The sequence below is a fragment of the Nitrospira sp. genome (genome assembly GCA_029194665.1).
Taxonomy (GTDB): domain Bacteria; phylum Nitrospirota; class Nitrospiria; order Nitrospirales; family Nitrospiraceae; genus Nitrospira_D.
The window spans coordinates 1-57,671 of sequence record JARFXO010000008.1 but is presented as its reverse complement, the minus strand read 5'-3'; the positions used below and the strand labels follow the sequence as shown (position 1 = coordinate 57,671).

57 protein-coding genes and 1 pseudogene (1 of these 58 running past the window's edge) are annotated in these 57,671 nt (G+C 55.8%); 21 read left to right on the top strand and 37 right to left on the bottom strand.

What is annotated here, in order from left to right; all coding sequences use genetic code 11:
* Together P0119_21440 and P0119_21435 are read right to left on the bottom strand one after the other, a co-directional pair.
* Positions 1–712: the 5' portion of a type II secretion system F family protein gene (locus P0119_21440; protein MDF0668622.1), read on the bottom strand. The gene continues 503 nt to the left of window position 1, outside the view; the window shows 712 of its 1,215 coding nt (coding positions 1–712); it begins with the start codon at positions 710–712; its stop codon lies beyond the left edge, outside the window.
* A 148-nt stretch (positions 713–860) separates the two neighbouring features.
* The gene (locus P0119_21435) at positions 861–1,403 is read right to left on the bottom strand and encodes a CDP-alcohol phosphatidyltransferase family protein (GenBank protein ID MDF0668621.1); all 543 of its coding nucleotides are present in this window, start codon (positions 1,401–1,403) and stop codon (positions 861–863) included.
* Between the two features lie 155 nt (positions 1,404–1,558).
* On the opposite strand from P0119_21435, the gene P0119_21430 reads away from it, so the two are divergent.
* Complete coding sequence (locus P0119_21430; protein MDF0668620.1) at positions 1,559–1,876, top strand: hypothetical protein; 318 nt, start codon at positions 1,559–1,561, stop codon at positions 1,874–1,876.
* Here the strand turns inward: P0119_21430 and P0119_21425 are convergent.
* From P0119_21425 to rsmH, 21 genes are all read right to left on the bottom strand, one after another.
* The gene (locus tag P0119_21425) at positions 1,858–3,009 is read right to left on the bottom strand and encodes a serine hydrolase (protein ID MDF0668619.1); all 1,152 of its coding nucleotides are present in this window, start codon (positions 3,007–3,009) and stop codon (positions 1,858–1,860) included. The genes P0119_21430 and P0119_21425 overlap by 19 nt on opposite strands.
* 78 nt (positions 3,010–3,087) lie before the next feature.
* A complete protein-coding gene (locus P0119_21420) occupies positions 3,088–3,612 on the bottom strand; it encodes a DivIVA domain-containing protein (GenBank protein MDF0668618.1) in 525 nt (174 codons plus the stop codon).
* 8 nt (positions 3,613–3,620) lie between these two features.
* Positions 3,621–3,917 (bottom strand): YggT family protein, encoded by a 297-nt coding sequence (locus P0119_21415; protein MDF0668617.1) that lies wholly within the window; start codon positions 3,915–3,917, stop codon positions 3,621–3,623.
* Positions 3,917–4,735: a pyrroline-5-carboxylate reductase gene (gene proC, locus P0119_21410; GenBank protein ID MDF0668616.1), complete on the bottom strand. Its 819-nt coding sequence runs from the start codon at positions 4,733–4,735 to the stop codon at positions 3,917–3,919. Before proC ends, P0119_21415 begins: the two co-directional genes overlap by 1 nt.
* A complete protein-coding gene (locus tag P0119_21405; GenBank protein MDF0668615.1) occupies positions 4,728–5,438 on the bottom strand; it encodes a YggS family pyridoxal phosphate-dependent enzyme in 711 nt (236 codons plus the stop codon). Before P0119_21405 ends, proC begins: the two co-directional genes overlap by 8 nt.
* Before the next feature lie 84 nt (positions 5,439–5,522).
* The gene (gene pgeF / locus P0119_21400; GenBank protein MDF0668614.1) at positions 5,523–6,266 is read right to left on the bottom strand and encodes a peptidoglycan editing factor PgeF; all 744 of its coding nucleotides are present in this window, start codon (positions 6,264–6,266) and stop codon (positions 5,523–5,525) included.
* A gap of 40 nt (positions 6,267–6,306) precedes the next feature.
* Positions 6,307–7,503 (bottom strand): cell division protein FtsZ, encoded by a 1,197-nt coding sequence (gene ftsZ, locus P0119_21395; protein MDF0668613.1) that lies wholly within the window; start codon positions 7,501–7,503, stop codon positions 6,307–6,309.
* Between the two features lie 62 nt (positions 7,504–7,565).
* Complete coding sequence (gene ftsA, locus P0119_21390) at positions 7,566–8,807, bottom strand: cell division protein FtsA (GenBank protein MDF0668612.1); 1,242 nt, start codon at positions 8,805–8,807, stop codon at positions 7,566–7,568.
* Positions 8,804–9,661 carry an FtsQ-type POTRA domain-containing protein gene (locus tag P0119_21385; protein ID MDF0668611.1) on the bottom strand — a complete coding sequence of 286 codons (858 nt, stop codon included), beginning with the start codon at positions 9,659–9,661 and terminating at the stop codon, positions 8,804–8,806. Before P0119_21385 ends, ftsA begins: the two co-directional genes overlap by 4 nt.
* Before the next feature lie 5 nt (positions 9,662–9,666).
* A complete protein-coding gene (locus P0119_21380; protein MDF0668610.1) occupies positions 9,667–10,650 on the bottom strand; it encodes a D-alanine--D-alanine ligase in 984 nt (327 codons plus the stop codon).
* Positions 10,651–10,665: 15 nt separating this feature from the next.
* Positions 10,666–11,610: a UDP-N-acetylmuramate dehydrogenase gene (gene murB, locus P0119_21375; protein MDF0668609.1), complete on the bottom strand. Its 945-nt coding sequence runs from the start codon at positions 11,608–11,610 to the stop codon at positions 10,666–10,668.
* A gap of 6 nt (positions 11,611–11,616) precedes the next feature.
* Positions 11,617–13,008 carry a UDP-N-acetylmuramate--L-alanine ligase gene (gene murC, locus P0119_21370; protein MDF0668608.1) on the bottom strand — a complete coding sequence of 464 codons (1,392 nt, stop codon included), beginning with the start codon at positions 13,006–13,008 and terminating at the stop codon, positions 11,617–11,619.
* A gap of 61 nt (positions 13,009–13,069) precedes the next feature.
* Complete coding sequence (gene murG / locus P0119_21365) at positions 13,070–14,191, bottom strand: undecaprenyldiphospho-muramoylpentapeptide beta-N-acetylglucosaminyltransferase (GenBank protein ID MDF0668607.1); 1,122 nt, start codon at positions 14,189–14,191, stop codon at positions 13,070–13,072.
* Positions 14,188–15,393 (bottom strand): putative lipid II flippase FtsW, encoded by a 1,206-nt coding sequence (ftsW, locus tag P0119_21360; protein MDF0668606.1) that lies wholly within the window; start codon positions 15,391–15,393, stop codon positions 14,188–14,190. Before ftsW ends, murG begins: the two co-directional genes overlap by 4 nt.
* Positions 15,394–15,438: 45 nt before the next feature.
* Entirely contained in the window at positions 15,439–16,848 is a 1,410-nt protein-coding gene (murD, locus tag P0119_21355; GenBank protein MDF0668605.1) for a UDP-N-acetylmuramoyl-L-alanine--D-glutamate ligase, read from the bottom strand.
* Positions 16,849–16,853: 5 nt separating this feature from the next.
* On the bottom strand, positions 16,854–17,930 hold the full coding sequence (gene mraY / locus P0119_21350) for a phospho-N-acetylmuramoyl-pentapeptide-transferase (protein MDF0668604.1): 1,077 nt from the start codon (positions 17,928–17,930) through the stop codon (positions 16,854–16,856).
* A gap of 14 nt (positions 17,931–17,944) precedes the next feature.
* Positions 17,945–19,393, bottom strand: coding sequence for a UDP-N-acetylmuramoyl-tripeptide--D-alanyl-D-alanine ligase (locus P0119_21345; protein MDF0668603.1), 1,449 nt, complete (start codon positions 19,391–19,393; stop codon positions 17,945–17,947).
* 52 nt (positions 19,394–19,445) lie between these two features.
* Positions 19,446–20,936 carry a UDP-N-acetylmuramoyl-L-alanyl-D-glutamate--2,6-diaminopimelate ligase gene (locus tag P0119_21340; GenBank protein ID MDF0668602.1) on the bottom strand — a complete coding sequence of 497 codons (1,491 nt, stop codon included), beginning with the start codon at positions 20,934–20,936 and terminating at the stop codon, positions 19,446–19,448.
* Between the two features lie 18 nt (positions 20,937–20,954).
* A complete protein-coding gene (locus tag P0119_21335) occupies positions 20,955–22,673 on the bottom strand; it encodes a penicillin-binding protein 2 (protein MDF0668601.1) in 1,719 nt (572 codons plus the stop codon).
* Positions 22,673–23,005, bottom strand: a complete 333-nt coding sequence (locus P0119_21330; GenBank protein ID MDF0668600.1) for a cell division protein FtsL — start codon at positions 23,003–23,005, stop codon at positions 22,673–22,675. The genes P0119_21335 and P0119_21330 overlap by 1 nt, the downstream gene beginning before the upstream one ends.
* Entirely contained in the window at positions 23,002–23,934 is a 933-nt protein-coding gene (gene rsmH / locus P0119_21325; GenBank protein ID MDF0668599.1) for a 16S rRNA (cytosine(1402)-N(4))-methyltransferase RsmH, read from the bottom strand. Before rsmH ends, P0119_21330 begins: the two co-directional genes overlap by 4 nt.
* 260 nt (positions 23,935–24,194) lie before the next feature.
* On the opposite strand from rsmH, the gene P0119_21320 reads away from it, so the two are divergent.
* The gene (locus P0119_21320; GenBank protein MDF0668598.1) at positions 24,195–25,265 is read left to right on the top strand and encodes a hypothetical protein; all 1,071 of its coding nucleotides are present in this window, start codon (positions 24,195–24,197) and stop codon (positions 25,263–25,265) included.
* Positions 25,266–25,273: 8 nt separating this feature from the next.
* On the opposite strand, the gene P0119_21315 is transcribed toward P0119_21320, so the two are convergent.
* The 3 genes from P0119_21315 to P0119_21305 form a co-directional block, all read right to left on the bottom strand.
* Positions 25,274–26,290, bottom strand: a complete 1,017-nt coding sequence (locus tag P0119_21315) for a hypothetical protein (GenBank protein MDF0668597.1) — start codon at positions 26,288–26,290, stop codon at positions 25,274–25,276.
* Positions 26,291–26,307: 17 nt separating this feature from the next.
* The gene (locus P0119_21310) at positions 26,308–26,805 is read right to left on the bottom strand and encodes a YajQ family cyclic di-GMP-binding protein (protein ID MDF0668596.1); all 498 of its coding nucleotides are present in this window, start codon (positions 26,803–26,805) and stop codon (positions 26,308–26,310) included.
* Positions 26,806–27,009: 204 nt separating this feature from the next.
* Positions 27,010–29,025, bottom strand: a complete 2,016-nt coding sequence (locus P0119_21305; GenBank protein ID MDF0668595.1) for a carbon starvation CstA family protein — start codon at positions 29,023–29,025, stop codon at positions 27,010–27,012.
* 257 nt (positions 29,026–29,282) lie between these two features.
* On the opposite strand from P0119_21305, the gene P0119_21300 reads away from it, so the two are divergent.
* From P0119_21300 to P0119_21250, 11 genes are all read left to right on the top strand, one after another.
* Positions 29,283–29,705, top strand: a complete 423-nt coding sequence (locus P0119_21300; protein MDF0668594.1) for a hypothetical protein — start codon at positions 29,283–29,285, stop codon at positions 29,703–29,705.
* A gap of 538 nt (positions 29,706–30,243) precedes the next feature.
* Positions 30,244–30,615 carry a hypothetical protein gene (locus P0119_21295; GenBank protein MDF0668593.1) on the top strand — a complete coding sequence of 124 codons (372 nt, stop codon included), beginning with the start codon at positions 30,244–30,246 and terminating at the stop codon, positions 30,613–30,615.
* 10 nt (positions 30,616–30,625) lie between these two features.
* Positions 30,626–31,246, top strand: a complete 621-nt coding sequence (locus P0119_21290; protein ID MDF0668592.1) for a hypothetical protein — start codon at positions 30,626–30,628, stop codon at positions 31,244–31,246.
* A gap of 82 nt (positions 31,247–31,328) precedes the next feature.
* Positions 31,329–31,985, top strand: a complete 657-nt coding sequence (locus P0119_21285) for a hypothetical protein (GenBank protein MDF0668591.1) — start codon at positions 31,329–31,331, stop codon at positions 31,983–31,985.
* Positions 31,986–32,066: 81 nt separating this feature from the next.
* Positions 32,067–33,128 carry a hypothetical protein gene (locus tag P0119_21280; GenBank protein ID MDF0668590.1) on the top strand — a complete coding sequence of 354 codons (1,062 nt, stop codon included), beginning with the start codon at positions 32,067–32,069 and terminating at the stop codon, positions 33,126–33,128.
* A gap of 106 nt (positions 33,129–33,234) precedes the next feature.
* Positions 33,235–34,344 carry a DUF2914 domain-containing protein gene (locus P0119_21275; protein MDF0668589.1) on the top strand — a complete coding sequence of 370 codons (1,110 nt, stop codon included), beginning with the start codon at positions 33,235–33,237 and terminating at the stop codon, positions 34,342–34,344.
* A gap of 72 nt (positions 34,345–34,416) precedes the next feature.
* The gene (locus tag P0119_21270; protein MDF0668588.1) at positions 34,417–34,779 is read left to right on the top strand and encodes a DUF1499 domain-containing protein; all 363 of its coding nucleotides are present in this window, start codon (positions 34,417–34,419) and stop codon (positions 34,777–34,779) included.
* A gap of 67 nt (positions 34,780–34,846) precedes the next feature.
* The gene (locus P0119_21265; protein ID MDF0668587.1) at positions 34,847–35,170 is read left to right on the top strand and encodes a PilZ domain-containing protein; all 324 of its coding nucleotides are present in this window, start codon (positions 34,847–34,849) and stop codon (positions 35,168–35,170) included.
* A gap of 292 nt (positions 35,171–35,462) precedes the next feature.
* The gene (locus tag P0119_21260) at positions 35,463–36,287 is read left to right on the top strand and encodes an FAD-binding oxidoreductase (GenBank protein ID MDF0668586.1); all 825 of its coding nucleotides are present in this window, start codon (positions 35,463–35,465) and stop codon (positions 36,285–36,287) included.
* Between the two features lie 276 nt (positions 36,288–36,563).
* Positions 36,564–37,004, top strand: a complete 441-nt coding sequence (locus P0119_21255) for an S-adenosylmethionine decarboxylase (GenBank protein ID MDF0668585.1) — start codon at positions 36,564–36,566, stop codon at positions 37,002–37,004.
* A gap of 94 nt (positions 37,005–37,098) precedes the next feature.
* Complete coding sequence (locus P0119_21250) at positions 37,099–37,437, top strand: SCP2 sterol-binding domain-containing protein (GenBank protein ID MDF0668584.1); 339 nt, start codon at positions 37,099–37,101, stop codon at positions 37,435–37,437.
* A gap of 42 nt (positions 37,438–37,479) precedes the next feature.
* On the opposite strand, the gene P0119_21245 is transcribed toward P0119_21250, so the two are convergent.
* From P0119_21245 to P0119_21235, 3 genes are all read right to left on the bottom strand, one after another.
* Positions 37,480–40,629 (bottom strand): efflux RND transporter permease subunit, encoded by a 3,150-nt coding sequence (locus P0119_21245; GenBank protein MDF0668583.1) that lies wholly within the window; start codon positions 40,627–40,629, stop codon positions 37,480–37,482.
* Between the two features lie 116 nt (positions 40,630–40,745).
* Positions 40,746–41,921, bottom strand: a complete 1,176-nt coding sequence (locus tag P0119_21240; protein MDF0668582.1) for an efflux RND transporter periplasmic adaptor subunit — start codon at positions 41,919–41,921, stop codon at positions 40,746–40,748.
* A 15-nt stretch (positions 41,922–41,936) separates the two neighbouring features.
* Positions 41,937–42,506: a TetR/AcrR family transcriptional regulator gene (locus P0119_21235; protein ID MDF0668581.1), complete on the bottom strand. Its 570-nt coding sequence runs from the start codon at positions 42,504–42,506 to the stop codon at positions 41,937–41,939.
* Positions 42,507–42,988: 482 nt separating this feature from the next.
* Between P0119_21235 and P0119_21230 the strand changes: the two genes are divergently transcribed.
* A protein-coding gene (locus P0119_21230; protein ID MDF0668580.1) for an IS5 family transposase occupies positions 42,989–43,746 on the top strand; the annotation gives its coding sequence in 2 pieces (ribosomal slippage) (positions 42,989–43,321 and positions 43,324–43,746; 756 coding nt in all).
* Positions 43,747–43,772: 26 nt separating this feature from the next.
* Here P0119_21230 and P0119_21225 read toward each other — a convergent pair.
* The 4 genes and pseudogenes from P0119_21225 to P0119_21210 all read right to left on the bottom strand — a co-directional run bounded on the left by P0119_21225 (position 43,773) and on the right by P0119_21210 (position 48,538).
* Positions 43,773–44,527 (bottom strand): annotated as a pseudogene (locus tag P0119_21225) (IS5 family transposase).
* A gap of 138 nt (positions 44,528–44,665) precedes the next feature.
* Positions 44,666–45,049: a PilZ domain-containing protein gene (locus P0119_21220; GenBank protein MDF0668579.1), complete on the bottom strand. Its 384-nt coding sequence runs from the start codon at positions 45,047–45,049 to the stop codon at positions 44,666–44,668.
* Positions 45,050–45,930: 881 nt separating this feature from the next.
* Positions 45,931–47,610 carry an isocitrate lyase/phosphoenolpyruvate mutase family protein gene (locus tag P0119_21215; GenBank protein ID MDF0668578.1) on the bottom strand — a complete coding sequence of 560 codons (1,680 nt, stop codon included), beginning with the start codon at positions 47,608–47,610 and terminating at the stop codon, positions 45,931–45,933.
* A 349-nt stretch (positions 47,611–47,959) separates the two neighbouring features.
* Positions 47,960–48,538: a hypothetical protein gene (locus P0119_21210; protein ID MDF0668577.1), complete on the bottom strand. Its 579-nt coding sequence runs from the start codon at positions 48,536–48,538 to the stop codon at positions 47,960–47,962.
* A 113-nt stretch (positions 48,539–48,651) separates the two neighbouring features.
* On the opposite strand from P0119_21210, the gene P0119_21205 reads away from it, so the two are divergent.
* The 6 genes from P0119_21205 (at position 48,652) to P0119_21180 (ending at position 54,295) form a co-directional block, all read left to right on the top strand.
* A complete protein-coding gene (locus tag P0119_21205) occupies positions 48,652–49,149 on the top strand; it encodes a thiamine pyrophosphate-binding protein (protein ID MDF0668576.1) in 498 nt (165 codons plus the stop codon).
* A gap of 106 nt (positions 49,150–49,255) precedes the next feature.
* Positions 49,256–49,834 carry a thiamine pyrophosphate-dependent enzyme gene (locus P0119_21200; GenBank protein ID MDF0668575.1) on the top strand — a complete coding sequence of 193 codons (579 nt, stop codon included), beginning with the start codon at positions 49,256–49,258 and terminating at the stop codon, positions 49,832–49,834.
* 103 nt (positions 49,835–49,937) lie between these two features.
* Positions 49,938–51,020, top strand: coding sequence for an aminotransferase class V-fold PLP-dependent enzyme (locus tag P0119_21195; protein ID MDF0668574.1), 1,083 nt, complete (start codon positions 49,938–49,940; stop codon positions 51,018–51,020).
* Complete coding sequence (locus tag P0119_21190; GenBank protein ID MDF0668573.1) at positions 51,017–51,736, top strand: phosphocholine cytidylyltransferase family protein; 720 nt, start codon at positions 51,017–51,019, stop codon at positions 51,734–51,736. Before P0119_21195 ends, P0119_21190 begins: the two co-directional genes overlap by 4 nt.
* Positions 51,737–51,828: 92 nt before the next feature.
* Positions 51,829–53,265 carry a CDP-alcohol phosphatidyltransferase family protein gene (locus P0119_21185; protein ID MDF0668572.1) on the top strand — a complete coding sequence of 479 codons (1,437 nt, stop codon included), beginning with the start codon at positions 51,829–51,831 and terminating at the stop codon, positions 53,263–53,265.
* A 25-nt stretch (positions 53,266–53,290) separates the two neighbouring features.
* Positions 53,291–54,295 (top strand): lysylphosphatidylglycerol synthase transmembrane domain-containing protein, encoded by a 1,005-nt coding sequence (locus P0119_21180; GenBank protein MDF0668571.1) that lies wholly within the window; start codon positions 53,291–53,293, stop codon positions 54,293–54,295.
* On the opposite strand, the gene P0119_21175 is transcribed toward P0119_21180, so the two are convergent.
* The 4 genes from P0119_21175 to P0119_21160 form a co-directional block, all read right to left on the bottom strand.
* Positions 54,271–54,642, bottom strand: a complete 372-nt coding sequence (locus P0119_21175; GenBank protein MDF0668570.1) for a PilZ domain-containing protein — start codon at positions 54,640–54,642, stop codon at positions 54,271–54,273. The two genes, P0119_21180 and P0119_21175, sit on opposite strands and share 25 nt — an antisense overlap.
* A gap of 111 nt (positions 54,643–54,753) precedes the next feature.
* Positions 54,754–55,152 carry a PilZ domain-containing protein gene (locus P0119_21170; protein ID MDF0668569.1) on the bottom strand — a complete coding sequence of 133 codons (399 nt, stop codon included), beginning with the start codon at positions 55,150–55,152 and terminating at the stop codon, positions 54,754–54,756.
* 380 nt (positions 55,153–55,532) lie between these two features.
* A complete protein-coding gene (locus P0119_21165) occupies positions 55,533–55,748 on the bottom strand; it encodes a hypothetical protein (protein ID MDF0668568.1) in 216 nt (71 codons plus the stop codon).
* Positions 55,745–56,074, bottom strand: a complete 330-nt coding sequence (locus P0119_21160; protein ID MDF0668567.1) for a PilZ domain-containing protein — start codon at positions 56,072–56,074, stop codon at positions 55,745–55,747. Before P0119_21160 ends, P0119_21165 begins: the two co-directional genes overlap by 4 nt.
* Positions 56,075–56,187: 113 nt before the next feature.
* Between P0119_21160 and lnt the strand changes: the two genes are divergently transcribed.
* The coding region (gene lnt / locus P0119_21155; protein MDF0668566.1) for an apolipoprotein N-acyltransferase at positions 56,188–57,671 on the top strand (1,484 nt) is incomplete at its 3' end.

Here is a 57,671-nt window from a genome sequence, read left to right as displayed (position 1 = left end):
CCGCCACCACGGTCGCTATGATCACTCCCAGGATGATATACCAATATCCTTGGACAAAATTGCTCATATCGATGACCAGTTGTGTCGGTCCTGGAAGCGCCATCTTTCCGCCGGACATTTCCTTGAACATTTTTTCAAATACAGGAATAACCCAAATCATCAGGACCGTGATCACGATCGCCGCAATGCCGATGATGGCAGCAGGATAGACCATTGCGCTCTTGATTTGTCCCTTCAATTTCATGGCCTTCTCGATATGCTTCGAGAGACGACCCAGAATGGTATCCAACAACCCTCCGACTTCACCGGCATGGACCATATTGACGTACAGATCATCAAAGATTTTCGGGTGCTTGCGGAGGGCATCTGAAAACGTCGAACCTCCCTCGACCTGGACTTTGATCTCACCCACAGATTTCCTCAGAGCCGCATTCTCCGATTGCGTCGATAAGATTTCCAGGCACTGGATCAAGGGCAACCCTGCATTGATCATGGTCCCGAACTGTCGGGTGAACACGACCAAGTCCTTCTCGCTCACACCACTTCCGAGTTTAAGACTGAATCCCTCTTTGGCCGCCCTCTCCTCGAGACTCGTCACCACCACACTTTGTTTGCGTAGGTGATCCACAGCCTCGTCGCGCGACTTCGCGACGAGTTCGCCTTTTTTCACCCCTCCAGATTTGGTCCGCCCAACATATGCAAACGTGGCCATAAATTCTCGTCCTATTGTGGGCTCCGTGAGCCGGTTGTACGGGTAAGGTTCGGACTACGAAGCGAGTCTACTGGTGGGTTGAAAACCTGTCAAAAATAATTGAATTATTTGCCGAGCTGCGAAGAGGTCCTAGGTGCAACGGAGGTCGTTAAACAAGCGGAGGCGCCGCATTCGTTTCTCGATACCCTCGATAAAGGTAATGCAGTCCTGAGGCAAGGGTGAACCCGACCAGCAGGACGAGGAGTGGAGTGAGGATGGAACGGTCGAGCCCTCGCCAGGTCAGGAGGACAATCAAGAGGACGTAGCTCAACTGAAGGAAGGTTGTTCCTTTTCCCAAGAACGTCGGAGTCACATTAATCGGCGTACTGGTAACGTGAGCCACCACAGTCCCCAGGAGGAGAATAATATCCCGGCTTACGACCAAGATGACAAGCCAGGACGGTACCAGATGCAGCATCGCCAGCGAGATAAAACTCGACGTCAGCAGCAACTTGTCTGCAAGAGGATCAAGAAAAGTTCCCAATCGTGTCCGCTGATTCAGCTTGCGCGCAAGATGGCCGTCGATGGCATCCGTCAGTCCTGCCACGAGTAGCGTGAGGAGCGCGAACCCATACGAGCCGTAGGTCATGAATCCTATGTAGACGGGGACCAAGAGGATTCGAAGAATCGTGAGGCTATTGGGGACGTTCATGAGATGGAGCTGGATGAGGTCTGTGACTGGCTGAGGGGAGGCATCATAGTAATCTAAACCAGGCTTGTCAACGAGTTGCAGGTTGCACGTATCACCTCCTATAATTGATTCATCTAGGCTTGTCGTCAACTGTTATTTCGGAGGGATCAGGTAACATGAGCACGTTGCCATTGATGTTTAAGAAAGAAGGATTGGTCGAGAAACATCAGCTTGAAGGAGTCGATCCGAGCGATCGATACTTCAACCGTACCATTCTGGTCAATCGGGTACCATCGGGATACTCGACGAAGATCATGTATGAAGCCTTCGTTGTTGAAAGTCGGTCACACTCCACCATTGCAGCAGCGGTGAAGGAAGTGGTGGATAAACTTCAAGACGCCGGGTTCACTCGCATGAGAACGCGCGCCAATTTCAAGGGAACGCGTTATCTTGCGGAAAAAGAAACGTGGATCGATTATCCCGATCGCCCGTAAGCCGAGCCGACGAACTCACGATACACAAGGTCGTGAATGATCGGCCGAAACTTCTTAATCGCCTCATTGTCGCTCGTAGGGTGTACGCGGTTCGAGAGCAGAACGACTTGCAATTCTCGCACTGGATCGATCCAGACGGAGGTCCCGGTATAGCCGAGATGGCCAAACGAGCGGAATGCGAAATGGCGTCCTGCTGACGACGGCATCGACGGGGTGTCCCACCCGAGCGCCCAACTCGACGAAACTTCCGGTTTCTGTCGTCGTGTAAATTCCCGCACAATTCCTTGATCGAGGATAGCCTTTCGGCCATGGTACGCGTGCAACCATTCGCCTGTAATCGCTAGCACCGAATCGACATTCCCGAATAGCCCCGCATGGCCGGCTTCTCCACCCAGGGCGGCTGCATTCTGATCATGTACCTCTCCGCACAACAGTCGTCCCTGCCGCCACCGGTCGATTTCCGTTGGTGCAACCCCACCGTCTCTACCAGCCACTGCCAAGAACTCGTTCAACCGTTCTCTCAAGACATATTCAATCCGCAGTCCGTTCAGTGGGATCGTGATGAAATCATGAAAAACGCGGTCCAAATCCCGCCGACTGCACCGCTCGACAATCATGCCGAGTAACATGAAACCGAGGTCGCTGTACAGGCTGCGAGAACCCCGCTCGTAGACAGGTGTCTCCGCACTGATTGACCTGATCATCGCCTGTTTCGCACGATTCCTTGCTTCTCCAGATGAGGGAATCTCTCCCTCCGGATTGATCCGCTCATAGAATGGCCGCCATCCGGGTAATCCGGAAGAGTGGGTCAGCAGATCTTGAAGTGTGGCTGAGCCGATCCCAGTCTCGGCACATTCCTGAAGATGCTCAGCGACGGTATCTTCGAGCCGGAGATCACCCTGTTGAATCAGCAGCGCAATGGACGTGACGGTCGCCAACGGCTTGGTCAACGAAGCCAAGTCATAAATCGTGGAAGCGCTGACGGGATGCCCCGGTGGGAAAATCGAAAGTCGTCCGGTCTGAAACCGAGAGACCGGTCTGTCTCCGCACCGCACCGCCAACACGGCTCCCGGGAAGACCCCATCGGCCACGGCTCGATTGAGTGCTGTTTGGATAACGCTGAGATCGGGCATCGGGATGATGATCGACGGGAGACGCTCGGGACAATCGATCGGGGATGACGCAGCGGTGACACCATCAACCGGAGACGCTCAACGGGTCGGGCTGGATTCCCCTTCCAGCTTTTCGTCCTGCATAACACCAGTATCTTGATAGACTTCACTTGCTTCCACGTCCAGCATCCGTTCGAAGGTATGAAGCGTCGCCCGCATCCGCTCTACCATGAGCAGGCGCTGCTTTTGCAGCACAGACAAGTCTCGCTGCGTGTTTCCCAGCTCGGCTCTGGCCTGTCTGAACAGTTCGCCGGCCTTCAACTCCGCTTCCTTGACGATCAGCTCAGCATCGCGTTGCGCGCTTCGCTTGACATCCTCGGCTAAAGACTGCGCGGAGACCAATGTGGTAGACAAGGTCGCCTCTGTCCGTTTCAACTCCGAGATCTGTTGCTCAAGCGACACAATACGATCACGCAAGATGGCGTTATCGCGGTTCAGGAATTCGACGGTTTGCGCAATCTCTTCTAAGAAGCGATTGACCTCTTCACGGTCATACCCACGAAGCTTGACTCGAAAGACCATCTGTTGAATGTCGAGCGGCGTGATCCTCATGGCATCCCCCATTGGTTGACTCAATTCATTCGTACCGCGAGGTCCTTGATCGACTGTACGACCGCAATCTGTAAAAACCAGATGGCCACGATGACGACCAACGGCGACACATCGACGCCCATACTCCAGCCTAATCGCCGTCTGATCGGGGCCAAGACCGGTTCCGTGGCACGAGTGAGGAATTGAACGATCGGATTCCATGGATCAGGATTCACCCAAGAAATCAGCGCTCGGGCAATGACGATCCAAGTGTAGAACGTCAACGCATAGTCAAGTACCGTGGCAAACCCTAACAATGTATTGCCTACTACAAACATCAGCCTCCCAGCTCCCGAGAACGCTTGGCCGCAGCCTCAACAGCGTCGATCAACAGGCCTCGGAGACTTCCCTGCTCAAGCCGATGCAACCCGGCAATCGTTGTTCCTCCCGGAGACGCTACCTGGTCCTTAAGACTCGCAGGATGCTGCCCCGTTTCCAGAACCATTCGCGCCGCACCCAACACGGTCTGCGCTGCGAGGAGACTGGCCGTCTCCCTTGGCAACCCCATTTTGACGCCGCCATCAGCCATCGCTTCAATCATGAGAAAGACGTAGGCCGGTCCGCTTCCGCTCAACCCAGTCACGGCATCCATAAACCGCTCATCGATGCGCACAACCTTGCCGACCGATTCAAAGATCTGTCGTGCACCTCTCACCTCACTTTCCTCTACCCCGGGCCCGATCGTCAAAGCAGTCATCCCTTCGCCGACCATCGCCGGCGTATTCGGCATCGCGCGAATGACGCGAGTCTGTGGCCCACAAGCCTCGATAATTCGACCGAGTCGCAGTCCCGCGACCACCGAGATCACGAGCCGTTTTGTCAGCACATCCCCGATCTCTTTGAGGACTTCGACCGTCACCTGAGGTTTCACGGCCAGGACGACGACATCTCCCGAGACAACCGCCTCATGATTCGTGAGACCAATCTGAATGCCGTACTGTCTCTTGAGATGATCCAGTCGAGCCGTATCTGGGTCCGCGACATAGATCCGGTCGGCTTTGTAGCCTCTTGAGGATAGCACCCCACTGATCAGTGCCTCCGCCATCCGGCCACCACCCACGAACGAGAGGCTTGGTGTGAGCGTGGGACTAGACATGACGTGCTCCAAAAATGGCGGTGCCGACACGGACCAATGTCGCCCCTTCCTCGATCGCGACTTCATAATCGTTCGACATTCCCATCGACAGTTCATCCATCCTCACGGTCGGTAAGTCAAGCGCAGCAATCCGCCGTGCAAGATCATGGAGTTGGCGGAAATACGGCCTAGCCGAATCCGGATCAGCGGTCGGCGGAGGAATCGTCATTAAGCCTTTGATACAGGTATAGGAGAGCTGCGCCAGCATCGGTATCGATCGCACAACGTCATCCGGCTGAAACCCTGCCTTTGTCGGTTCCCTCCCGATATTCACCTCCAACAAGACACTTTGCTGACGGCCGGCCTCTCCCGCACGGCGATCGATTTCTTGCGCCAAGTCTAGACTATCCACAGATTGAATCAGGTCGAAGAAACCGATCACGGACCGTACCTTTCTTCGTTGCAGCTGCCCGATAAAATGCCAGTGAACCGGTGCCTGGATGAGGGCGGCTATTTTAGGAAGCGCTTCCTGTACACGATTTTCTCCTAAGATGGACAAGCCGGCACGTACCGCTTCGGCGATGTGTTCGACCGTCACGGTTTTCGTCGCAGCCACCAATCGCACCGTACCGGCAGGACGCCCGGCTTTTTCTTCCGCCGACTGAATTTTTGCGAGCACCGATTGAACACGGTTCCCTATCGCTTCCGGGTTAAGCGGTTCCATCGTCCTTTCTCACGAGTCGCGGCCGCCCATTCAGCGAACCGTCCGTATTCTAGCGGAAGCACCTCGGAATTGGCAGCGTCCGATTTATCCTCGTCTCACCGGAAACCCGATGGCACTGACCATGGTGCCGTTGACCTTCTTCTCCCGCCGATAGGAAAAAAAGAGGTCTTCGTGGCAAATCGTACAGAGGTTGACGGTCGTGATCGACTTCAGAGGCGCTCCGAGGGTTTGCGCCTGTTCTTTGATGAGCGCTTTCAAATCGAGATGCGCTCTTCCGTCTCTCCTCGTTCGTACCACTTTGTTCCAACGCGGAAATCCCTCAGATAGCTGGTCGAGAACCGGCTCATCCACCTCATAGCAGCAAACCCCGGCGGATGGGCCGATGCTGATCCGTACATGCTCCAGACGCGAGCCAAAGCGAGACTCCAACAGCGCCAGCGTTTTAGGAACAATGCCGGCAACAGCTCCCCGCCAGCCGGCATGAATCGCGGCCACGACACGACGTTTAGGATCGTGTACCAGGATCGGAACACAATCTGCCGTCCGAACCGCCACCATGATCCCAGGTTGATCAGTGACCAAGGCATCCCAACCGCCCACAAATCGGTCCGTCGGAGCCAAGGCTCGGTCCAGCACCAGCGCCTCCGTTCCATGGACTTGCTTCACTGAGAGGGTCCATGAAGACGATGCCACGCCCGCTACACCCCTCCGCGGAATCCCCACTTCCAGGCAGAAACCCATAGCATGCCGACGGGTCCCGAAAAAATGGCAAACCTGACTCCCGGCATGCGCAAACGCCGGGACGGTAATAACCGACTCGCCTGTCATATCAAGATCACAACCCCATCATGCGAAGCGAGGCACGAAATCAGTCTGTTTGTTTGCGAAGAAATGTCGGCACATCCCATTCATCTTCGGCGGTCAACACCGCCCGGTCCATGGACTCTCGCCCATCGTGCATTCGTCTCAAAAACGCCGGGCGATCGAGGTCTTTTATCGGTCGATCACCCGACATCGATGCGCCCATGCCTGCCAACACTGATGGGACAGGTTTGGCCGGTCGACTCGTTCCCCTGTCAGCTCCGATCGTGGATGCTACTGACTCCTCTTCTCGCTCAAACCCGGTCGCGATCACCGTAATGATAAGTTCTTCCCCCATGTCTGGGTTGATGACCTGGCCGACAATGATATTGGCTTCAGGATCTGCCGTCTGCTGGATAATCGAGGCAGCTTCTTCGATCTCGTGCAGCGACATGCTGGGGCCTCCCGTAATATTCAGAAGGACGCCCCGAGCCCCTTCCACACTTCCTTCCTCAAGGAGAGGGCTGCACATGGCCTTTTGAGCCGCTTCGATCGCCCGATTCGGCCCATAGGAAACTCCCATGCCCATGACCGCTCGTCCAGTGTGCGACATCACGGTACGGACATCGGCAAAATCGACGTTCACATGTCCCGTGGTCGTAATGACGTCGGCGATGCCTTGGATCGCTTGCCGCAACACGTCATCCGCGACTTTGAACGCTTCGAGGAGCGGGGTCGATTTATCAACGATCCCCAAGAGCCGTTGATTCGGAATTATGAGCAAGGTGTCCACATGCCGACGCAAGTCGCGGATTCCTTCTTCTGCATGCTTCTGTCGCCGTTGGCCTTCATACTGAAACGGTTTCGTGACGACACCTACCGTAAGGATGCCCATTTCACGGGCGATACTGGCCACAATGGGTGCAGCCCCTGTGCCGGTCCCTCCCCCCATCCCGGCCGTGACGAAGACCATATCGGCCCCTTCGAGACATTCTCGGATGTGCTCTTTACTCTCAAGCGCGGCATCTCTCCCGATCTCGGGCTTTGCCCCCGCACCCAACCCGCGGGTTCGTTCAGGCCCGAGTTGGATCTTATACGGTGCCAGCGATCGATCAAGCGCCTGTAGGTCGGTGTTACCCGCGACAAAATCGACACGCGTGAGACCGGAGGTGATCATCGTATTGATCGCATTACACCCGCCTCCGCCGATTCCGATCACCTTGATGCGGACCGGCGACAGCAGATCTTCTTGGAATGAGAACATTGGGGCACCTCCTCACATCGCCTCGCACGACGACCCACCTGCCGCCCGCAAGGGTTCAAAGGTTAAAAGACCTCCAAGACCCGTTTCGTCCACCCACGCATTTTCGCCCAGGTTCCCCCATTGCGAAGCCCGGCTGTTTCCAGTTCATCGACATGTCGCCGGCCGTGTATCAACAGCCCGACTCCCGTTGAATGACTCGGATGGCCGACAATATCGCGCAGTCCTCCCACACCGGAAGGCATGCCTCGTCGTGCCGGCAAGTTCAAGCCCTTCTCAGCGGCATCGAGCATACCGTCCAATAAGGACGTGCCGCCGGTGATCACGACGCCGGCACCCAACATCCCTTCGTAGCCGGCACGCACAATTTCTCTCCGAACAAGCTCGAACATCTCATCGACACGCGGCTCCAGGATCTCGGCAATATCCCGCCTGGAAAATGTTCGAGCCGGCCGATCCCCAACAGACGGCACTTCGACGATCTGATGTCCGGTCAGCAACTCAGTCCGCGCAATGCCGTACTGAGTCTTGATTTTCTCAGCCTCAGTCTGCGAGGTAAGGAGGCCGATGGCTAAATCCTTCGTCAAGTTTTGGCCACCGATGGGAAGGACCGCTGAGTGACGGATACTGCCGTCCAGAAAAATAGCCAGATCCGTCGTTCCCCCTCCCAAGTCCACCATCGCCACGCCTAGGTCGCGCTCCTCTTGACTCAACACCGCCTCGCTGGACGCCAACGGTTGGAGAATGATGTCGACAACGTCGAGTCCGGCTCGATTCACACTCTTCACGATGTTCTGAGCGGAGGTTACGGCGCCGGTGATGACATGCACGTTGACTTCCAAACGATTACCCGACAGACCCAACGGCTCGCGCACACCTTCCTGCCCATCCACCATAAACTCTCGCGGTAACACATGAAGAATCCTACGTTCATGGGGGATCACGGCGAGTGTCCGCGCGCTTTCGATGGCCCGTTGAATATCTTCGCGTGTCACCTCAGCCCGTTTCAGCGCCACGACACCCTTGCAGTTTTCGGCGGAAATGTGACTGCCAGCAATGCCTGTGTAGACCGAGTTGATCTGGACGGCCGCCATCAACTCCGCTTCTTCGACCGCTTTCTTGATGGATTCGACGGTGCTTTCAATATCAACGACGACTCCTTTGCGCAGGCCGCGGGAAGGACAGGATCCCACACCGATAATGCTGAGCCCTCCGGCGTCTGTGATCTCCGCCACGATCGCACAAATCTTCGTGGTTCCGATGTCGAGTCCAACCAGAATTTGATCCCGCTTCGGCACCGCAATCACCCCCCTTCCCGTACGACGATTCGATTTTCGTACCGGAGGTCCACTTCGTTCGCTCTGCGTCCATGACCGTCAAAGTTCAGAGTTTTGAGAGTCGGTTTGACGCGTCGGAACCGTTCCCACTGCTCTCCGACCGCTTCTGCACCGAACTGGAATCGCATTCCCTGGACGAGTGCGACAAGGTTTGACGGGTTTTCCACGTTCACTCGCAGCCGGCCTTCGAATGTTTGTCCGACCAATGTAGCAAGCTTGATGCCCGACGTGATGACCTGTCTCACCGATTCAGTCCCTTCCAACAGGCCTTTGGAGTCGATTCCCGTCACGAGAGGCAAGGCCTCGTCATCGGTCTGACCAAGCCTGGTTAGCACATGCCCCTCCACATCAGTCAGAAAGTTTTGGGAATCTGCACGGATGACGGCGGCAGGTATTCGTTCGACCAGGGCTATGCGTAACTCATGAAACGGAACCCGGGTCACTACTGCCTCTTTGATCCACGGATGAGATTCCACCCGCTCCTTAATGACTCTCGTCACAATATGATGGAGTCCTGTACCGAGTTTCACCTTTGCGAGCTCCAACACTTTCTGTTCGTCGATGTGGTGCTCTCCTTCGACTGTGATCGTCTTGATTTCCAACAACGATTGGAGAGCAGGACCGGAATATCGTAGGCCCATCACGACGAGCCATGCCACGAGCCCCGCACCGATCGCCAGTCCGACCCTTCGAGCAAGAGCTTTCCGTCTGGCTATTTTTACCCGGCTGGGTCCCTTCGCCGCTTTCTCTCCTTGCGACTCCTTCCACTGATTCTTTCGTGGCCCTGCTGGACGAGGTCGTCGCTTTCTTCCAAAGAATCGCATGACGCTCACCCCTTTGGGACTACCCGCGCAAAGCGACTCGCGCGATCGAGCGCCGATTTCAGAATTTGCTCGACCAAGTCGTCATACGGAATTCCCGCTTGAGCTGCGGCCATAGGCAACAGACTTGTTTCCGTCATCCCGGGAACCGTATTGACTTCCAACACATACGGGCGACCTCTCGGAGTGATACGGAAATCCACACGAGCGGCTCCCTCGCAACCCAATACGTCGTAGGTTCGTGCGGCTAACTCACGGATGCGGTGAACCACCTTGGGAGGGAGCGGAGCTGGACAGAGATACTGCGTCCTGCCCTTCTGATATTTTGCCGAGAAATCGTAAAAACCATCAGGCGCCACGATCTCAATGGCCGGAAGTACTTTCGGACCTTCCGCCGCAGTTCCCAGAATGGACACGGTCGCTTCATGTCCGGGAATATAACCCTCCACCATCACCTCTGGATCATAGCGATGGGCCAGGTCGAACGCCTCCCCCCATTGGCCGACTCGGCGAACGACGGAGACCCCGATTGTGGATCCCTGCGAAACCGGTTTGACGACAATCGGTAATGTCAGTTTGGCCTGCCTGAGGACCTTCGCCAATGAGGGCCTGTCGCATTCCCGCACAACGGTTCCGACCGGGAGCGGAATACCATGTGCGGCCAATATCGTTTTTGTGGCCGCCTTATGCATTCCCACGGCACTCGTGCGCACCCCCGAACCGGTATAGGGAATTCCCACTGTCTCGAGAAATCCCTGGACCGTTCCGTCCTCACCGCCCGGTCCATGCAGCGAGAGAAAGGCAATGGCGACTTTGTGGTCCTCCAAATCCCGATACAAACGATCGGTGACGTCGATGGCCACTGCGTCGTATCCTCGACGGATCAGCGCCTGATAGACAGCCTGGCCGGTCTTCAACGAAATCTCCCGCTCGGAAGATCGTCCTCCCATGAGCACGCCGATCCGGTCATGTGTCAGTCGGCCCTTCGTCACGACCATCCCCTTTCGCTATGCTTCACCCACGATATTCAATTCCAGCTCCAATTTGATCCCAGTCTTATGGGCGATTCGAGTGCGCACCTTCTTGATCAATGAAAGCACGTCGGCGGCGCTGGCATGCCCTTGATTCACGATAAAATTGGCATGCTTGGTTGAAACCTGTGCATCACCGACCGATATTCCTTTGAGTCCTGCCGCTTCGACCACTCGTCCAGCCGAATCATTCAGTGGATTCTTGAACACGCAGCCGGCGCTCGGTAGCGCGAGCGGCTGCGTATCACGGCGGTAATGGAGATAGTCTTTCACGACCTTTTCGATATCCGACCGCACCCCCGCCCTCAACTGCAGCCATACTCCGACGACAACTCCCGGCGGCAGCGTCGCCCGACGGTATCGAAATTCGATTGCTTCTGCCGGACAGTCAATCACTGCACCTTTCGGCGATACGATCCGGACGGCTTTCACCGAGTCTTTCATTTCACCGAGCCTGGTCCCTGCATTCATCACGACACAGCCTGCAACAGTGCCGGGAATACCAGCCGCCCACTCCAATCCGGCCAAAGACCGACGGATAGCCTGGCCGATCAGCGTCGGCATGCCGACGCCGCCTTCTGCGTACAACACCGCTCCCGGTTCTTCTTTGATCGTGCGTAGTCTTGCCAAATTGACCACCACACCTCTGATTCCTTTGTCACGAACAAGGACGTTCGTGCCACCCAATACAAAGACCGGAAGTTTCTGTTCGCACGTCTGCTTCGCAAGACGGACAATATCCTCGACATCGGCCGGTTCCACCAACACATCGGCCGGACCACCGATGTGGAACGATGTGTACTCCTTAAGCGGTGCATTGAAGCGAACCGGCCCGCGAACGCCCGCCACGGCAGATTCCAACCTGTGCTGTACCCGCAACGGTCGTACCTTCGCTCCATCCGTTTGCACTCGATGCATCATGAGCCATCACGCAGACTCAAGCCGAGCAAGCATCCCGGTTCCGGCCTTCCAGATATCACCCGCGCCCAAAGTGAGGACGAGATCGCCCGGTCTTAAGTGAGGCAGTACCTGATCCGGCAGCATTTCCTTGCGCTCGATGAAGGTCACCGATGGATGGCCTGCCGACTTGATCGTTTCAGCAAGGGCGGCTCCAGACACTCCCGGGATCGGTGATTCGCCGGCCGGATAAATTTCCGTCGTGAACAGCAGGTCGGCATCATCAAAAGCATGCGCGAACTCTCCAATGCAATCTCTCGTCCGGCTGTATCGATGCGGCTGAAAAAGAACGACTAATCGACGGTCCCAGCCCTGCTTGGCGGCAGCGAGGGTCGCTTTCACCTCAGTGGGATGGTGGCCATAGTCATCGACCACCATGATACCGCCGGCTTCCCCTCGCAAATGAAACCGCCGCTCGACTCCCGTGAAGGCCGCCAACCCTTTGCGAATCAGATCCACAGGAATCTCCAGCTCGAAGCCGATGGCAATGGCAACCAACGCATTTGAAACGTTGTGGATGCCCGGCACAGCCAATCGGAATGGACCAAGATTCTTCCCGCGGAAATACGTCCGGAACTCAGCACCCCATTGTCTCAGGCTGATGTCGGTCGCCTTGAAATCCGGTGTCCCCCCGTCGCGATCGCGAAGCCCGTAGGTGTGATACCGTTTGACCAAGCGAGGGAACAGTGCGGTCAGACGATCGTCATCCGCACACAGTACCGCCAACCCATAAAAGGGGATTTTGTTGATGAACTCTAAGAAGCTTTCGTTGATGCGTTCCATCGACCCGTAGTGGTCAAGGTGCTCACGGTCCAGATTGGTCACCGCCACGATGGTCGGGGAGAGCCGAAGAAACGATCCATCGCTTTCGTCTGCCTCAGCCACAAGTAAGTCGCCTCGTCCAAGCCGCGCATGACTGCCCAAGGCGTTGACCTTGCCTCCAATCACCATCGTGGGGTCAAGGCCACCCTGTGCCAACACGTTCGCGACCATTGACGTGGTGGTGGTTTTTCCATGAGCGCCGGCTATGGCCACCCCAAACTTCAGACGCATCAGTTCCGCCAACATCTCCGCCCGCGGAATCACCGGAATCTGCTTTGCCTTCGCGGCTACCACTTCGGGGTTGCTCGCCGCCACGGCGGAAGAGATGACCACAACTTGCGCCTCCCCCACATTGGACGCCTGATGACCGACGAACACCTTTCCGCCGAGTTCTTCCAGCCGCTTCGTCGTCTCCGAAGCCTGTAAGTCGGAGCCCGTCACTTTGTATCCTATCGTGAGGAGAACTTCTGCGATGCCGCTCATGCCGGCTCCGCCGATTCCGACGAGGTGAATCTGCTGTGTCTTGCGAAAGAGCGTCATACGGTTTAGCCTTTGTCGACCCGCAGAAGTCTGTGATTGAATCCCTCGTTCCCCAACAACCTTAACCTCGGGCCCCTCTCGCAGGCTGGTTGGTGTCATGAGCCACTCCCATGAGCGCGTAACATTCGCCGACGATCACTTCGCCGGCATCGATTCGTCTCATCTCCAAACTCTTCCGTTGCATCGTCTCCAGTCGCTGCGGATTCGATAAAACAGCTTCGATCATTTCGCCCAGCTTCCCTCCGGTAAGATCTACTTGGGGAAGAACAACGGCGCCTCCCGCTGCTTCCATTGCCCGCGCATTCTTCATCTGGTGATCAAAGATGGCCGTCGGTAGCGGAATCAGAATCGCGGCTTTCCCACAGGCCGTCAATTCGGCGACGGTCATCGCACCGGCACGAGCCACCACCAGGTCAGCCGTCCGAAGCACGGTGGGCATATCGTAGAGAAAGGGGACGACCTTGCCTCGGATACCCAGCGATCGGTACACCTCACTGACTCGCTCAAAATCTCCCTCTCCAGTTTGATGGGTGATCGTCAGGCCGGGAAGACGTCGGCTCAGTTGAGGCAACCCTTCCAGCATCGCACTATTGATGGCCTTGGCCCCCTGGCTCCCGCCGAAAATCAACAGGTGCCGACCAGCCTGCTTGGTTGAGGCGTTGTCGGTTGGTTGCACCAAAAACTCCTGCCTGATCGGTGTCCCGACAATGCGAACCTTTCGTTGGTCAAAGAAAGTCGCGGCCGACTCAAAGGCCAAAAAAATCCTCTGAGCAAAGGAAGCGACGACTTTGTTGGCCAATCCCGGATGGGCATTTGGCTCCAGAATCACGCGAGCAATTCCTTTCAAGGCGGCAGCGATCAACATGGTCGGACTGGTATAGCCACCGACTCCGATTACTAGATCAGCCCGCCGTCGCTTCAGAATGTCCAGTGACTGCCGGATCCCAATAGGCACAGCAAGCACTCCCTTTACGACCTCCAGCAGTCCCTTACCCATGACCGGCTTCGCGGTGATCAACGCTAACTCGAATCCCTCATGCGCGAGCACCTTGGACTCAACCCCGCGCACCGTCCCCACAAAGAGAATGTGTGTGGAAGGATCGCGACGCAGAAATTCTCGAGCCAGCGCGACGGCCGGATAGAGATGCCCACCGGTTCCACCCGCTGCAATCACGATCGTCATCGTCGACCCGCCCAACCACGTCCGCTTTGCTGTCTCGCTTCTTCTCGCCCAGCCTGCCGATCCCGCGAAATGTTCAGCAAAATCCCTACCCCGGTCAGGCTGATTACCAAGGACGATCCGCCATAACTGACGAACGGCAATGTAAGACCTTTGGTCGGCAACAATCCCGTCACGACACCGGCATTGATCAACGCCTGGACACCGATGAGCGTCGTAATGCCGATCCCCAGGTAGCGGCCGAAGGGAATTCGCGCTCTGGTGGAGATCTGAAAACCACGGATCACGAAGAGCGCGAAAAAAAGAACGATGACCGCCGTTCCAACGAACCCGAGTTCCTCGCCGACGAGTGCCAGTACAAAATCGGTATGGGCTTCTGGAAGAAAGAACAGTTTCTGCTTGCCTTCCCCCAACCCGACTCCGAAAAGTCCTCCGCTGCCGAAGGCGAGAAAGGATTGGTTGATCTGGAACCCCGCCCCGGTCGGATCCTTTGTCGGGTCGAAAAATGCGATGAGCCGTTGCCATCGATAGGGCGAGAACCAGATCAGCACCGCCACCCCAGCTAAGGCTAGTGGGACGAGCCTGAGGAGATGGGCTACAGGCGCACCGCCGACGAACAAGAGCCCTCCCGTGACCAGTCCCAGCACCACCACGGTTCCCAAATCGGGCTCCAAAATGAGCAACCCGCTGATGACCCCGACGACAAGCAAGGCCGGCAGCAACTCGGTTGAGAACTGCCGGAGCCGTTCTTCGTTTTTTGCGAGGTACGCGGCAAGATAGATCACCGCGATCAGCTTCGCCATCTCGGCCGGCTGAATCGAAATAGGCCCCAGCCGTAACCAACGTCGGGCCCCATTGGCGGCAACACCGATCGATGGGATAAGAACAACCACCAGCAACACGATGATGAGAGTGAGGAAAGGAACCGCAAGACGCTTCCACCATAGATAATCGACCCGGGACACCGCATGCAGAAGCGCCAAACCAAACGCCAGCCATGCCAGTTGCCGCTTCAGGTAGTACCAGGAATCGTGGAATCGATTGCCCGCCACGACAGCACTCGCGCTGAAGACCATCACCAGGCCGACCAGCGCCAGCGTGATGGTCACGAACAGCAAAATATGATCCATCCCCACCCGCTTCGGAGCGCGCGGGCTGACGGTAGACCAAGGCAAGGCCAAGGTCCCTCCAGATCTCTGTGACATCGTCCAGCGTCAATGCTCCTCTGCCTGGCAGCCTGTTGGCCCTCGTTACACCGGCAAGGATCGCACGAGAGTTTTAAACTGTCGCCCTCGATCCTGATAATCTACGAACATGTCGAAACTCGCGCAGGCAGGTGACAGCAGCACGCCATCGCCTGCACTCGCTCCCGATGCAGCCAGCTCCACAGCGTCCCTCAATGTGCCAGCCCGTTCGATCGCCTGATAGCCCTCCATCGCCTTCGCAATCAGCGGCGCTGCCTCGCCGATCAGAATGAGCCGCTTCACTTTTCGATGAATTGCGGGAGCCAATCGAGAAAAATCCCCTCCCTTGTCGCGTCCACCGGCGATCAGCCAAATCGGTTGATCCATGCTCTCCAATGCTTTGAGCGTCGCATCCACATTGGTGCCCTTAGAATCGTTGATGAACCGTACGCCCCGCCACTCACGAACGACCTCCAACGCATGTTCCAACCCAGGAAACTCACTGAGGACCCGACGAATGATATCGAGAGAGCACCCGCTCAAGAGCGCATAGGTTGCAGCCACCATGGCGTTTTCGATGTTGTGATCGCCGATGATCTTGACCTCGCTCCGTGCACAGATCTCCCGAGTCCGGCCTCCAATCGTCGTCATGATGCGATCTCGATCGAGATAGGTTCCCCCTGTCAGATCGGAAGGCAACGCCTGGGTCCTCGTAAATCCAAGTACGCTGGCCCTCGCGCTTCGCCGCAGGGGAGCCACCCTCGAATCGTCCAGATTGAAGAGGGCGTAGTCGGACGGAGTTTGGTTTTCGAATATTCTGTTTTTGGCCGCGACGTATTCGTCGATCGACTCATAGCGATCACGATGGTCCACCGTCACGTTGAGCATCGCGGCAATCCATGGATGAAACTGCTCGATGGTTTCCAGCTGGAAGCTGGACACTTCCACGACCAATGCGTCGTACGGACATGGACAGCCCATCTGCATGGCTCGCAGCGATTGTACGGCAGCTTCACTGATCGCCGTGCCCAGATTCCCGCCGACAAATATCCGCTTTCCGCTCTCTTGCAGCATCTTTCCAATCAGGGTCACCGTCGTGCTCTTCCCATTGGTACCGGTCAACGCCAGAATAGGAGCGGAAAGAAACCGCGATGCGAGATCGAGTTCGCTGATGACCTTCGTCCCTCGACGACGAACACGTTCAAGCGCCTCCAACCGATAGGGAACTCCTGGACTGATAACGACCAGTTCAGCCTGGTCGAGAGCCGATTCATAATCGTTGCCCAGCACAAGCCGAGTTGCCGCCTGATCCAGAGAATCAAGCACACCGAACAACTCTCCTCGATCCTTCCGGTCGGCCACCGTCACCAACGCACCGGCCTCCTGTAACAAGCGAACAGCCGCTACGCCGCTCCGAGCCAGCCCAACGACTGTGACGCGCGCTCCTGTCAACTGCGTGATGTCCTTCGTCACCATCCCCATTACCTCAACTTCAACGTGCTCAAACTCAAGAGAGCCAGCAAAATGGCGATGATCCACAGACGCACGACGACTTTCGGTTCTTCCCAGCCTTTCATCTCAAAGTGGTGGTGAATCGGAGCCATGAGAAAGATCCGCTTCCCTCGGGATTTGTATGAAGCGACCTGAAAAATGACCGAGACGGCCTCGATCACGAAGACACCGCCGACCATCAGCAATAACAACTCATGCTTGCTGATGACCGCCACCGTCCCAAGGGCCGCTCCAAGCGGGAGTGAACCGACATCTCCCATAAAGACGGAGGCCGGATAGGTATTGAACCAGAGGAACCCAAGACTTGAACCGAGGATGGCTGCCGTAAAGACCGCCATTTCTCCGGCTCCGTCGATGTGCGGGATCAGCAGATATTCCGACATCAATCGGTGACCGGTGACGTAGGCGACCACGGTGTATGCCAACGCGGCTATCATCACCGGACCGATCGCCAGCCCATCGAGACCGTCAGTGAGGTTGACGGCATTGGAACTTCCGACGATCACCAGCACGGCAAAGACCACATAAAACCATCCTAAGTCGGGCATGAAATTCTTGAAAAACGGCACGCTCAGCTTCGTGTTGTAACCGGGCAACGAGTACAAGATCAGCGCCACGATGAGCGCAATGCCTATTTGAGCCGTGAACTTTTGTGGCGCCGAAAGCCCTTTCGATCGAGCCTTGATGAATTTGAGATAGTCGTCCACAAACCCAATGGCGCAAAACCCCAGTGTCGCGGCAAGAACCAGCCAGATATGAGGACGTGAGATGTCGGCCCAGAGCAGCGTCGACAGCGCGACTGCGAAGATGATGAGGACGCCGCCCATCGTAGGTGTTCCACTTTTCGCCAGATGTCGCTTTGGACCATCGTCACGTATTTGTTGCCCCAGCTTGATTTCTTGAAGCTTGCGGATCACCCACGGCGCGAGCACAAATGCGATCAGGAACGCGGTAACGGCGGCGTAAATAATGCGAAAGCTCTGATAACGAAAAACATTCAGAAACGAGAACTTTGTGTGGAGCGGATAAAGCCAGATGTACAGCATAGCCTGGGCGACCGTTACGAAGCCTTTTTCGTCGTACTTGTTGCTCCTCGAAGTGCGTCAGCGACCAGCTCTAATTTCATACCGCGCGAGGCTTTGATCAGCACGGCATCACCCGCTTTTGCGACCGCTTTCACGGCGGCAGCGGCGGCGCGTGCATCCGGCGCTTCGAGAATATGGGATGGATCCAGTCCTGCCTGTTTCGCTCCTTTGGCGAGGCTTCGTCCTAACCCGCCGCAAGCCACGAGCAGATCGACGCCTTGGCCTGCCAAGAATGTGCCGACTTCCTCGTGCATCTGATCGGCGTTGGGACCGAGTTCCAGCATGTCTCCAAGCACCGCAATTCTCTTTCCTTTCGCCCCCGTTTGCGCCAGTAATTGCACCGCCGCTTTCATGGAGGCAGGATTGGCATTGTAACAGTCGATGATCAACTTCACGCCCTGATTGACGACTACCTGCGACCGCATGGCAGCGGGCCGGAAGCGGGACAGCCCCTGAGCGATCAGCCCACCGGGCAACCCCAGGATAGAACCGACCGCTCCAGCCGCCAAGGCATTCGTGATGTTGTGATCACCCTGGACTCTCATATGAACAAGGGCGTGGCGTACTGTTCCTGGCAGCAGAAGCTGAAAGATCGTCCCATTGCGGCCGTCGGATTTCACATCCCTTGCCCGCACGTCGGCCTTTGATGAAAGGCCGAATGACACCACACGACATCGAGATCGCGCGGCAAGAGAGTCGTAAAACGGATCATCTGCGTTCAGGATGGCGGTCCCATCACAAGGAAGCAGATCGAGCAACTCCGCCTTTGCTTGAGCTGATACCTCCATGGTCCCGAAAAACTCCAAGTGGTCGGGGCCGATGTTCGTAATGATCCCGATCGTGGGTCGGGCTATTTCACACAGCCTGGCGGTCTGGCCGAGATTATCAACCCCCATCTCGATGACGGCCGCCTTGTGTCGATCGTTGAGGTGGAGCAGGGTCTGCGGTACGCCCACACGGTTGTTCAAGTTGCCTTCGGTCTTGAGGATCTTCCAGCGCTGAGCCATGACATTGGCGACCATTTCCTTCGTCGTCGTCTTGCCGTTGCTTCCCGTGACAGCAACGACGGGGATTTGAAATCGGCTTCGGTGGTACGCGGCCAGCTGCTGGTAAGCAGAGAGTGGATCGCCGACGCCGAAGACAAATGGTTGGGTGCTCTTCGAGTCACACTTCAAGCCAAGCCCTGACACATCATAGGAATCGAACACGATCGCTCCCACCGCCCCGCGCGACAGCGCTGCGGCCACAAAGTCGTGGCCGTCGAATCGATCTCCCCGCAGTGCAAGAAAAAGATCTCCTGGTCGAAGAGACCGAGTATCCAGGCTGATCCTCCGGATACGGTGCGTTGTCCAACCGGTCCCTTCACCGGCCAAGACCCTCGCGCTGACTACTTCCCGCAATTCTTCGACGGTAAACAGAGTCATCTGATGCTTCCGGGCACCGACCGGGCCCTGCTCGCGTAAACTGGACGTGGGTTTAGAGTCGTTCGATGGCGCCGCGCGCCACCTCGCGATCGTCGAAATGAACCTTTCTCGTGCCGATGATCTGGTAGTCTTCGTGCCCCTTACCGGCGATCAACACCATATCCGCACTACGGGCCTCACGCACCGCTTCTTCGATGGCTTCTCGCCGATCAGGCACTTTTCGGTACTGTACGTGTGGCCGTTGCCGCAACCCCTCGATCACTCCGACTTCGACTTGCTCCAGAATTGAGAGGGGGTCCTCGGTTCGGGGGTTGTCTGAAGTCAATATCACGACGTCGCTGTAGCGCACAGCCGCTTCTCCCATCTTGGGCCTCTTCCCCCGGTCACGGTCTCCACCGCACCCGAACACCGTGATGATGCGTCCTGTTTTCAGCGCTTGTGCCGCCGTCAGCAATCGGACGAGCGCGTCTTCGGTGTGGGCATAATCCACGGCCACTGTAAACGACTGGCCTGCGATCACACGTTCGAACCGTCCCGGCACGTTAATGATCTTTGCCACGGCCGCACGAATTTGCGCAGGAGTGGCCCCCTCGTGAAGCGCAACCCCAACCGCAGCCAGCAAGTTGTACACATTGTGCTCGCCCACGAGCTGACTCTCGATGGGGAAGCTTCCGACCGGCGTCGCAGCGGTAAAGTTTGTTCCTCGAAGAGACAACCGCACCGCTTCAGCACGCAAATCCGCCTTGGCATTTATGGCATAGGTCCAAACCGGCACCGGGCTTCGCTCGACAATACGATTTCCATAGGGGTCATCGATGTTGATGATCGCTCGCTTATTCGTCTTCAGTCCCCTCTTCAATCCTGTAAAAAGTCTCAGTTTTGCACGAAAGTACTCCTCCATGGTCTTGTGAAAATCGAGATGATCCTGAGTCAGATTTGAAAAGACCGCCACGTCAAATTCGCATCCGCTCGTGCGATCCTGCGCCAGGGCATGAGAAGACACTTCCATAACCGCAGTGGTGCATCCGCCTGCGACCATCTTGGCAAGCAGCTGTTGCAGCTCAAGAGAACCAGGCGTCGTGTGCGTCGCCGGCATCGTGTGCTCACCGATCTGATAGACGACGGTTCCAATCAAACCCACCGGGTGGCCCAGGGTTTCCAGGAGCGCTTTGCAGACATATGTCGTGGTAGTTTTTCCGTTCGTCCCAGTCACGCCGATCATCCGAATCTGCGACGAAGGATCTCCATAGAAGCGGCTCCCCAGCAAACCGAGTGCCTTTCTGGAGTCGTCGACGCGGACGAACGGAAGAGACACTCCACTCACCGGCTGCTGTGATACCAATGCGACCATGCCTCCCCTCACCGCCGCCGGAATAAATTCATGTCCATCGACCCGCTCACCTCTTGCAGCTACAAAGAGACCGTCGGCCGCGACGGCCCGAGAATCATCGGTGATCGCATGTACGGACACGTTCAAGTTTCCATGACGATCAAGAATCTTCACCTGCCCTTCCAGCGCCTGAAGCAAGGTTGCCAAGGTCATCGACATGTCCAAATACGATCACGATCTTGGCGACGCCATCGCCAACATGACAGGCTCATTCGGCGGCACGCCTAAGTAACCTAACACCTGTTCCCCAACACGGCTAAACACGGGAGCTGCGACAGCTCCGCCCCATGCATCACGTTGAGGTTCGTCGATCACCACGATCATGGCCAGCTGAGGGTTGTCTGAGGGTACGTATCCCGTGAAAGACGCGACAAATCGAGTGGCCGAATAGGAACCGGTTCGGGGGTCGATCTTTTGGGCCGTACCGGTTTTGCCGGCCGCCCGGAACCCTCGGATAGCCGCTTTCGCGCCGGTGCCATCCGTGATGACACCTTCAAGAATCTTCGTCACACTGCGTGCCGTTTCCGGAGAAATGACCCGTCGCTTGGCCTGAGGAGGTATCTGTCTAAGGATGTGGCCATCAGCATCTCGTATTTCTGAAATCACATAAGGTTTCATCAACAGACCTCCGTTTGCGATAGCCGCGACCGCAGCTACCATTTGAAGCGGAGTCACACCTATCTCTTGCCCCATGGAGATAGACGCGACTGAACGACGCCCCCAGTCTCTTGGATTTCTCACCAATCCGGCCCCCTCTCCCGGAAGATCGATCTCCGTTCGCTGTCCGAAACCGAACGCTTGGAGATATCGATAGAGACGCTGTTGCCCCAGCGCCATACCGGTTTTCGCCGCCCCGATATTGCTGGACTTCTGAATCACCTGCGCGAAGGAGACCCATCCCAGCCGCTCATGATCATGAATCACGGTGTTCGCGATCGTCATATGACCATGCTCACCGAATACCATCGTATTCGGCCGTACCACTCGTTCCTCAATGGCGGCCGCAGCCATCATCGCCTTCATCGTAGACCCTGGTTCGTAGGCATCCGTAAGCGCTCTGTTTCGCCAGCGATCAGGGCTGAGAGCCGACACGGTGTTGGGATCAAATCGCGGACTGACCGCCATTGCCAACACCGCTCCGGTCTTTGGATCAAGCACGATCACTGTTCCTGACTTTGCCTGCGCACGTCCAACCGCGTCCTCAAGCTCTCGTTCAGCGATATACTGAATCACCTCATCGATCGTCAGCGTGAGGCTATGGCCGGACGTCGGGCTCCCTTCCGTCATTCCCTTGGGAAACACCGTACGCCCCAGGGCATCACGTTGCAGAACCATCATCCGCTTTTCACCGCGCAAATGCGATTCGTAGCGATGCTCTACGCCTTCCAAACCCTCACCGTCCATTCCCGCAAAACCCAACACATGAGCCAGGAGCGGCCCTTTGGGATAGAACCTCCTGCCTTCCATTACTACACCAATTCCATCAAGGGACAAACGATCGAGTTGGCGACCCTGCTCAGGATCAATCTTTCGAGCCACCCATACGAAGCTCCGGTCCTGTTGAAGTTTTCGTTCCAACTCCTCGGTCCTCACATGCAGAATCGGCGACAACTGTCGAGCGGTCTTGATAGGACTCTCCAATGTGTTCGGAACTCCGAATACGGACGGTACTTCCACATTCATGGCCAGAATCTTGCCGTGTCGATCGACAATCATACCGCGCGCCCCTTCCAGCGTGACCGTCTTTTGATGCTGTCGATCAGCTTTAACCGAGAGCTCAGCCGCTTGCAATACTTGCAACATGACCAACCGGAACAGAACCACCCCAAAACCGCAGAGCAACAGCAGCAACAGGCCATACCGACGACCGCGAGAAAGAGAGCCAGCCACTAGAGCCTCCCGCTGGGAAGATAATTCCTGGCGACTTTCAGCCCAACTGGCACAACAACTGAGGGATGGACATCACTTGGCCTGGACTGAACCACAATGATCTGCCCTTGTTGAGGCAGACTCATACCGAGTTTTTCGGTCGCCAATTTGGCGATCCGGTCGGAGGCACTCAATGCAGAAACCTTGACGCGGAGTTCATCCCGTTGACGTTCCAGCGCCCCCTTGTCACGCTTCAACCGCTCGATTTCATAACCGATCCGAACCACGTCTACACGCTCCCACACGAACACCAACACAAGACAGAATCCTACAAAAACGGCGACGGTTTTCATAAAAGCCCCATCCTCGGTTGACGTTCGGCGACTCGCAACTTCGCGCTTCTCGATCTGGGATTCGCTTCACACTCTGCCTGAGAAGGAAGAACCGGTTTCTTGGTGAGTACGGAAAGGGCGGCTTCCGGTCCTTGTGAGAGGGATCGGAATGCATGCTTGACGATACGGTCTTCGAGGGAATGAAAGGAGATCGCGCAGATTCTCCCCCCAGAGGACAGCACTTCCGTTGCATCTCGAAGGGACGGCTCCAAGAAATCCACCTCGTGATTCACCACAATTCGTAGCGCCTGAAATGTCCGCGTTGCACAATGGATCCGTCCGTGGCGATACGACGCCGGCACGGACCGAGCGATGATGGAAACGAGTGCTCCTGTAGTCTCGACCGGACGGCGTTGCCTGTCCTGCGCGATTGCTCGAGCAATTCGCCTGGCATATCGCTCCTCTCCATACTGAAAGATGATGTCCGCGAGCTCGTGTTCGGAGCTACGGTTCACCAGATCAGCGGCAGTTTCCCCGATCGTTTGGTCCATGCGCATGTCAAGCGGACCTTCTCGCTGAAAGCTGAACCCTCGCGACGGATCATCCAACTGTGGAGACGAAACCCCGAAATCGAACAGCACGCCGTCGACCGTCGCGGTACCGGTTTCAGCAAGATGCGACTTCAAGTTCCGATAATTCCCTTGTCGCAACACAATACGATCTCCGAATCGATTCAACCGTCGCCGGCAGAAATCAATGGCTTGAGAATCTCGGTCTAACCCTATGATCGTGGCGTTAGTCGGGCTAGATTCTAGGAGCATTTCTGCATGCCCACCATATCCCACCGTACAATCCAAAATAGTCCTTGATCGATCAGAAATAAGCCAAGTACACACTTCCTGTCCAAGCACCGGAACATGAAAGTGTTCACGAAAAATATCCTTTCCCACTCGCCTCCACTTTTCCCCACGCCAAGCGAAGTATACTCGCGCATTCTTGGTTGTCAACTGACTTTTAAGTTACCTAGTGAGTTTAATGCAGATGCAGGAGGAGGGATGCGCTGCCACGTGGAGTTGATCGGGTCTGACCAATTTGTTTTCAATTACAACAAGCTATGCTCTACTCCCGTGGCCGGTACCGATACATTCCTGGCCCATCTAACTTGTAGAGTTTCGTTGACTTCAAGAAATTTCGATTAGAGAATGCTTTCATGTATACCTGTCATTTAGTTTGCTCGTACTCAAGACCGTTCCTGTTCCTCATCGTTCTGTTCGTCTGTTTAGGGCAGGCCGTTGCAAAGGATTTCAATCCTGATAATCCGCTCAACCAGCCGGCACCGATCTATTGGTGCTCAAGCAAGACACCCGACCAGCAGATTTCGACGAAAAAGAACTCGGGCTGTGAGGCGCTCTACGACCACCAGGCGGCAGAATCTTTCAGAGAAACTGCACGCCACCAGGGATTCGATCTCCCCGACCGGGCTCCGATAAAGATCGTGGAATTGCAGAATGCAGCTTCCAAATTTTCAGATCGCTATCGGACATTCGTCTCATGCTGCCTGATCGACAACAACGCACCAGCGGAAATCGTCGATTTGATCGATGAAGCCAATCACATACTCAAGGCCGTACAACAGAAAGGCATTTTTAATTCCGCTGGATTTGGTGTTGGATCCGGAAACGATGGTTTGGGCGGTGGCTCCGGACGAGGCCCGAAGCTAGGCACATTTGCCCGCCAATATACGCTCAGTGAAATCGTCGGCACGGTCGCACATGCTCGTGAAGACCTGTTTCGACTCAAGGGACGTCTGGATCAATTGAACGAGGCACAGCAAGGCCTCAGCGAAGTCGATTATGAAGCCAGCGGCCGGGCCAAAGCGCAGATCCAAGCGGATGAAGAGACAATTAAGAAAGAGTTCAAAGCCAAAAGACCGCCATCATCAGCACCGACCGGGATGGAGATTCAAGATACGACCTTGCGCTCACGAATCGGAGGAGACATCGAGGACACCAAGTTGAATTCTCACTTCGGTGCGGACATCGGAGCCTCGGTATCTCCCTATAGCAATGTGGGAGAGTCACTTCGCCCGCGGAGAGGGGACGATGTCCAGGACAGCCAACTCCCGCATCGGCCAGGGACGGACATCCAGGACACCTCCATGTCCAGCAGCATCGGCTTCGAAGTCGACCGCACGCAAAATCGTGATGGAACTTCCGCACTGCCGCGACGCGGAGTCGGTGCTTCTATCGGAGACTCCGACCTGAACAGCCGGAGACGATAGCCCAATTCCTATGACCTACCCACAAGCGCCGGCATCGGCTCCCAAGTCTCTCCCGCATCTTTGCTGCGATACAAACCGCTGCCGTTCGTGCCGGCATAGAAGACCTTCGAATCCGTCGCACTTTGCGCGATGGTTCTGACGTTGGTTGTCATAAGCCCGCTGTTCATCAGCTTCCATATCGCGCCGCCGTCTTCGCTGCGATGCACTCCATCGCGCCCCGTGATGTAGATCACGCCTCGACGCGTTCGATCCAGTACCATGGCAACAATCATCTGGTCGGCAAGCGACGCTCCGATTCGCTTCCAAGACCTGGCCGCATCCGTTGATTTGTACAGCCCCGCGAGCGTGGCCGCATAGATGGTATCGGGCTCGTAGGGATCGACCAGGATCGAGGTGACGTTCAGCGCACGCGACGTTTTCAGCATATCCGGTGGAACTAAACCGCTGTTCACTTTTTCCCAACGGCCGGCTTGGTCGATCGACTTGTAGACGCCGCCGCTGGTGCCGGCGTACAGAATGGAAGGTCTGGTCGGATCCATGCCCAGCGTCACAACCATCAATACCTCTTTCATCCCTTCCATTTTCTTCATCCAATGCTCACCGCCATTCTTGGTTTCAAACACGCCCATCGTCGTGGCGAGGAAGATGTGCTGCGCATCGACCGGATCGAAGAGAAACTGATTCACCACGGAGGTGATTGTCGCATCATCAAGCCCGGAACGCATCGAGACCCAGCGTTGTCCTCCATCATGGCTCTTGTAGACGGCATCGCCCTTTGTCCCTGCATAGACCGTCGCCGGATAAACGGGATCGATTGCCATGGCGATCACACGGGAGTAACTCATCCCTTTGGACAGATTCGTCCATGTCTGCCCGCCGTCACGGGTCTTATAGATGTAGTCGTTGGTTGCGACATAGATGATATCCGGATTGTTCGGGTGGAGTTGAATGACGACGATCGGATCACTGCGACCACAACCGAAGAGAGCGGCCGCAAGAACGAAGGCCGCACCTAGGTTTCGCATGAGGGTTTTCACGCTGCCTAGCGATAATTCGTAAACTGCAAATCGATGCCGAAATCTTTGCCCTTTAAGAACGCGATCGCGGATTGCAATTCATCCTTGCTCTTGCCCAACACCCGCACTTGCTCGCCCTGAATCTGGGCTTGGATTTTCAGTTTGGAATCTTTGACCGCCTTGGTGATCTCTTTCGCTTTATCCGAGGCAAGTCCACTCTGAATGTTGGCCACCTGCCGCACCGTCCCGCTCAACGCCGGTTCGATCGCGCCTTGTGAGAACGCTTTCAGCGAGACACCGCGCTTCACGCATTTCGCTTTAATGATCTCCTGCACCGCCTTCAGCTTGTACTCATCGTCCGAGACCACGACCAGCTCTTTTTCCTTCTCTTTTAACGTGATCTCCGTCTTCGAGTCCTTGAAATCGAACCGCTGTTTGATTTCCTTCGTCGCCTGATCCAGTGCGTTCTTCAGCTCCTGCATATTCACTTCCGACACGACGTCAAATGAAAACTGCTCAGCCACAATCTCCTCCTTCCTGGCTCCTCACCTACTCCAAGGGGCGGACTGGTTGATCCTCGAATGCGCGCATCGAACGTGTACATCGTTCACATCAAATGCCCTAATCAAATGAGCAGAGGTGTACGTTCGGCGACCGAGATGAGGAACAGGCTGCTCCTGTTCCCTTCACCCGCGGTGGGCGAGCAAGAGAGATCGGCCATGTTGCCCTCAGCAGCATCCAGTCCCGTGCGGCAACTTAAAGCCCTTCTCTTCATCACAATGAATCGCCGTCTGCATCCGCCCTACCGACCCTCCACCTGCCGTCACGACCACCTCGCTGCTCGTGAACGGCTTTTTCAGGATAACGTAGCCATACCATTGCCTGCTACTGTCGCTTAAGACGATGACGCCCAGCACCGCCACCAGTGCCACCAACACCGCGTCCAGATAGAGGGCAAAGGCCTGTCCCGCCGCCAATGATCCGGCCTTCTTCAAGAACATCCAAAACATCTCATAAGTGCCGGTCAATGTAATCGCACCTACGAAAAGCATCGGCAGAGCCGTCACCCAGAGGTAGGGCGACTTCCACATTTTGATCAACACGGTCGTCCCAATGCAGAGCGCCAGCATACCCAGCAGCTGATTCGCAGCGCCGAACATCGGCCAAATCGTCGAAATACTGCCTGTCCCGATCAAATAGGTCCAGGCTCCCACGACCAGACCACTGCTCAACATCACTCCCGGCACCCAGTTCATTCGACGAAAGGGCGCATAGACCCGCCCGCCCATTTCTTGAATGAGATACCGCGCCACGCGTGTTCCCGTATCGATCGTCGTGAGGATGAACAAGGCCTCGAACACCAACGCAAATTGATACCAATAAGCCATCCAGCCAGACATACCAGGCAACGCGGAAAAGATCGACGCCATCCCAACTGCCAATGAGACAGCGCCGCCCGGTCGTCCTGCCACATCGACTTCAACCAGCTGTGACAGCTCAGCGATTCGTGATGGGGCAAATCCCATCGCCGTCAGCGCATCCGCTCCCAATGTCGTATTGATCGCCAAGTAGTCGCCGGGAATCAGCACCGAGGCCGCGATCAATGCCATCACCCCGACGAAACTTTCCAGCAGCATGGCCGCATACCCTACCACCGCTTGCGACTCCTGCTCGATCATCTTCGGAGTCGTGCCTGATGAGACCAGCGAGTGGAAACCTGAGATCGCTCCGCAGGCAATCGTGATGAAGAGAAAGGGAAAGAGCGTGCCTGGGATAATCGGACCGCCTCCCGAAGCGAACGTCGTCACGCGCGGCATCTCGATCGTCGGCGCCATGAGGATCACGCCGAACCCGAGGAGAAAGACGACCCCGAGCTTCATGAAGGTCGAGAGATAGCCGCGAGGCACCAGCAACATCCACCCCGGCAACACCGAGGCGAGAAAACCATAGCCGGCCAACAGCCAGACAAGCGCTGGCTTCTCGAACTCGAAGCACCAGGCATAGGATGATTGGGCGACCACGCGGCCGAAGAACACCGCGGCCAGTAATAGAACGATGCCGAGCACCGACACTTCCGCGATCGCGCCCGGCCGAAACCGCTGGAGATAGAAGCCCATGAGGAAGCCAATGGGAATCGTCATCGCGATCGTAAACGTACCCCAGGCATTGCAATAGAGGGCATTCACGACGGCAAATCCTAAACCTGCCAACGCGACGACGACAATAAAGAGCACCGCCACCGCTGTGGCCGTGCCTGTAATGGTGCCCAATTCATCGTGCGCAATCTCGGGTAGCGAACGCCCGTTGCGTCTCATGGAGGCCACAAGAATGATGAAATCCTGCACCGCTCCAGCCAGCACCGCGCCGATCACCAGCCACAGAAAGCCCGGCATAAATCCAAACTGTGCGGCAAGCACCGGACCGAGCAAGGGCCCGGCTCCCGCAATCGCCGCAAAGTGGTGGCCGAAGAGGACAACCTTGTTAGTGGGGTGAAAATTCACGCCGTCGTTCAACCGCACCGCGGGCGTCACGTGCTGATTGTTCAGTCCAACGACTTGTTTGGCCAGCCATCTACCATAGAACCGATAGGCCAGCACATAGATGCAAGCAGCTGCAACGACCAGCCAGAGCCCATTCACCTTCTCAGAAGGATTAACAGCACCGACAACGTGGGCAAGCGCGAGCGCACCAAGAACGGAGAGCAACACCCAGAGGAGACTCACCGCCGCGTTCATGCGGGGCATAGTACCACAACCATCCGAGCCTGTACGTTGATCCCCTATATGTAGGTTGCGAAAAACGGCATCACTCGGTATGGTGACAAGAGCCTCTGCTCTTGGTAATCAGTCGGACATCTTCGCTATGATCCAACCAGATGCCTCGCAATCTGACATCGCTGCCGCACGGCGCTCCTGGCCTGCCGCTGGAGCCGAGGGCCCCCTCCACACCCCAGCCTGCGTCGGGTCATCACAAATCGTTGGCTGGAAAGACCGGTGATCTCATGAGCATACGATCAGCGATACGCATTGAATCAGACTTCCTCAATGTAGAGGCAATGGGGAAGTTTTCGTTAGCAGAGGCTAAACGGAACTTTGTAGAAATCCTTGAGGCTATTGCACGGCACAATACCAAGAGAGTGTTCTTTGATGGCCGGAAGCTCGTTGGAAAACCCGAAACCATGGAACGCTTCTATTACGGCGAATTCGTCGTGCGCGCGATCAGGGACTTTGCTCAACGGGGTGTATCCCCTTCCACACAATTCGCCTACGTACTAAGAGAACCAGTGCTTGACCCGCAGAAGTTCGGCGAAACCGTTGCAGTAAACCGTGGCATACTTCTCAAGGCGTTCGATAAGCCTGAAGACGCTCTCCGATGGCTTGGAATATCACAAACCACCAAGCCGAATGCAGGCGATGGCAAGTAACCGCGTCTGATCCGGGTCGATGGGCCGCCACGATCAAAGCACACCAACGTGTGATTCTGACGAACGACCTGAGGCAACCTGCATAGCTGACAGTTTTTGTTTTCATCAGAACCCTTGCGTCTCCCTCTCGCTTGTTTTTCCGTGGATCGCCCCGCTATACTCCCACCCCTATGAGTATCCGAAAAGCCGGCGGTGAGTGGGAGCCGATGACGCTTCCAATCGAGCCGCGCCTTTGCAGGGTGTGCCGCGAAGACCTGTATCGGGACAAAACGATGCTTCGGGGAGGCTGGTCTCGTTGCACGGTCTGTGACGAGTTTGTTCATTACAGTTGTCTTGCCAGTGGGAAGGTCTCCTTCTTAAAAGCACGACCACGGGTGTGCAAAACCTGTCGTTCGGTTCAGGAGGGGACCGTCTCTTCTTCTCCCAAGAAGGATGGGACTCCTCTGGCAGCCATACCCTGAATTCTCTGCTACTCCTGCGTGACTTCTGAACGTTGCCGAAGGGACTTCCCATCGCCTCCCCGTTGATTGAGACAAGCATGGCGCAGGTCATCCGAAGCGGGGCGTTTCTGCAACAGTGCTGGTCGGTCCATCCCCTGTGTGTGACCATCAAGCGAATGACGGACGAGCGTACGGTGGTGCTTTCTTGTAGCTCATGCAAATCCACCCATTACCTGTCGGTTGCCACGGTCACTGCAAAAGCATCCTCGGCCCAACAAACGGCCGATGAAGCTGTTCTGCGAGACCAGCCGCCCGGCGAGGAGTTCCTCAAGGCTTGTATCTCCACGCATCAGGCTTCTCTGACGCTCCGTGAAATGGACGTGTTCCAGGATCTCGTGTTGTTGCGCTGTGCCGACTGCCGACGGCAATACGAGCTGACTGTCTCGGCTTTTGAAACGCGCTACAAGTAGCCAAGATCCGATGCCCCATCCGTTTGTGTTTACCGACGAAGAGGCCAGGCTACTGGCCGACGCACATTTTTTTCGGAAAAGGGCTGCGATCACAACAAAAATACGAGCGATGCTTGAGGTGACACTCAGGGCGTTACAGCAGGAGTTGGTAGGTCTGTCGCTTGTCGTCCCTCCCGATTTCGATCCCAACCTCCACCAGCTGGTCAAAGGAGAGCATCTCGAGGATTTCCCCTATCAATACCTTGATTGTCCCAAACACTTCTCCGGCGGGAACAAGTTCACGTTCCGTACGCTGGTCTGGTGGGGACACCACGTGGCCTACGCGCTCTTGCTGGAAGGGTCGGAGATCGGACGATACAAGCGCCAGCTGCTCGGCCGATTTCACCAGCTCGCAGGAAGAGACCTGGAACTTTCTCTGGCGCCGTCGTTATGGGAGTGGAATCGGGGAGAGGGTTATACGCTGCCGCTCACCCATGACCGCAAGGCCCAGATCGCTGCCGTGCTGGCAGAACGATCGTTTCTGAAGGTCGTTCGCTATGTACCCTTAGGCGATCCCCGAGTACGGGAGGGACGGCTGGCTCAGGTGGCATGCGAAACCTTTCGGTCAATGCACCCCCTCGTCACCCCTTAACTTTTTTATCCTAATTGTCTCCGGCGCCGAACTTGGGTAGACTGGGCCGCCACTCTTTTTGAACTTTGACAGGGAGGAGCCCGTGAAGCAATCGTCATTACGAGTTCTGGTCTGTGTCATCATGATGGCGACCATGTTGGCCGGCTGTAGAGGAACAGGACATGTGCGTCATCTGGACTTGCGCGAGAAACCACCTCTGGTGCAGTTGACCGACATCGATCCGATCAAGATCGCCGTCGAACCGTTTGACGATCGACGGGCGGACAAGAGCCGTGTGGGGACGCGGACTCATCTCTGGGGAGGAACCACGTATTTCGATGTGTCGGGTGATGGGCTTGCGGCCTTGATCACTCAGCGACTCGCCGATCGCCTAAGAACTCGCGGGTGGCGAGATCGGGTATGGGATGTGCGTGTGGCCTCGCCAGGATCCGCAGCGGATGCCGATATTGTCATCAGCGGACAGGTGAAAGATTTCTCCGCTACCGCGAAGAGCCGCGTCTTTTCCACCGTGATCGACACCAGCAGTCGGTTTACAATTCAGGCCCGGAATCTCGTCGATCGAAGCACGACCATCCGCACCATTGAAGGGGGGCGAAGTCGAACTGTGTTTTGGTTCAGTGATGACGATCTGCGAGAACAATTGGCGGTGACCATACGAGACGGACTGGATCGGCTGATCGCCGACACGACGATTGACAACAAGGCGTTACGCCCGGCGCGGCGTCTCCCACAACAGTGACCCGTGGCAGCCCCGTGGGGAGAGGCAGCGAGCTTCTGAAAATAGACGTTAACCTCAATCGGTCTTGAAGGATCCCTCACGGTGCGTGAGCGGCGATGGGAAACGACGACGTCCTTCAGCTTCGATCATGCGCTTGCCGTGGGGGACCGGCTCGCCGCACTCGGGTTAAAGCCGGTCTCGCCCGCCAGCGACGTGATCTGCTATGTGGAGGAATGGACGGTCGGGTCGGTCGACGACTTCGATCTGCTTGACCCCTGGGCCACGGAAGACGTCACGCTCATCCATGTACGGGAACGATGGCGCGGGGATTTCTTTCTGCTATCAGGAGCCTACCATACGGTCTATCAGCGTCATGAAAATATCGGCACCTATTGCTCCATCAGCCATCCCTGGCGCATTCGAGAAGTCCTACAACTTCATGATCAACGTGCCATGTTCTGGATTGGGTTTCGGCATGCCCATTCGTTCATCCGGGTCCGCCTCCAGACTCAGGTCGTCATCACGCCCGGCGAAATTCGCGGGGATGCCGATCGGACCAGCTGGTTGGATGAGAGGCGAGCGGCCTTCCTCGATGCGATTACCGTGTTGGACCTGCCGATCGAGACTCATGTGGAGAAGAACGTGGTGATCGTCCGACCTTCCGATGCTTCCATTCCGTTCTTCTGCTCTTGGCCCGATGCGTTTGGACCCTGCCAGTTCGAGTACAACTCGTCCGATTCGTTTGAATTCCTCGTGCCGGCCAGCAAGCTTGCGGAGACGTTCCATCCGGAACCGGCCGGCGTTCGCGTCTACCTCACAGGGTTCTCAGAAGGAGCCTTGGCGGATTTCCAGGAGATCGAACCCGGAGTACGGCTTGTGTATCGTTGTTCCGTCCACTGCCCGCTGGATGATCTGCCGGAGGTGCAGACTGCGATTCGACCCCACGGTCTCCTGTACACCACACTCTGCGAATTTCAAACGCGTGCGCTGTTGCCTGATGCCGAGGATGCCTCCGCGATCATCGGCATCGTCGGAATCAATGGGCAGTTCAAGATCGAAGCACGCCTCAATTACGCTCCGCTCCACGAAGCGGCGATGGCGCCATGGTTGGAGCGGTTGATTGGTCACCCCGTCGTGTATGCCCCCTTACCGGCGTTCGTGTGAGTCACCATCAAGAAGCTCGTATTGCTCGCGGGCACAGCCGATCAACCCGGTCTCGTGAACCCAAATTTCCGTTGATCAATTCCCGACCATTTTGCACAGTGGTGACATGAGTCCGCTCGCGAAGATCCAATCCACGCTTGCGAAACCGTTCATGCCGGCCGTGTTCTTTCTTTCTGGTGTGATCTACGACACGCTCACTCTCACACGCATCGATCGGCTTCTGGATAATCTCGTGCTGATGCTGTATCTGGCGTTACTGGGTGCCTTGATCGTACTGACGGGACGATTGGGAATTGAGCCCCCACCTGATCGGGCCCAGCTCGCATCATGTTCTCCCTTCATGCGTTGGGTATTGGAGAGCCGTCCCTACTATCCCATGGCAAGTCAGTTCTTGTTGGGTGGCCTCTTCAGTGCTTACACGATCTTCTACTCGCGAAGCGCCACGTTCACCGGCACGGCAGTCTTCTTTGCCTTGCTTATCATGCTCCTGGTAGCCAACGAGTTTTTGCGCGACCGACTCTCAAATCTTCGGCTGCTGATCAGCCTCTATGCAGTGGTCTGTTTTGCGTTCTTCACGTTCTTTTTTCCCGTGATGACCGGCTACATGAATGCTGCTGTTTTTGTGATGGGAGCGATCGTAAGCGTCGCGGTCATCTTGCGGGTGACTCAGCTGATCTATCGTAATAATCAGCACCGGTCGCGAGGCGAAGCAATCGGTGTGACCGTTCCCGCCGCAGCACTGATCGGCATGCTGGTCGGGTTCTATTTTCTGAATTGGATCCCGCCTGTGCCTCTGTCGCTCAAATTTGGTGGAATCTATCATGACGTCAAGCGAGCCGGAGACCAGTTCGAACTGGCGTTTGAGAAACAGTGGTATGAGTTTTGGAAACGTTCGGATACGATCTATCCCGCAAACCTGCCGATCTATTGCTTCACCGCCGTCTTTGCGCCGGTCGATCTCAATACGACCATTTACCACCATTGGTACTTCCGCCAGAACAGCGAGCGACCGTTCGTGCATGCGGATAGAATTCCCATCAAGATCTCCGGGGGGCGCGAAGGCGGCTATCGAGCCTATAGCTTCAAGCAGCGCCTTGACCCAGGCGATTGGCGGGTCGATGTCGAATCCCAAGACGGGCGTATTATCGGGCGAGTCTCGGTAGAGGTGGTGGGCCCAGCTGAGACAATACCGACGCTGACGAGTATCTCCTATTGACCATCATCATACCGTAGTCGTTGCAGAGATTTGGTTGCGCGCGGTGATGGAAGCGGGTACAGTGCGGGCCACATGAGTCAGCGTACACTTTCCCCTTGCCCGTCCAGTCCTAATTGCGTCTCGACGCAGGCCACTGATGAGGGCCACACCATCGCGCCGTTCCTGTACACGAAGGCTCGCGCGGAAGCGAAAGAGGCGTTGAAAACGGTGCTCACAACATTGCCTCGGACCAAGCTCGTCGATGAGGACGAGTCCTATCTCCATTACGAGTTCACCAGCCTGCTGCTCCGCTTCGTCGATGACGTGGAGTTCCTCTTCGATGAGACCACGAAGACCATTCACTTTCGTTCTGCTTCCCGCCTAGGCCACAGCGATCTTGGTGTTAACCGCAGACGTATGGAACAGGTGCGTGCCTTGCTCGGTGGAAAGCTGTAGGCATTTCTGCAATCGCTTCAGCAAGATTCATCCTCCTGTTATGATGTGAGGAATAAGAGGAGCGGCTATGGGTTTCAAGCGTAAGCACTCGCGCCTCGAGGTCGGCCGTGTCGGTCGGTTGCAGCGCGGATCGCTCTCGGCTCCGTGCAAGGTGCTCGACGTCAGCGAGTCCGGCGTCCGTCTAGAAAGCCGTCTGTTCGTGAAGAACGGCGATGTGCTTCAACTGGGGATAGATCTTGAGCATGGGAGGTCCTTGACCTGCGAATTGGAAGTCATTCACGTGCGTAAACCTAAATTAGGCGCAAAAATTGTTGCAATCAGCCCTACGGATCGAGAACGATTGACCCATATTCTCGACGAGCAGGTCCAGAGCAATTTTTCTCGCGGCTAGTAAGGTGGCCGAGCATAACGCCACGGCAAGCGACTCCCAGCTCCACTTCCTCAACAGAAAATTTATATTGGAGAGATAATCCAAGCCATCCGGTAGCCCGGTTCGCTTCTGAAAAGGAATCCGGCTGGTCCGTGCCGCCCATCCTACACAGTTTGTCGTCGGTACCCTCGCATCCGAGGAAGAAGATGGCGAGCCGGCAAAGAATGACTCATCGGCATTCCCCGGATATAAATGAGCGTATGTGCTACGGTAAAGAAAAGTCTTGTAGGGTAAGGCAGGGAGCAGGACGACAATGGGACTCTTTCTGTCCAAGGTGAGTCGGGTCAGGGATTTGACACAGGATGTCCGCGAACTAGAGCTCACGCTCTGCGAACCCAAAGAGATCATCTTTAAGGCAGGGCAATTTATCTCGTTTGACGTGCCAAAGGAAGGATATCCGTACCCGGCCACAAGGCCCTATTCCATTGCCTCACCTCCCTTGATCTCGGATCGGGTGCTGCTGCTCTTCAACCTGGTACCGGGAGGGCCTGGGTCGACTTATCTCTTCAGCCTTCATGAGGGCGACACAGTGAGTTTTAAGGGCCCGGCTGGTTCTTTTTATTTACGAGAGGATCCGACCAAACGGCTCCTCTTGGTGGCAACCGGGACGGGAATCGCCCCGTTTCGGTCCATGCTTTTGACGCAGCTCGAAGGAAGTAGCACTCAACCGGTAACGCTTATTTGGGGCCTGAGGTATGAGCACGACTTGTATTACCAAGATGAGCTCCAGGCCTTGGCGGAGCGTCACCCGCAGTTTTCCTTTGTGATCACCCTGTCTCGGCCTGGACCTACCTGGACCGGAGCCAAAGGGCGAGTGAACGGTTTCATCCGTGAACAGGTTACGTCGGTTCGAGATTCAGCCGTCTATCTGTGCGGCAACAATGACATGATCAAAGAGGTAACGGCAACCATCCAAGCCAAAGGGCTCTGTCCCATCCATCGGGAGAAGTATTATGAGCGTCGGAGTTTCAGCACCGCTACCAGGTTCAGAAGAGAGACTATCGACGCGGTGTCCGAAGTTCCGGTCCACGCCTGGTGGTGTGCTGAAAGATGCATTTTGGGCACGTGTAATGGATGAACTGGTTGCCGCCCACTAGCCGCTTCCTCATGAGAACCTTGCACCAAGTGCAGAAACGATCGGGCAACTCGGTTCGAGACGCGTTGGAGGCGGATGACATTGGCATATTGTTCCTGAGCTCCGAGACCTTGTCAACCGATTGATCACAGCGTGCCCGACCCCCTCAAAGCCAAAATATTCCTCTCGGCGATTATTCGTAGCAAGAGAATTTATGGTATAGTTCACGCATGAGAGTTCCTGTCAACACAACCTTTTACAGAAAGGGATCAACCCCCTATGAGTACCTCGGCCAGTTCCGAGTCCACGATCTTACCATCCAACGCCCCTGCGGCTGCTCCTCATCCTGTCAAAGACATGGTGGGAAGCGGCAAGGCATGGGGGCTCTGCACCGCTGTTGATCTCCACGATTGCAATCCCGATCTTATACGTGATGCGAATCATATCAAGCGCTATGTGGTTGAGCTCTGTGAGCTCATCGGCATGAAGCGCTACGGTAAATGCCAGGTCGTCAATTTCGGCGAAGGCCGTGTCGCCGGCTACTCCATGGTGCAGCTGATCTCAACCTCATTGATCAGCGGCCATTTTGCCAATGAAACCAATCACGCCTACCTCGACATTTTCAGCTGCAAGGGATATGATCCCGCCGTCGTTGAGTCGTTTTCGAAGGAGTTTTTCGGCGCTCGGCGGAGTGTTGCGACCGCCACACTCCGGTACTGAACTTTTGCCCACATCGACCTCGCTTCGGGGGCGTTCGGTGAGAATAGCGCCCCCGAATACCTTAACCATCCAATGTCATAGGTATCGTCAAGACATGAAAACTACGACAGTCAAAGAAGTGCTCGACTCACTCCCATCAAAACTCGATAAAGATGCAGCTGAGGACCTTGATGCCGTCTACCAGTTCGACCTTCGAGGAAATCAAGGCGGCCAGTACCATCTGCTGGTGCACAATGGGACCTGCGTCGTGAAGGATGGAACCCATACTGATCCACACGTGATCTTATCGATGACCGGAGAAGACTGCATCGGGATCCTAAATGGACGGCTGAGCGGGATGACGATGGCGATAGCGGGGCGTTTGCAAGTCACTGGGGATATCGGGCTGGCTATGCAGTTGAAATCCTTGTTCCCGAACGTTGTTGAGGATTAACGGGCGCTACTCACGAGTGAGGCCACCACAGGCCTGAGCTTGCTAGTGATCTCGCATTTCCGAATCGAGTCTCCTCGGGAACCGTTCTTCTAAGATCGCGTACATCGTTGGAACGAGAAATAGCGTGAGGAGTGTTGAGACGCTCAACCCTCCGACGACCGCCCGTGCCAGGGGAGCGTTGGTTTCGCCGCCTGTTCCAAGGCCGATCGCCATGGGAAGAAGGCCGAAGACCGTAGCCAGTGAGGTCATGAGAATCGGGCGCAGTCTCGTTCGCGCGGCGGTCACGACTGCTCGGTGAAGTAATTCCCCCCTGCGCCGTAGCACGTTGGTGTAATCGACCAACAGGACACCGTTGGAAACGACAATCCCAAACATCATGATGATGCCCATCATCGATGTGGTGGACAGCGTCGTATCTGTCAGGAACAACATCAAAATGACACCGGGAAAACCCATCGGCACTGAAAACATGATGATGAATGGGTCGATAAGCGATTTAAATTGTGCGGCCATGACCATGTAGACCAACAGAAGCGCCAGGATGATCGCAAACTGCAATCCTTGGAACGTCTCGCGCTGTTGCTGAATCTGTCCTGCCAGCTTGATACTGAAGCCGGCCGGCAGCTGGAGTGTCGCGAATGCGGATTCAAGCTCATCCGCGATATCACCGAGAGGTCGATTGATAGGATTGGCCGTAATATGGACCACGCGCTGAAAATACTTCCGATCGACTTTCACGGGGCCTGCGTTCAATTTGAGGGAAGCCACATTCTTCAGTAAGACAGGCTCGCCGACTTTGGTGGTGAGGAGAACATTCTCCAGATCGGTGAGACTCCCTCGGTGCTCCTCAGCGAGCCAGGCGCTGATGAAGTATTCGTTACCGCTTTGCGGATCCGTGTAAATGATGGGGTCGGTTTGGCCGTTTCCGTTCAGGGAAAACAGGACTGTATTGGCCACGTCGGCTTCACTGATGCCGAGCAGCGCCGCCTTCTCTCGATCGACCGTGACGTTGACCTCTGGATAGTTTTCTTCCCGACTCGGCTCAATATCCGCCAGGCCGGGAGTTTGCTCCATGATCTCCTTGACACGAGCGATGACATCTCTCGCGTTGTCGAGGTCATAGCCATAGATTTCCACATCAACAGCCTTTTGAGAGCCAAAGCTTGTGACGCGTTTGACAAGACCACCGGGATCGAAGTACATCGAGACCCCGGGAAACAGTTTGACGATCTTAGGACGCATGTCGTTCATGATCTCGACTTGAGTTCTGTTCCGTTTGTCCGGTGAGACCAAGTACACTTGAATCGAAGACGTATGGGGGCCTGTATTGGGGTTAAAGAGCGAGGAACGGCCTTGCGACAAGACGCCTGTACTGGAAACGATCTTCTCCAATTCGGTCGCGGGAATATTGGCTTGGAGCACCCGTTCGACCTCTGAGACCTGCTGCTCGGTCTTTTCAACCCGTTGACCGACCGGCGCTCGTAGGACGATGCGAAACTGGCTCTCATCAGAAACCGGTAAAAATTCCGTTCCGATCAGAGGAACCAACGTGAGCGATCCAACAAAGAGCAGCAGCACCAAGACCATAAAGATCCGGCGATGTCCCAGGACCCACTGTAAAGAGTCTTCATAACTTCTATCGAGAGATTCATACCGGTTGCGGCTCCACGCCATCAGGTTGGTGAACCAGCTCGGCATTGACCGCCAGGCCTCTTGTTCAGGTTTGAGGAATTTGTAGCAAAGCGCCGGTGTGACCGTGCGAGAGACTAAGAAAGAAGTGAAAAGCGCAATCGCGATCGTCACGGTCAATGGTATCAACAACAGACGGGCGATCCCGACGACGAAGAACATCGGGAGGAAAACCACCACCGTCGTGACGGTCGATGCAAGGATCGGCATCGCTACTTCCCGGGCGGCATCGAGAATACTATTCCATCGGCTGGAATTGGTATTCAGATGGCGCTGAATGTTCTCCAGCTCCACGATTGAGTCATCGACCAGTCGCCCAATCCCGAGTGCGAGCCCACCAAGCGTGAACACGTTAAGGGTCTGACCGGTAAAATAGAGGACGATAAACGTCACGAGCATGGAGAGCGGAATGGCCACCGAAATAATCACGGTGCTCGTGAGGTTGCGCAAGAAGATGAGAATTACGGCCGCGGCCAATAGCGAGCCGTGAAGGGCCTGCTCAATCAGATTGTGGATGGATTGCCGGATATAGAGCGACTGATCGAACGAAATGCCGAGTCTTACTCCCTCTGGGATACCAAACAGCTTGGGAAGAGCTGCACGTAGGGCATCTACAACCTCGACGGTGTTGGCGATTGGCTGCTTGTTCACACGAAGAAACACAGATCTAGCTCCGTCGGCGTGAACAATGTTCGTTTGGATATCAGACGAGTCGGTTACGGTCCCGACGTCACGAACGCGGACTGGGTTGCCTTGCGGATTTACCTTCACGATCACGTCTTGGATCGGCTCCACCGTTCGAAACTGATTGTTCGTAAACACATTGTAGTCAAGGTTGCCGGCTTTGATATTGCCGGAAGGCAGAATCAAATTGGAGGCTTTGACGGATTTCACGACGTCGAGAATGGAGAGCCCACGGGCACTGAGGAGCGCCGGATCAAGGTTTATATTGATCTGACGGATCCTACCTCCTTCAACGGTTGCCGCCGCAACATTGGCGATCTGCTCAATCTGCGGGGCGATCGTGTTGTAGGCGAGATCATAAAGCGCCCGCTCGTCCAGCCCATCGCTCGATACCGAAACGATCGAAACCGGTATATTGGAGACGTCGAACTTCACGATAAAGGGCTGCAGAATGCCTGGTGGGAGACTGTTCAAAATCTGGGTGATGCGCTGCATCACCTCCATTTGACCGACATTGATGTCGGCTCCCCAGTTGAACCAGACCTGCACGGCTCCAATGCCCTGTTTGCTGAACGATTCGACATGTTCGACATTGGACGCGGAACTGACGGCCTTCTCGATCGGATAGACGACGCTCTGCTCAATGTCGAGAGGAGGCGCTCCTTTGTAAATAACACCAACGAAGGCCACGGGAACCTGGATTTGCGGAAAGAGATCGACTGGCAAGCGCTGCAGAGAGGTCAGCCCCAATACCACCATCGCGAGCGAGAGCATCAGAATGCCGATGCGATTGCGCAATGCGAGTAAGGTCAGCCACATAAGGATAGTGTTGAGTAGCGAGTGCTGGGTACTGAGTAGAAAAACTGTCTATGATTGCCGACACCAATCAGGTTACGGCTTGTCCATAGTTTGACGCAGGACTCAGTTCTCAGCACTCATGGCTTCATAAGCGGTTGGGTCTGTACGGGTGTCCCATCCTGCACCAAATCTTTTCCGGAGACGACGACCTGCTCATCCCCGGTTAAGCCCTTGAGAATTTCGACTCGATTGCTGTTATGGGCACCGATCTCGACACTCACCCGCTGGGTTTTCCCCTCTCGGACAATATAGACATATTGCGTATCTTCTAGTCGACTGACGGCATCAATGGGAATCTGTAACGCTTGGTGATGGGTTGTCACCATGACCTCGACTCGGGCAAACATTCCGCCTTTTAATCGGCGGTCTCTATTAGGTAAGTCGATTTCCACTGTCATCGTACGTGTCGAGCGATTCAAGGCCTGGACGATACGCGTGACGGTTCCTTCGAACACCTGGTCCGGATACGCTTCGGCACGGAGCTCAACCTTTTGGCCAATCTTCACCATCGGGATGTCGCGCTCGACGACTTCGATCAACACACGGACCGTATTGATGTCGTGCAGGCTCATGATGCCTCGCGACATCGTCGAGGTGCTTGCAGTTGCACCGGTTACGTAAGCTCCGATGTCTAAATTTCGTTCTGCGATATAGCCGGGAAACGGGGCTCGGATGTAAGAGTAGGCCAAGCTAGTCTCAGCCTGGGCCAGAGCCACCTCCATTTGGTTGACCTGTGCCTGCAGGGCTTCGTGTGCTGCTCTGGCAGCGTCCAAGTTGACCTGCGCATTATCCAGATCTTGCTGTGAGACAAATTGGTCCTTGATGAGAATCTGCACACGATCGAACGTAAGCTTGGCGCTGCGGACCGCAGCATCCTGTTGTGAGACCTTCGCCTTGGCGGATAAAAGGTTGGCTTTTGCCTGATTAACGGCATGTTGATAATCGGTATGATCGATTTCCAGGAGTAACTGGTTTGTCCTAACAAAATCACCCTTATCGACATGCAGTTTGGCGATGTATCCGTCGACCCGTGAGAAGATATTCACGACCTGATTGGGTGAGATGTCCGCGGTGTAAGCTAGCCGAATATCGAGATCCTGTCGTAGCGGGGACACGACGCCTACCGTAATGAGCCGAGACTTCTTTGTATCGGCTTTGGCACCCGTGCTCAAGCGAAAGACTACGAGAACCGTGACCGCAAGAAAGATGACGATCCCAAGCGTCAGAAACGGATGTCGGACGAGTGGTCTCAAGGTGGTGCCTCTCAACTAAGAGTCCGGCGAATGCCGGACGAGTCCGCCGAGGAAAAGGGAAACATATTCGACCACCGATGATTCATGGGATAGGCGCATTGGTAGCCCGAAAATATCGTGCAGGAGCCGATGGTGGAGAATAATACCGAAGAACGCTTTGGCGGCAAGCATTGGATCGACCGGACGAAAAGCGCCCTCTTCGATGCGTCGACGAATGTAGCCGGCAAGAAGATCGTGAAAGACTCGATACTGCTGCTGAAAAAACATGGTGGACAGCTCATGCCCTTCCAAGGCACTGAACAGGAGTAGGCGAAGCATCGTCGGATCTGCACCCTTTTTCATCCGATAGCTGGCGAGCAATGTAAAGAGCCTTTCATCATCTCGTTTGTCGGTTGCGGCTTCGACGGCTTCTCGCAACTCGGAGTATTGAGCCTTTTCTGCAAGAATTACCGTGCATAGCGCACGCTTGGTCAGAAAGTGCTTGAAGAGTAGTGCTTCGCTGACACCGGCAGCCTTGGCGATTTGCTTAGTGGTCGTTCCGGTAAAGCCGTTTGCGGCAAACAATGATGTCGCAGCGCTGATCAAGCTGGCCTGTCGCTCGTGACCTGAGGTTCGTGACGATTGGTGTCGATGACGCGGAGATGTCCTTGTTTAATTCATGGTGAGTCAGTAGTGTCCGGTTAAAAACGGCTGTACAGTACGGAACGCCAATGGTGGCGCGTATTTGCACAGATTTGATGGTGGGCACGATTTCAATGCGAGACCCAAAACGGCCTCCTTGCTGATCAATGAGTTGCGTCTGAATAAACGACCATTTCTGTTTTAACCGGACACTATTGATGGTGAGTAAGTATTCACTCACCATGAATTAGCATAATACTTGTACGGGAGACAAGGTGGAATAGATCATTAAAGCCGAACGCTTGAAAGTATAGCGACAGTAGAAGCAGGTGGGGCCTTCTGAAGTTTGCGGTGTCTAGGGCGTGTCATCAATTAATTTTCTCGATTCACAGAGCCATCGTGTTGTGATTTACTCCGTCCCAGACCAAAGGAGGGGTCTGCGGATGGTGAGACGGTATGGATTGCGTGATGACCAATGGGAGAAGATCGAGCATCTGCTGCCTGGTCGTGAAGAGACGGTGGGCGTGACGGCGAAGGACAACCGGCTGTTTGTGGAAGCGGTGTTGTACCGGTATCGCGCGGGGATCCCGTGGCGGGATCTGCCGGAGCGGTTCGGAGATTTCCGAGTGATCCACACACGCCATACGCGCTGGAGTCGACGCGGCGTCTGGAAGCGGGTGTTTGAACGTCTTGCTGACGATCCTGACAACGAATACGCGATGATCGATTCCACCATCGTTCGTGCCCACCAGCACAGCGCTGGTGCAAAAGGGGGCACCACGCGCAGGAAGCCATCGGACGCAGCAAGGGTGGCCTGACCACCAAAATCCACGCCACCTGTGATGCGTTGGGTAACCCAACGGGGTTTCATCTCACCCCAGGGCAGGCGCATGACCTGGAGGGCGCCGATGTCTTGCTACCCGGCATTGACGCGGATACCATCATTGCCGATAAGGCCTTTGATGCCGATGAACGGGTGATCCAGCCGCTGCAACGAGCGGGCAAGGTCGTGGTCATTCCCCCCAAAGCCAACAGAACCACCCCCCGCGAATACGATCAAGACCTCTACCGAGCCCGGCATCTGATTGAGAACTTCTTCGCCAGACTCAAGCAATTCCGCGCCATCGCCACCCGCTACGACAAACGCGCCGCCAATTTCCTCGGTGCCATCTATCTCGCTGCTTCAATGACATGGCTTAATTGATGACACGCCCTAGGTCGTGTTGACATTCATTTCATCCACAGCATGGACGCGGCCAGATAGATGAGACTGGCGAAGTTGCGTCCACGCTTGGCGTAACGAGTCGCAACGGCACGGTAGTGCTTGAGTCGGTCAAAGAAGCCCTCGATGCGGTAGCGCTCGGCGTACAGGACGAAGTCGGTTGCGCGTGGGTCCTTCACGCAGGAGCGCGGCGGGATGACGGCGTGTGCGCCGGACCGCTCGATGACGTCACCGATCTTGCTGCTGTCGTATCCCTTGTCTGCAATGACATGCTGAGCGGGCCAGCCCTGCAGCAACGGCTCGGCCCGGGTGGAGTCCGACGCCTGTCCTGGCGTCAGGATAAACCGCAGTGGGTTGCCCAGACCGTCGACTGCGGTGTGGGTTTTCGTCGTCAGACCGCCTTTCGACCGGCCAAGGGCTTCCGTCTCCTGTGCCCCCCTTTTCGCCCGCACTGTGCTGATAGGCGCGGACGATGGTGGAATCGATCATCCCATATTCAAAAGCTGGGTCGCCCGAGAGGGCAAGGAACACCCGCTCCCACACGCCTGCTTTCGACCATCGATTGTATCGCTGGAACACGCTGTTCCAGAGGCCGAAGCTCTCTTGGAGTTCACGCCAGTGCGCACCGGTCCGGGCGATCCAGAGCACCGCATCCACAAATGTACGGTTATCCCTTGGCCGTCCGCCCGGGATCGCTTGTCTTGCCCAGCAACAACTCTTGAATCCGTTTCCATTGATCATCGCGCAGCTCCCGTCTCGACATCCTCCCTCCGGTGGGCGTTGAACCACGCCACACTCATGCCCTGACGGGAACTGAATGTCAACAGACCCTAGTCATGGCTCTCAGCAACTACTAATTGGCCTTCCCATCCAGACGGCAATTGTCAGGCCATCGAGCCACCTAGGCTTGACCAACCGAATGAGCGCGGAGAAACGACAGCATTCGATCACCATCACGAAGACTTACTTCCTTCACCTCTACACCAAATAGAGATCCCGCCGTCCAGGCGACCGTCGCTTCCGAAACGAACAGGGGTTCATCTTCGTCCAGCAGATATAGAAACAAGGTCAACTCCATACCAATATTGACAGGACAATTTCCACGAATGCCCAACCCACCTTCGGATAGGTCAACAGCACTACCGTCTCCAATGAGAACGTCGTCCCCATTGATTCCTGAGTACATAAGGCCAAAAGAGACACAGGTCCTTCTCATCCTGCGGCGCTCAATCGAATGGGCTGAGCAAGGCGTTCTTGATCGTTCTAAGTGCTTCATCTGCTTCATCGCTACACCTCCTGGTTGTCTACCTGTTTCGAATCGCCGGATCCCCACCAGTTCGAATGATTCCTGTCTCCCGCATTGCCGGTCTGCAAAATCATTTCCCGTATTTCGAGATTTTGTATGGATGAAGGCTAGCGCTCAGAGTCAATCTTGGCTTCCCACTAGTTGAGGGGTAGCGTCCAAACCAAAAGTGGGGTGAATATATTTGACAATAAGTCCATGTGTTATGTAACCGATTAAAGGAATGCCTTGTTCCGGACGCAGTATGTGAGGTCTTAGAAGATAACGAGCATTCGCAGCCCGTACATGAAGAGGATCGTGACTATTAGGAAGGGAGCAGGGACCGGACTACATGAGTCGAAATCGAGTTCGTTGATCACTCACGGTGTGGTGGGAGATGCTTTTCCAAATGAACGACTGCAGCCGCTTCCGATGGTCTCGGTTCAGGTCCATGAATCGGACGGAAAACTGACAACCTGACACCCACACCACATGCGCCGATTTCAATAAAAGCTGAGGTAACCCATCGGGGAGCGCAATGGTAAGGGTCAATAATGTTCCACGCGTTACCGAGCGGTCGCTGATGACGTGGCAACCAGAAACGGAGATGTTTTTTGTGAGTCCTTCGCCTTGATGAGGCTGTGTCGGAACTTCACCGACATAACGTACTCGACACGTGACGGCTACACGTTCGGCATAACGGTTATCTAAAGGCACGTAAGATTTTCGGCCACTCATCGTCGGTGTCACCATCATAGCTTTGTTGGGAATATTGTCCTAATCAATTCAGCAATGGAGCCTGCGGATCAGAAGCGAGGTGGCACGCCACCTTTAAGGAATATTTCTGGTGGCAAGAGAGACCACCTCCTGTCCGATGACGAGAATTACTGGCGAATCTTTGCCCAGGCTTTTTGGTACTCTTCGAAGGAATCGACTTCCATCCATCCCTTAAAAATCGGTACGGCTTGGATGCGATAGTCCTGGTCAATCAGTTCTTGCAGCATATCGGTGAAAGATGCCTTGGCAAGGTTTGCTGACTCGTGGAACGGGGATGATTGATGCTGCTTCTGGGCCCTGTGGTAGCACTCGCGAAGGGCTTGAGTGCCCTTCTCTGAGAACATGGCCATGCCGATAAATTCACCATGCGCCAGTTCGCGTGGAAGCTGCTGGCCAATCTTAACTACCTGGTGTTCACCTTCCGGCATCACAAATCTGGATAAATAGCTTTTGCCGGGTGGGGCGGCCAGTGAGACAAGATCCGGGTTAAGATGGGTCGGCTGAGCATTGCGCTGTTCCTGATCAAACCAGGCCAGGTCGACCACCAAAGCAATGTCGGCGGGACTCTTGAGCAACTTTTCAAGGATCGCGGTATCAAAGATGATATCGCCGTACAGGACAATGGTTCGCCCTCTTAACTCATTTTCAGCACAGAAAAGCGAAGCTAGCTCACCGGTTTCCTCATAACGATCATTGTCGTAGTAGCGAATATTGGGTAGCGAGATCGCTTCTTTCTTATACCCGCGAACTAAAGCGATTTCTTTGATGTCGCATTCGTTGAGTGCGTTGATCTGACGATCGAGGATCGTTTTCCCTTTAATGTCAAGCAGACACTTTGGCTTGTCCTCGATCAACGGCAGGAGCTGTTTTTCGAACCCAGCGGCGGCGATAATCGCGGTGATTCGTTCGCTCCCCACCGGCAGGAACTGTTTCTCGTCTTGCTCCATTTGTGGGACACCGACAATGTCGTACACTTCAGGTAGCGTGACGATTCGGTCGTTCGCCGCTCCGGGGCGCGTGTCCTTCTTAATGAGATCCAGCGTGTCTGTGATCGCACGAATGGCCGCCCGGACTGGTTGGTTGGCATAAATGATGATCTTTGCTCCGGCTTCCTCCATTTGGGCCGCGGTGGTCTGGTCAAAAATCGTCGGGACCACGACCAGCGGGGCGCGCCCGGACCACAATTTGTATACAGCCTTCAGTTCGTCGAACTTTTTCGATTTCGAATGGATAAGGACTGCGTCGGCACCTGCGTCTGCATAAGCCTCAGCCCGTTTCAGTGCTTCTTCCTGTCCCCACCCAGCGATGAGGGCCTCGGTTCTGGCAATGATCATGAACTCCGGGAAAAGCTGAGCGGCTTTCGCCGCTCGAATCTTGCCGCAGTGCTCTTCGATAGGGATCAATTCACGTCGAACCCCCGCGTAGAAACTACAGCGTTTGGGGTAGACGTTGTCTTCAATACAAATAGCAGCCACACCGGCCCGCTCACGGTCGGTGACGGTCCTCATGACATTCAGGGCGTTCCCATACCCGGTGTCGCAATCAGCGATCACAGGGATATTCACGGCCTCAACGATATTCCGTTCGACATCGAGCTGCTCGCTGGAGGTGATAAAACTGGCGTCGGGGATGCACTTTAGAGAGGCCGAAATGGCGAACCCACTTGCCCAAACACCGTCGAAACCGGCACGTTCGATGAGACGGGCGCTGAGTGCATCGTGGGCCCCGACTATCTTCAGGGCACCCGGCCTGCTCAAGGCAGCCCGAAGTCTTGCGGCGTTGGTCATATGGGCCACATGATGCGAAAGCGTACGGTGCTTGTCAATGGAAACTTTTGTCCGGCCTGGTTATGGCGGGGTCGAAAGGCTGTAGGCGAGGTCTCGTCAGCGAGCTTCTCCGGCAGCAGCTGACTTTCGCAAAATACGATGCGCGATCGACCTCATTTTCAAATCGTCATGTCACTTCCGTAAAGAAAACTATGCCAAACATAAACCTTGATCGTCTTTCAGGGAATGTCTTCGAATCCGTTCCGATCGTTTACGATGGAAACGCTCAATGTGGACGGTCATGAGTCGCATAGGCAAAGCATGACGATCGTCGATCGTGTGACTTGCTCAGATTGAGGCCTTCATCGAACTACTGCGCAAAATCGGTGATGTAATCGTTGAACCGTGGTGCGAGCGAGCGACTATCGATAAAAATGTAGCCACGTTCTGTACCGGCTTGATATGTCAGATTGATTTCGGTGTCGCTCCCGCGCCAGTTGTATTGTTGAGTAAGGCCCCGCGCCATTTGCCCTGGAATGCGCTCCAGCCGACCGAAGCGGTTTTCCAAGAAGCTCAGTACCTGCCGATGAACCTGGTCCCCTTGATAGCGAATGATGACTCGCGCGAATTGATCGTCCACCGAAAGATAGAGGATCCTGGTCATCTCGGTTCCCGCGAATGACAATGGCTCTGTTCTGTAGAGATATTCCATGATATGCGGATCTGCCTGGATCGGTTCCAGGTCCTGGCGAGAAGATAATGAGGTGCCCCAAGGAATGTCGTGGAATCCCTTCGGGTCATCTGTCATGGGAACGGCCCATACTGAGCCAGCACCGATCACGATCGTAACGATCAGGACCAACGGCCAAGTAAGCGATGCTGGTCGGATAGGGTCCTTCATCTCTGGAAGCGGATCAGACAACAACCGCATTGGCACCAACGCTAACATGCAAGAGAATTCAACTCAACCGAGGATCGTTCTTGAGAACTTCGTGGGGCGCATCTTATAATGCGCCGGTTTCCGCGAGACGGTATCAGTACTACTCCAGGTAGAAACTTCCAATGATTGAAAGCGACGTGTTCGTACAAGCCCTGCAGGACATGGGGGTCAATTTTTTCACCGGCGTACCGGATTCTATTCTCGGCGGAGTCATTGCGGAGCTCATGAACCGTCGGCTGTACACCCCTGCGGTCCGAGAGGATGAAGCGGTCGGTATGGCTGCCGGTGCTTATATGGCCGGGAAAACGCCCGCCGTGCTCATGCAGAATTCTGGACTCGGCACCTCTCTCAATACGCTCATTTCTCTGAATATGATTTATAAGCAACCCTGCATCCTGATTGTTTCATGGCGGGGTCAAGGGGGAAAGGACGCTCCAGAACATCTGGTGATGGGAGAAGTGATGCCTCAATTGCTCGATACAGTCAAAATTCTGCACCGTACCTTGACCGAAAAAACGGCCGTCGCCGATTTCAGGTGGGTGGCTCAGACGTTCATGCAGCACCAGATTCCGGTCGCGTTGCTCATCACGAAGGGCGTCGTGAAGGGGTTGCATCCGTGAACGTGGGCGGGTCATGCATCACTGGTCGGTCGCTGATCGAACGGCATAAGCGGCCGCCAGCGTCAGCGATTCACGGTTGGCGCGTAAGGTGGGAAGAGGTGGTGAGATGAGACCCGAGCAAGGCACATTGATCAGCCGAGCGCAGGCTATGGCGGCCTTACTGGAGCTGCTGACCGATCAGCCCGTCATTATCTGCAACGGGTTTCCCTCGCGCGAGGCGCACAAGATTGCGGATCGGTCCACTCATTTCTACATGATCGGCTCCATGGGAAATGCCCCGGCGATCGCACTCGGTGTCGCACTCGCAAAGCCGAATAAACAGGTGATTACCTTCGATGGCGATGGGAATGTCTTAATGGGAATGGGCACTCTCGCAACGGTCGGCGCGTTGAAACCGAAAAACTTCATCCACGTCGTATTCGACAACGAAGTGTACGGAACGACCGGGAACCAGCCCACAATCTCCAACGTGGTCCCGCTGGAGAAAGTGGCGAAGGCCGCAGGCTACGCGAATGTGGAACGGGTACTTGATCGCGATGATCTCGTCTACGAGTTCAAGGAGATGCTGAAGAAGGATGGGCCAAGCATGTTGCTCATCAAGGTGAACGAATTTGTGGAAGATGCCGGCCGTGTTCTGCACGATCCGCCGGACATCACTCGCCGGTTCATGAAAGCGATCGACTGACGTGACTCGTGAAACGTTATTCGTGAATCGCTAGTTGGTGCGGGAAGAACAATCCGTACTTTTCCGATTAACGATTCACGGTTGACGAATAACGGAGAGAAGCGTGGTTCTTCTGAATCCCGGGCCAGTGAACGTGTCCGAACGGGTACGGCAGGCACTGCTGAAACCTGACATCTGTCATCGAGAGGATGAATTCTACGAACTGCTTCACCGCATCCAAGCCAAACTGCTCAAAGCCTTTGTCCCCGAAGCTGAATCGGACTATGTCGCCGTCGTGATGACCGGATCAGGGACGGCTGCCGTCGAAGCCGCCTTGATGTCGTCGCTTCCTCACGGCCGCCGTATGCTCATCCTCAACAACGGCGTCTATGGTGAACGGATGTCCCAAATCGTGGGCCTCCATCGCCTGGGGGTGAACGAATTGAAGTATGAATGGACGGCTCGGCCCGATCCGGAAAAATTACTGCTTTCCCTGCGTCAGCATCAGGAAGTGCACGCCGTCGGCATGGTGCACCATGAGACCACCACCGGCCTCCTCAATCCTGTCCACGAGATTGCCGAGGTCGTCGATAATCAGAATCGGGTGTTTGTGCTCGATGCCGTCAGTGCGTTGGCGGGCGAGACAATCGACATCGCACGGTCGCACATCTATATGGTCGTGGGGACGGCAGGAAAGTGTATTCAGGGGTTTCCAGGCGTCTCGTTCGTGCTGGTGCGGAAGGGGTTCGTCGAAAAAATGCGCTCGTACCCGAAGCGCTCGTGGTATCTCCATCTGACCCATTACATCAACAACGAGGGGCGAGGCACGATTCCCTTCACGCCCGCGGTGCAGGTCTACTATGCCTTCGACGAAGCACTCAACGAACTCCTCGAAGAAGGCGTGACCAATCGCATCCAACGGTACAAGAAGACGGCAACCCTAATCCGTGAACGAATGGCCAAGCTCGGTGTGAAGGCCCTGCTCCCCACGGACCGGCAATCGAATACCATCACGGCCTATCACCTGCCGGATGGCGTTGCTTACGACGCGTTGCATGATCGGCTGAAGCAGCAGGGCTATGTCATTTATGCCGGTCAAGGCAACCTAGAGAACAAGATTTTCCGCGTGGCCAATATGGGGGCATTGTCCGAGGCACAATTTGTCGGGTTTCTCGACGCCTTCGAACAGGTGTGCAAATCGGCATGAAGGCGGTCATCCTTGCAGCGGGAGTGGGAAAACGGCTGTGGGAGGTGACCCAACATCGCCCGAAATGCCTCATCGAGATCGGCGGACGGTCACTCCTGCGCCGGTACTTAGAGTCGCTGGTTTCCGTCGGCATTCGTCGGGCGGAGATTGTCGTAGGGTACAAGCAGGAGATGATTCGTGCGGCGGTTGAACGGGATGCCTGTGGCGTCAACGTTACCTTTCTGGTCAACGAGCAGTTTCACCGAGGCAGTATTTCCTCGCTGTGGATCGCACGAACCGCGCTCGACGACGACACTATCGTGATGGATGCCGACGTGCTGTTCCATCCGGAGATCCTACGGCGTCTGGTATCGTCACCCTCTGAGAATGCGTTGTTGATGGATGAGACGGTGAAGCAGACCGGAGAAGAATGCATGGTGGTCGTGGCGGGGGGGCGAGTTATTGCGCTGACAAAGAGCTTGCCGGAACAGTATGATTACGCCGGGGAAGGGGTTGGATTTCTTCGAGTTCGGCATGCCGACACGGCTCGCGTCGTCTCATCTCTCCATGGCTACATCGACAGAGGCTCGTGGGATATGGAGTACGAGGACGCGCTACAGCAGTATTTTCAGGACGTGCGGGTCGGTCATGAACGGATCGGAGGGTTGCCCTGGACCGAGATCGACTTCATCGAAGACGTAAGAAAAGCTGAATTGGAAGTTTTGCCAAGATTATGAGAGAGTCTTCACCATGGGAGGATGTCCGATAGAAGAGAACGGGGACCTGGGCAAGGGAGCACTGGTGATCACGCATCGTTGTCTATGAAACCATGAGTAAGAGCATCCTTCAGAGGAGAGCCGAGATCCAAGGACTGGCGACGGCGATTCTGCTGCCATCTGTCGGGGTATTCGGCGGTCCGATCGGGCAACAGGTCCGCGACGTGGGACCTTTGACGAGCGTCGTAGGGGTCGGGCTCTTTCAACGGACCGTGCTCACGTTGCAACGGGCGGGGATTCGTCAGTTAATCGTCCTTTCCGGTTCTGAGGAGGAACAGCTGAAACAGGCGCTCGGCAAAGGGCCGCGTCTCACGATTCCCGTCCGATGGATGCCGATCCGCGAATTTCCTCTCGACGATCCTCGGACATGGGAAGCCTTGGCGGCCGAAGTGCATGGCTTTGCGTTGGTCGCGAGCGTCAATAGCGTGTTCTCTCGAGGGTTGATCGAGCGGTTGCGGCGTGACGTGCAGGACGGTCAAGCCATCGTGGTCTCTCAAGCCCCACCGGGGCAGGTCGATCAGCTCCTGGTGCAGTGCGTGCGATCGAAAGTCCAGCCCGGTTGCCCGGCCACCTTCGCCCCCCTCCGTTTCGACGATCCGGCCTTGCGTGTCGCTGATCTGGTGGTCGTGCCGGCAAGCCTGATGAGCATCGCCGATCAACCGGCGAGTGAGAAGGGGACCGCTCCGATCCGGCAGTGGCTTGAGCAGGCTGTTGTGGATGGTCGGGTGCGTGTCGTCTCGTCCGAAGAAAAACGGGGTAATTGGTATCAACCGGTCCGAACCCTGGCTGATGTCCACACAGCCGAAAAGAAGTTGTTCAGTTCGCTCAAGGGGGAATTTGAAGGGTTCGTCGATCGCTATTTCAATCGCAAGATCTCTCGCTGGTTCACGCGTCTGTTTCTTGCCACGGGGTTGTCGCCTAATTCCATCACGGTGCTCGCCGGATTAATCGGTCTGGTTGCTGCAGCTGGGTTTGGGATGGGTACGTACAGCGCCGGTATTGTGGCAGCCCTCCTGTTTCAATTGGCAGCCGTCATTGATTGCTGCGACGGTGAAGTCGCCCGATTGACCTTTACCGAGTCGCCCTTTGGTGCTTGGCTCGACGTTGTCTTGGACAACATCGTGCATATGGCGATTTTTGCTGGCATCGCCGTGGGACTCTACGCGACCCACATGGGACAAACAGACGACTGGGTTCCGCTCGCGCTAGGCGCCGCCGCCGTGTTCGGCAACGGCCTCTCGCTCGTACTTGCCGAAAAGGCGCACAAGATCAAAGCGGCGAGTGGGTGGAGAACCCCTACCCATGCAGCCTGGGCGGATGCCATCTTGAAAAATGTCGCCAGCCGCGATTTCTCAGCAGCCTTACTGGCCTTTGCGCTGTTCGATCAACTTTATTGGTTTCTGCTCTTTGCGGTAGCCGGCACATGGCTGTTTGCCGGCACCGTAGCATGGCTCATCCGTCCATCTGCAGTCTCATCCCTTCGACCATAAATGTCACATTGGCCGTCTGACTAACGTGTTGCGCTATATCCTACTCGCTCTTGGCCTCGTCGTTCTGAGCCTTCTTGTCTGGCATATCGGCCCCGCCAATATCTACACGGCTGCTACAAGACTCGGTCCAATAGCTTTGCTCGGCATCCTACTCCCATCTACCATCATGTATTCCATTGAAGCCTATGGGTGGAAAGTGGTGTTGGGGCGAGCGGCACAAGGGGTTCCATTTTGGCGACTGCTGACGATTCGGACCGCCGGCGAGGTGGTGAACATGACCACTCCGGCCTACCTGGGGGGCGAACCGGTGAAGGCCTTTCTGCTCAAAAGGTACGACGTTCCCATGGCAGAGGGGGCCGCTTCCGTCGTGATCGCGAAGACGACCATGACGATCGCCGAGGTGTTCTATATCCTTACGGGAATCGCCCTTGCCTTCTGGATGCTGGGTGCCGGGAGTTCAGCGGGCCAGACGATCACCGCAGCTCTGGTGAGCGTCGGACTGCTGGTCTGTTCAATCGCAGGATTTGTCTTCATCCAGCAGCGTGGACTCTTTGCCTCGATTCTGTCATTGGTCAAGAAACTAGGCGTGCGAATCCAGTCTCTGGAGACGCATGAAGAGCACCTGCGCTCGATCGATCAGACGATTCGAAATTTCTACCGCCACCATCAACATGCCTTTTATGCGTCGATGGCGTTGTACTTTTTGGGCTGGATGGCCGAATCGTTGGAGGTGTTCGGGATTATTTATGTACTCGGCGGTTCAGTGAGCGCGTTGTCCGCCCTCTCGATAGGAGCGCTTGCGGTTTTCATCAAGGGGGGCTCCTTCTTGATCCCCGGCAGTCTGGGCGCTCAAGATGCCGGCAATCTTCTGTTGCTCCAAGCGTTCGGTTACAGCGACGTGATGGGGATCACCTTCGCACTGCTGCGACGGTTCCGTGAGCTCGTGTGGATCGGCATCGGGCTGTTGTGTTTGGCGATGGTTGGAAAAGGCAGGATAGCGCAGGATCAAGAGATTAAAAATCCTTCCTGAGTGATCGTTCGGAGCCGTTCGACCATGCGATCCCATACAAACCCATGGAGCCGAAAATCCGCCGCTCGTCCCACCTTGTGAAACTGAAGCCCCATTCGATTCCCTTGGACCCAACGGACCTCTGCTTCTTCAACCGGCAGTGATCGTGCCTGATCCGGGAGGATCAGCCGGACGCGGAGGGTGGTTCGCCTCGGCGCAGCACCGACACATTCGATCGCGCAGCCGAACACGGTGAGGTTCATGACCTTTCCCTCCGCGATCGTGTCCGTATCGGAAAACATCACGGGGTATTGCACGGCCAGGGGGACTCGATAGTGGTGTCGAAAATAGGGAAATGTGGGTTCCACGGTGGCCCAGTCTAGTCGGCCTCGCGTGACAGAATGAATCCCCCTTTCGCGGGGACGAAGCGGGGTCCTCAGAATTGGGCGAATCCTCCTCACAGTGATGACCTTGTCCATTCAAGCAGAGTAGTGCTTAGTGAGGTGTTCACGCTGGAACTGTAGGATGTGTCGGATCAGCAACTCTCGATCCTGAGTTGCCATCCTGACGAAGCGCCCATGGAGGCGATAGGTGTTGAGTGGGTAGGTAATGGGATCAACACGCAACACTTCGACATAGGACTTAAAGAGCACCTGGCCGGGAAGGAGCAGAGTGCATGAGAGAATTTTATTCACCTCGAAGGCCTGGTCGAGCGTGACGCCGATACCGCCGCCGCTGATGTTGACGGACCGCTCGATGAGTGTTCCCTCCGCCTGGTCGCTCTCAGGCTGAAGACAGATAGGCAAGGTGACGGTGATGCGATAAAACTCGCGGCGCTCTGCCGGTGAGGGCTGCGGAGAGGGGGTATCCGATGACATGGTGGACAGGAGTATAGCAAAAAGCAGCTGCTTCTTGATCTCATTTGGCGAAGAAGAGTCTTAGGAAAACCGATGCCTCGCTCCTCTGCGGCTGGTGGCCAACGCGGCGACCGCTGCTCACGAGCTGCTCGCTGTCGTAGATGGCTCACTCGCTCTCAAGCGTCAGCCGGTTCTGGACCGTCTGGCCAGTCAGGTGAGCGAGGACTCTGGGGCGTTGGAGCTCGACGCAGGGTCCGGGGATGTCTCCCACCTGTTTCGCAATGTCACAGAGGTAGAGCCCACGTGTGTCACAGCCAATGCAAGCCGGTACCCATGCACAGGAGACACGGACAGACTCTGGCTCATTCAGAACAGTGCAACAACGGATGGGACCAATACTCCTACTGGTTCTTGGAGCGACAGAGCAGGGCGAAGGAGCTACCCAGGGCGAGGCCGCCGAGGAAGGTCAAGCCGAGGATCACACCGAGCAGCGAGTTGGATGGTCCCGCTTGGCGACGGATATATCGGTGGGCTTGGGAACTGACGGTCGCTTCGCCACCGATCCAGGTGCGCGGGTCGTCGGTCGAGGTCTCGGTGGAATTGCTCGCGGATTTCATACGTCCCTCCCTTCATCGAGCGCGATACATTCGTCGATCAATTGTTCTAATTCGTGCAGTTCCTGCTGCGGTACTCCGAGAAACCTCACGCCGAAAGTCCGATCCAACGCCCATCGGACCTGGGCTTGCTCGATCCCGATCGGAGTGTCATCCCCCGGCATGAGGAGTTTGATGCTTATCTGCTTTCCCGGTTGGACACCAAGAGAGCTTTCAATCCGGGCGCCACCGAGCGACAGATCAACGGTCTCCCCCTCCACTTCATGCGAGTTCGCCCGAAGCAAACTCTTGACTTGAGCCGGAACTCGATGATGCCGACGTCTCTCCATAGGAGGTAGAATACAGCTTTAACCGAGGAAAAGCACCTGGCAAGCCTCCCAAGTCGCTGATTGTTCAAGCATTCTCTTGCAAGTCGTCGCATCTTTTCGTAAGGTACGGCTCGATGGATGGATCTCGTTCGCGCCAGATACTGCTTGCCTGCGCGAGCGGACTGCTCTTGCCTCTCTGCTTTCCAAAGTTTGACCTGGGATTGCTGGCCTGGATCGCCCTGATTCCCCTCCATCTCGCGCTTGATCAATGCTCCAGACAGCGAGCCTTTTGGATCGGTTGGTTGAGCGGAATCGTTGGATTCACCGGGATCATGGCATGGGTCGTCACCGCCATGACGATCTATGGCAAGGTTCCGGAGATCGTCAGCTACGCAATTCTGTTGTTGCTGACCACCTATCTCGGACTCTATGTCGGGCTCTACTGCGTTGCCGTCGTGTGGCTGCGCGAACTCATCCCGCGCTACGGGATTTTCTTTGCGCCATGCTTCTGGGTCGCACTCGAGCTGTTCCGTACCAATCTGCTTTCCGGCCTTCCCTGGTGTCTCCTCGGCTATTCACAATATCGCGAGCTGGACCTGATACAGGTGGCAGACCACACAGGTGTGTACGGCATTTCCTTCCTCATTGTCCTGGTCAATGTGGCCTTCGCCGAGCTGTGCTTGTGGATCATGCCGTTTTTCAGAGGATTTCACCCGGTCCAGCTGCCGTGGGAATTGCTCACCACTGCAGCCGCCTGCATGGTGCTCTCATGGTTCTACAGTTCAGCAGTCCTGAGTGTTAAGGACCTGGGCCATCATAAACCATCCATTACCGTCGGTGTCATTCAGCCAAATATCGATCAAGCCGTGAAGTGGGATGCGTCATTCCGCGACGAGACGATGAGGAGGTTCGACCGGCTGACGACCCAACTGGGAACCAATACCGACTTGGTCGTGTGGCCCGAGGCAGCCACGCCGTTTATTTTCGAGCGGGAGAAAGAGTACCAGTTGCAGCTGATCGCTTGGGCGGAACGTGCGCAGGCACCGATCCTTCTCGGCAGCCCGGCCTTGAGATTCTACCCCGATCGCCGCCCCTACCTCTTGAACAGTGCCTATCTGCTGGGAACGGACGGCACAGTCCTCGGCCGTTATGATAAGCACCATCTCGTGCCGTTCGGAGAATACATCCCCCTCAAATCCTCGCTCCTGTTCTTTCTCGATAAACTCGTCGAAGGGATCGGCGATTTCGAAGCGGGACCGGGGCCGACGACGCTCTCGTTCAATCCGAAATCCTGGAACACAGAACGGTCGACCGGTACCAGGTCGGTCAAGTTCGGCGTGGCGATCTGCTACGAAGTGATCTTCCCGGATTTCGTCCGGCAATTTGCGGCGAACGGTGCGGAGTTTCTGGTGACGATTACGAACGACGGATGGTTTGGGCCGTCCTCGGCCCCCGCCCAGCACTTTGCCATGGTCGTCTTTCGCTCAGTAGAAAATCATTTGGCCTTCGCGCGCGCCGCCAACACGGGAATTTCCGGCTTCGTCGATCCGTACGGACAGATCATCGAAGCGACGCCCCTTTTTGTCGAGCAGGCATCGTACGCCACGATCCCGACCAG

What these genes read in the sequence shown, in the direction of transcription:
- P0119_21435 (MDF0668621.1), bottom strand. Translation starts at nt 1,403, where the DNA reads ATGAACGTCCCCAATAGCCTCACGATTCTTCGAATCCTCTTGGTCCCC.
- P0119_21430 (MDF0668620.1), top strand. Translation starts at nt 1,559, where the DNA reads ATGAGCACGTTGCCATTGATGTTTAAGAAAGAAGGATTGGTCGAGAAA.
- P0119_21425 (MDF0668619.1), bottom strand. Translation starts at nt 3,009, where the DNA reads ATGCCCGATCTCAGCGTTATCCAAACAGCACTCAATCGAGCCGTGGCC.
- P0119_21420 (MDF0668618.1), bottom strand. Translation starts at nt 3,612, where the DNA reads ATGGGGGATGCCATGAGGATCACGCCGCTCGACATTCAACAGATGGTC.
- P0119_21415 (MDF0668617.1), bottom strand. Translation starts at nt 3,917, where the DNA reads ATGTTTGTAGTAGGCAATACATTGTTAGGGTTTGCCACGGTACTTGAC.
- proC (MDF0668616.1), bottom strand. Translation starts at nt 4,735, where the DNA reads ATGTCTAGTCCCACGCTCACACCAAGCCTCTCGTTCGTGGGTGGTGGC.
- P0119_21405 (MDF0668615.1), bottom strand. Translation starts at nt 5,438, where the DNA reads ATGGAACCGCTTAACCCGGAAGCGATAGGGAACCGTGTTCAATCGGTG.
- pgeF (MDF0668614.1), bottom strand. Translation starts at nt 6,266, where the DNA reads ATGACAGGCGAGTCGGTTATTACCGTCCCGGCGTTTGCGCATGCCGGG.
- ftsZ (MDF0668613.1), bottom strand. Translation starts at nt 7,503, where the DNA reads ATGTTCTCATTCCAAGAAGATCTGCTGTCGCCGGTCCGCATCAAGGTG.
- P0119_21385 (MDF0668611.1), bottom strand. Translation starts at nt 9,661, where the DNA reads ATGCGATTCTTTGGAAGAAAGCGACGACCTCGTCCAGCAGGGCCACGA.
- murB (MDF0668609.1), bottom strand. Translation starts at nt 11,610, where the DNA reads ATGATGCATCGAGTGCAAACGGATGGAGCGAAGGTACGACCGTTGCGG.
- murC (MDF0668608.1), bottom strand. Translation starts at nt 13,008, where the DNA reads ATGACGCTCTTTCGCAAGACACAGCAGATTCACCTCGTCGGAATCGGC.
- murG (MDF0668607.1), bottom strand. Translation starts at nt 14,191, where the DNA reads ATGACGATCGTGATTGCAGCGGGTGGAACCGGTGGGCATCTCTATCCG.
- ftsW (MDF0668606.1), bottom strand. Translation starts at nt 15,393, where the DNA reads ATGTCACAGAGATCTGGAGGGACCTTGGCCTTGCCTTGGTCTACCGTC.
- murD (MDF0668605.1), bottom strand. Translation starts at nt 16,848, where the DNA reads ATGGTGACGAAGGACATCACGCAGTTGACAGGAGCGCGCGTCACAGTC.
- mraY (MDF0668604.1), bottom strand. Translation starts at nt 17,930, where the DNA reads ATGCTGTACATCTGGCTTTATCCGCTCCACACAAAGTTCTCGTTTCTG.
- P0119_21345 (MDF0668603.1), bottom strand. Translation starts at nt 19,393, where the DNA reads ATGACTCTGTTTACCGTCGAAGAATTGCGGGAAGTAGTCAGCGCGAGG.
- P0119_21340 (MDF0668602.1), bottom strand. Translation starts at nt 20,936, where the DNA reads ATGACCTTGGCAACCTTGCTTCAGGCGCTGGAAGGGCAGGTGAAGATT.
- P0119_21330 (MDF0668600.1), bottom strand. Translation starts at nt 23,005, where the DNA reads ATGAAAACCGTCGCCGTTTTTGTAGGATTCTGTCTTGTGTTGGTGTTC.
- P0119_21320 (MDF0668598.1), top strand. Translation starts at nt 24,195, where the DNA reads ATGTATACCTGTCATTTAGTTTGCTCGTACTCAAGACCGTTCCTGTTC.
- P0119_21315 (MDF0668597.1), bottom strand. Translation starts at nt 26,290, where the DNA reads ATGCGAAACCTAGGTGCGGCCTTCGTTCTTGCGGCCGCTCTCTTCGGT.
- P0119_21305 (MDF0668595.1), bottom strand. Translation starts at nt 29,025, where the DNA reads ATGCCCCGCATGAACGCGGCGGTGAGTCTCCTCTGGGTGTTGCTCTCC.
- P0119_21300 (MDF0668594.1), top strand. Translation starts at nt 29,283, where the DNA reads ATGAGCATACGATCAGCGATACGCATTGAATCAGACTTCCTCAATGTA.
- P0119_21295 (MDF0668593.1), top strand. Translation starts at nt 30,244, where the DNA reads ATGGCGCAGGTCATCCGAAGCGGGGCGTTTCTGCAACAGTGCTGGTCG.
- P0119_21290 (MDF0668592.1), top strand. Translation starts at nt 30,626, where the DNA reads ATGCCCCATCCGTTTGTGTTTACCGACGAAGAGGCCAGGCTACTGGCC.
- P0119_21275 (MDF0668589.1), top strand. Translation starts at nt 33,235, where the DNA reads ATGAGTCCGCTCGCGAAGATCCAATCCACGCTTGCGAAACCGTTCATG.
- P0119_21270 (MDF0668588.1), top strand. Translation starts at nt 34,417, where the DNA reads ATGAGTCAGCGTACACTTTCCCCTTGCCCGTCCAGTCCTAATTGCGTC.
- P0119_21265 (MDF0668587.1), top strand. Translation starts at nt 34,847, where the DNA reads ATGGGTTTCAAGCGTAAGCACTCGCGCCTCGAGGTCGGCCGTGTCGGT.
- P0119_21260 (MDF0668586.1), top strand. Translation starts at nt 35,463, where the DNA reads ATGGGACTCTTTCTGTCCAAGGTGAGTCGGGTCAGGGATTTGACACAG.
- P0119_21255 (MDF0668585.1), top strand. Translation starts at nt 36,564, where the DNA reads ATGAGTACCTCGGCCAGTTCCGAGTCCACGATCTTACCATCCAACGCC.
- P0119_21250 (MDF0668584.1), top strand. Translation starts at nt 37,099, where the DNA reads ATGAAAACTACGACAGTCAAAGAAGTGCTCGACTCACTCCCATCAAAA.
- P0119_21245 (MDF0668583.1), bottom strand. Translation starts at nt 40,629, where the DNA reads ATGTGGCTGACCTTACTCGCATTGCGCAATCGCATCGGCATTCTGATG.
- P0119_21220 (MDF0668579.1), bottom strand. Translation starts at nt 45,049, where the DNA reads ATGAAGCAGATGAAGCACTTAGAACGATCAAGAACGCCTTGCTCAGCC.
- P0119_21215 (MDF0668578.1), bottom strand. Translation starts at nt 47,610, where the DNA reads ATGACCAACGCCGCAAGACTTCGGGCTGCCTTGAGCAGGCCGGGTGCC.
- P0119_21210 (MDF0668577.1), bottom strand. Translation starts at nt 48,538, where the DNA reads ATGTTAGCGTTGGTGCCAATGCGGTTGTTGTCTGATCCGCTTCCAGAG.
- P0119_21205 (MDF0668576.1), top strand. Translation starts at nt 48,652, where the DNA reads ATGATTGAAAGCGACGTGTTCGTACAAGCCCTGCAGGACATGGGGGTC.
- P0119_21200 (MDF0668575.1), top strand. Translation starts at nt 49,256, where the DNA reads ATGAGACCCGAGCAAGGCACATTGATCAGCCGAGCGCAGGCTATGGCG.
- P0119_21190 (MDF0668573.1), top strand. Translation starts at nt 51,017, where the DNA reads ATGAAGGCGGTCATCCTTGCAGCGGGAGTGGGAAAACGGCTGTGGGAG.
- P0119_21185 (MDF0668572.1), top strand. Translation starts at nt 51,829, where the DNA reads ATGAGTAAGAGCATCCTTCAGAGGAGAGCCGAGATCCAAGGACTGGCG.
- P0119_21170 (MDF0668569.1), bottom strand. Translation starts at nt 55,152, where the DNA reads ATGTCATCGGATACCCCCTCTCCGCAGCCCTCACCGGCAGAGCGCCGC.
- P0119_21165 (MDF0668568.1), bottom strand. Translation starts at nt 55,748, where the DNA reads ATGAAATCCGCGAGCAATTCCACCGAGACCTCGACCGACGACCCGCGC.
- P0119_21160 (MDF0668567.1), bottom strand. Translation starts at nt 56,074, where the DNA reads ATGGAGAGACGTCGGCATCATCGAGTTCCGGCTCAAGTCAAGAGTTTG.